Source organism: Streptomyces sp. DH12 (assembly GCF_020873895.1).
Lineage (GTDB): Bacteria > Actinomycetota > Actinomycetes > Streptomycetales > Streptomycetaceae > Streptomyces.
The window spans coordinates 1-55616 of sequence record NZ_JAHWGT010000043.1 but is presented as its reverse complement, the minus strand read 5'-3'; the positions used below and the strand labels follow the sequence as shown (position 1 = coordinate 55616).

Sequence of the window (55616 nt, the reverse complement as noted above, 5' to 3'; positions counted from 1 at the left end):
TCTGCCCCGTTCCTTCGACGTGGTGACCCTCAAGGCGTTCATCGAACGCGAGACGGCGGCCCTGCGGGCCGACGTGCGGCAGGCGACCGAGGAGGCCGGGGGCGTGGTCGGGGCGGCCGAGGCGCGGGCGGACGCCCGGGCCGCCGAGGCCGCCGGCGTGGCGGGCGCGGGCGGCGCGGCCACGCAGTGCCCGTGCGGGCAGGGCAACGGCGCGCCGCACACCTGCTTCGGCGAGGACCCCGCGCACGACCCGGCGCACTGCCTGTGCGCGACGCTCCCCGCGATCCCCGCGTCCGCCGCGCTGCTGGAGCCGGTGCGCGACGAGGCGGGTGCGATCACCGACTTCCACATCCGGGCCGGCAACCACGTGCGTTCCGCCGACTGGCTGGTGCCGCCCGACCAGCAGGTGGGGCGCCCGTACTTCGAGGCCCGGCCGGGCGCCGCCGCCAGCGGGCTGCTGCCGGCGCTGGTGTCGGTGCTGGAGACCGGCCGGGCCCTGAACGGCCTGGTCGTGGACTACACCGAGGAGCGCTTCGGCCGTCTGAAGCGGGTGCAGCTCGTCCATCACGCGGCGGCCTGCGGCGACCGGCTGCTGATGACGTGGCGGCCGGTACGCAGCCAGGCGGAGCTGCTGACGATCGACGCCCAGCACCTGGCGTCGATGGGGTGGGGCCGCTGGGACCTGCTGTCGGGGGCGGTCTCCTGGTCCGAGGGCATGCAGCGCGTCTTCCGCGCGGACCCGCAGCTGCCGTGGTCGCTGCTGGAGATGTGCGACGCGGTCCTGGACGAGGACATGGGGGCGTTCGGGGAGTTCCTCGCGTCGGTGCTGTCCGGTGAGGAGCCCGCCTGGACCCGCATCCGCTTCAACGTGGTCGGCGAGGTCCGCACGGTGGACCTGCTGGGCCGGCCGGTGGCCGGGACGGACGGGAGGCCGTGGGCGGTGCACATGGTGGCCCGCGACCTGACCCCGCAGATGCGCAGCCGGCGCCGGCTGGTCGCCAAGGAGAGCGAGGCGCGGGAGCTGCGGCAGCAGGCGGAGGCCGAACGGCACGTGGCGTCCGTCCTGCGGGACGCGGTGCTGCCGACGTACTCGGAGGGGCTGGCCGAGGTGGGCGTGAGCGCGGCGGCCGCCTATCTGCCGGCGGAGCCCGACGCGGCCGTCGGCGGCGACTGGTACAAGTGCCGGCGGCAGCCGGACGGGCGCGCGCTGATCGCGGTGGGCGACGCGCAGGGGCACGGTCTGGACGCGGTGGCGCGGATGGCGCAGCAGCGGTACGCGGTGGCGGGCCTCGCCCAGGTGGGTGCGAGCGCCGGCGACATCACCACCTGGCTGAACGAGCTGGTGTGCGTCGACCCCGCCGCCGCGACGGCGACGGTGGTGGTCGGGCACATCGGCCCCGACCGCGTCCTGCGGTGGGCGAGCGCGGGCCACCCGGCGCCCCTGCTGCTGCGGGGCGGGAAGACGTTCGCGCTGCCGACGGACCACCGCGGCCCGCTGCTCGGGGTGGTGCCGGACCACGCCTACGAGACGGCCGAGTTGCCGCTGGAGGACGGGGACCTGCTGCTGCTCTACACCGACGGGGTGGTGGAGCGGCGGGGGCGGGACCTCATGGAGGGGGTGGACGCGCTCGCCGAGCACCTCGCCTCCATCGGCGGTGTGTCGCCGCAGCGCGTGGTCGACCGGCTGTCGGAGGAGTACGGCCGCGCCGCGCACGAGGACGACGCCTGCCTGCTGGCGCTGCGGATCGGCTGAGCGCCGGGCCGGAGGGCGGGGGCGGGGGCGAGGACCGCCGGGCGCGGCGGGGCGGGCGCCGTCAGGCGTCGGCGGGCTGGATGAGGTCCCACCGGTTGCCGTAGAGGTCGCTGAAGACGGCGACCGTCCCGTACGGCTCGTGACGCGGCGGCTCCAGGAAGGTGACCCCGGCGGCGGTCATCCGCGCGTGGTCCCGGTCGAAGTCGTCCGTGGTCAGGAACCAGCCGACCCGGCCGCCCGTCTGGTCGCCGACGCGGGCCCGCTGGTCCTCGGTGGCGGCCCGGGCGAGCAGCAGCGCCGTCTCGCGCGAGCCGGGCGGGGCGACGACGACCCAGCGGCCGCCGTCGCCGCGCGGGGTGTCCTCGCGCAGCTCGAAGCCGAGGGCGTCCCTGTAGTGGGCGATCGCTTCGTCGTAGTCGCGGACGACCACGGTCACCAGTCCGAGATGAGGCATGGGGCGATCATGCCCCCTCGGGCCGCCGCCCGCCGCGCCGGGGCCCGGCACGGGATAGACGGCGTGCGGGACCCGGCACGCGACCCGGCACGGCGCCGCGCGCCCCCGACCGGGCGCGCGGCGCGGTCCGCCCCGGGATCAGCGCTCCGGGCGGCCGTCGACCCGGCGCGGCAGGCCGAGGGGGTTGTCGTCGCGCAGCTCCGGAGGGAGGAGCGCGGGCGGGGTGGACTGGTAGGCGACCGGGCGGAGCCAGCGTTCGACGGCGGTGCCGCCGACGGACGTGGAGGTGGAGGTGGTGGCCGGGTAGGGCCCGCCGTGCTGCTGGGCGTGGGCGACGGCGACGCCCGTGGGCCAGCCGTTGACGACCACGCGGCCGGCGAGCGGGGTGAGTTCGGTGAGCAGCGCGGTGCCGTCCCCGCCGTCCTCCGCCTCGCCGGTCGACACGTGGAGCGTGGCGGTGAGGTTGCCGGGGAGGCGGGAGAGGACGGCGGTGGCCTCGTCGCGCGTCGTGTACCGGGCGACCACCGTGACGGGGCCGAAGCACTCCTCCAGGAGCAGGTCGTGGGGGCCTTCGGAGGCGAGGCGCGCGGCGGGCACGGTGAGGAAGCCGGCCGCCACCGTGCGGTCGCCGCCGGCGCCGGGGGCCACCGGGGCCTGCACGTCGGGCAGCTCGGCGCGCTCGGTGACGCCGGCGACGAAGTTGTCGCGCATGCGCCCGTCGAGCAGGACGCCCTCCCCGACCGACGCCACGGCCTCGGCGAGGGCCTTCACGAGCCGGTCGCCCGCCTCGCCCTCCGGGGTGAGGACCAGGCCGGGCTTGACGCAGAACTGGCCGACGCCGAGCGTCATGGAACCCGCCAGGCCCGCGCCGATCTCCTCGGCCCGCTCCGCCGCGGCGGCCTCGGTGACCACGACCGGGTTGAGGGAGCCCAGCTCGCCGTGGAAGGGGATCGGGACCGGCCGGGCGGCCGCCGCGTCGAACAGGGCGCGCCCGCCGCGTACTGACCCGGTGAAGCCCGCCGCCGCGACCAGCGGGTGGCGGACCAGCTCGACGCCGGCGTCGAAGCCGTGCACGAGGCCGACGACCCCCTCGGGCAGGTCGTGCTCGGCCGCGGCCTCCCGCAGTACGGCCGCGACCAGTTCGGAGGTGGCCGGGTGGTCCGGGTGGGCCTTGACGACGACCGGGCAGCCCGCGGCGAGGGCGCTGGCGGTGTCGCCGCCGGGCACGGAGAAGGCGAAGGGGAAGTTGGAGGCGGCGTAGACGGCGACGACGCCCAACGGCACCTTGTAGCGGCGCAGGTCGGGCACGGGCGGCGTCGCCGTGTCGTCCGGGTGGTCGATGATGACGTCGAGGAACGCCCCCTCGTCCACGATGTCGGCGAAGGCGCGCAACTGGTAGCAGCTGCGGGCCAGTTCGCCGGTGAGGCGGGGCGCGCCGAGGGCGGTCTCGGCGTCCGCCGCGGCGACGAGCCGGTCCTTCGCGGCGTGGAGCCGGTCGGCGGCGGTCCGCAGGAACGCGGCGCGCACGGCCCGGTCGGCGAGGGCCGCCCGGGCGTCGTGGGCGGCCCGTACGGCGCGGTCCACGTCCGCGGCCGTGGCCTCCGACGCGACCGCCTCCCGCCGCTTCCCGGTTCGGGGGTCGACACTCCAGACTTGGGTTCCAGACACCGCGGACGTCCTCTCCGGCTGTGCGCTCATCGCTTGTTCGGTATTCTGAACGACGTTCCTGATGATGAATATGCTGGGACTCTATTAACGGGCGTCTGAAGGGGTCAAGGGCGATGACTGCTACCGAAGCCGGCGGAGCGCAGGTCAAATCCGCCGTCCGCACCGTGGAGTTGCTCGAGTACTTCGCGGGCAGCCCCGGGATGCACTCGCTGGCCGCGGTCCAGGAGGCGGTCGGCTACCCGAAGTCCAGCCTGTACATGCTGCTGCGCACCCTGGTTGAGCTGGGCTGGGTGGAGACGGACGCGACGGGCACGCGGTACGGCATCGGCGTGCGCGCCCTGCTCGTCGGCACGTCCTACATCGACGGCGACGAGGTCGTCGCGGCCGCCCGCCCGACCCTGGACCGGCTCTCCGACGACACCACCGAGACCATCCACCTCGCCCGCCTCGACGGCACCAACGTCGTCTACCTGGCGACCCGCCAGTCCCAGCACTACCTGCGCCCCTTCACCCGCGTCGGCCGGCGCCTGCCCGCCCACTCCACCTCCCTCGGCAAGGCGCTGCTCGCCACGTACACCGACGAGCAGGTGCGCAAGCTGCTGCCGGAGACGCTGCCCGCCCTCACCGAGCACACGGTCACCGACCGGGAGCGACTCATCGAGGAGCTGCACGCGGTCCGCGAGCAGGGGTACGCCGTCGACCGCGAGGAGAACACCCTCGGGCTGCGCTGCTTCGGCATCGCCATCCCGTACCGGACGCCCGCGCGCGACGCGGTCAGCTGCTCGGTGCCGGTCGCCCGGCTCACCCCCGCGCACGAGCAGATGATCAAGGACGCGCTCTTCGACGCCCGGGACCGGCTCACGCTCGCCACCCGGAGGCTCTGATGCCCGGCGACCCGATGCGCACGGAGCCGGTCGCCGGGGAGCCGGTGGCGGGGGAACCGGTGGCCGGGGAGCCGTCGGCCCGGCAGCCGGGAGCGGGGAAGCCGGTGGCCGCGCCCGTCGCCGTGTCGCTGCGGCCGGTCCTCCCCGCCGACCTCGACCTGTTCTTCTACCTGATGCGGGACCCGCAGGCCCGCCGCGTGGCGGCCTTCACCGCCCCCGACCCCGACGACCGGGCCGCGTTCGACGCGCACTGGGCCCGTGTCCTCCCCTCCGAGGGCGTCCACCGCACCGTGCTGGCGGACGGCGTGCCCGTGGGCCACGCCGCCGTGTACGGACCGCCGGACGACCGGCAGGTCACGTACTGGATCGACCGCGCGCACTGGGGCCGCGGCCTGGCCACCGCGGCCCTGCGCGCACTGCTCGACCTCGTCCCGGAGCGGCCGCTCCACGCGCGCGCCGCCGCCGACAACGCGGCGTCCCTGCGGGCGCTGCGCACCTGCGGGTTCACCGTGGTCGGTCACGACCGGGACTGGGCGCACGGGCGGGGTGAGGAGACCGACGAAGTGGTGCTCGTCCTCCCCGCCTGACCCCCCGGTGCCGGGCGTACGACCGGCACGGGTGCGACCTGCGGTCGGCGCGGCTCCGCCGTGCGGCGGAGGGGGATCGTCGGCGGGCAGGAGGCGCCGGGAGCCGCCGGGGCGGGAGCGTGGAGGCATGACGACGCCCCCGCACACCGCCGGCCCGGCACCCGCCGACCCGGGTCCCCCGCACACCGCCGACCCGGCACCCGCGGGCCCGGCACCCGCCCGCCCCCGCCCCCCGTCGCGGCCCCGTCCCGGCGCCCGTCCGGGCCCCGCCGCCCGCGCCGCCCGAGCCGTCGCGATCGGCGCGTGCCTGCCCTACCTCGCCCTCAAGGCCGCCTGGCTCTCCGGCAGCCGCGTCGGCATCCCCGACGGCAGCCTGCTCCTGGAGCGGCCCGGGCTCGCGGCCGCGGCCAACACCGCCACCCTGCTGATGGACACCGCCGTCATCGTCCTGGCCCTGCTGCTCACGCAGCGCTGGGGCGCGCGCGTCCCCGCCTGGCTCCTGGTGCCGCCGCTGTGGGCGGCCACGGGGCTGCTCCTGCCCATCGTGGTCGGCTACCCCGTGCAGAGCCTCGCGGCGGCGGCGGGCGGGCCGGCGCTCGGGGAGGGCGCCTCCGGGGAGTTCCTGGACGGGTGGGTGTTCACCGTCGTCTACGGCGGCTTCATCGTGCAGGCCCTCGCCCTCGGGGCGTTGGCCTTCCGGTACGCGCGGGGCCGCTGGGGCCACGTGTGGCGCGGCACGGTGTGGGACCTCTCCGCCGCCGTGTCCGGCCCCGGGCCGCGCGCGGCCGCCGTCGTCGCCTCGCTGCTCCTGCTGCCCGCCGCCGCGCTCCACCTGGCCTGGGCGTGCGGCGTCACCGTCGGCCTGTCCCCGGACCTGCGCGCCGCTCCCCCGCCGGGCTTCCACGCCCTGGAGGCGCTGCGCGGGCTCTACGCGCTCGCCGCCGCGGCGGGCGTCGTGGCGCTGGTCCTCCGCAGCGCGCCCCGCCTGCCCGTGCGGCTGCCGCTGGCGGTCGGCTGGGCCGGCTCGGCGGCGGTCGGCTGCTGGGGCGGCTGGCTGTTCCTCGCGTCCCTGATCCCCGGGGCCGATCCGACCGACGAGCCCCCGCTGCTCCAGGTCCTCACCTACGCTGACGAGATGATCACGGGGACGGTACTGGCCGGCTGCCTGGCGGTGTTCCTGCGCAGGCGCGCCGGGTGAGCGGCGGCACGGACGGCGGGGGCCCGCCGCCGGACGGTCGCGGTGGCACGGGCGGCGCCGGCGGCGTGCGCCGGACGGGCGCCGCGGGCCGGACGCGGCGGGCTGGGGCCGTGCTGCTGGGGCGGCGGGCGCGGCGGCGCTGGGTGCACCTGGTGCTGGGCGGGGCGCTGCTGATGCCGTACTGGCTGCTCGCCTCCGTCGTGCTGGCGCCGTTCACGGCGGCCGGCGGCCCCTTCGGCGGCTCGGTCGCGGCGCAGTTCGGGGCGTACGCGCTCGCCCTGCCGCCGGCCGCCGTCACCGCGCTCTTCCCGCTCGCCCGGCCGCTGTCCGTGGCGGCGGCCCGCGCGCTGTGCGGGGTGCCGGCGCGGCGGTACGCCGACGGGCCGGCCGGCTCCCGCGCGGCGCGGGCGCGGACCGCCTGCTGGTTCACGCTCCACCTCGCCCTGGGCGGGCTGGTCGCCGGGGCGTCGCTGGCGCTGCCGCCGTTCGCGCTCGTCACGATGGCACTGCCGTTCTCGGCGGAGCTGCGCGCCTCGGCGGTGGACGCGTATCCGGGGCTCGCCGCCCCGTGGTGGCCGGTCCTCGGGGTGCCGGCGGGGCTGCTGATGCTGGTGGCCCTGGCCGCCGCTTCCGCCGGCGCCGGGGCGCTGCTGGCGCGGCAGGCCCCGGCCCTGCTCGGACCGACCCCCGCCGACCGGCTGGCGGCGGCCGAGCGGCGCGCCGCCGAACTGGCCGTCCGCAACCGGCTCGCCCGCGAGCTGCACGACTCGGTGGGCCACGCGCTGAGCGCCGTCACCCTCCAGGCGGGGGCGGCCCGGCGGGTCGTCGACGCGCCGGAACCCGACCTCGGGTTCGTCCGGGAGGCGCTGACGGCCATCGAGGAGACCACCCGGCGCACCGTCGCCGAACTCGACGCGGTGCTCGGGCTGCTGCGCCGGGACGACCCCGACGCGGACGAGGCCGCCGACGGGGCCGCCGCCGGGCCCGGACTGGAGGCGCTGGACGCGCTGCTCGCCCACAGCGGGCTGGCCGTGGTCCGCGACCCGGCCGCCGGCCCGGCCGGGCCGCTCCCGGAGCGGGTGTCCCGGGAGGCGTACCGGATCGTGCAGGAAGGGCTCAGCAACGCGCTGCGCCACGGAGGGGCCGCACCGGTCGCGCTGCGGCTGCGCGCGGCCGACGGGGAGTTGGAGGTCACCATGGAGAACCCGCTGACCGGCCGCGCGCCGGTCGTCCGCCCGGGCGGCGGCCGCGGACTGCGCGGCGTCGCCGAGCGGGCCGCGCTGCTCGGGGGCAGCGCGGTCTGCGGCCCCGCGGAGGGCGGGGCGGTGTGGCGGCTGAGCGTGCGGCTGCCGCTGACGGGGGGCCGGCGGTGACCCGGATCGTGCTCGCCGACGACGAGCGGATGGTCCGTACGGCGCTGCGCGTCATCCTCTCCGCCGAGGAGGGGCTGGAGGTCGTCGGCGAGGCCGCCACCGGCGCCGAGGCGGTGTCCGTGGTCCGCGAAGTGGAGCCGGACGTGGTGCTGATGGACGTGCGCATGCCGGAGGTCGACGGGATCCGCGCCACCGAGCTCCTGCTCACGACGATGCCGCGGCCGCCGCGCGTCCTGGTGGTGACGACGTTCGAGAACGACGCGTACGTGTACGACGCGCTGCGCGCCGGCGCCGCCGGGTTCCTGCTCAAGCGGGCGGCCGCCGAGGAACTGGTCGCGGCGGTGCGGCTGGTGGCGCGCGGCGACTCGCTGCTGTACCCGGCGGCGGTGCGCGGGCTGGCCGAGCGGTACGGGCGGCCCGGCGGCCCCGCGCCGGCGGCCCCCTGGGTGGCACGGCTGACCGAGCGGGAGGCCGACGTCCTGCGGCTGGTGGCGCGGGGCCTGACCAACGCGGAGGTCGCCGAGCGCCTCGGCGTCGGGCCGGCGACGGTGAAGACGCACGTGGCGGCGGTGCTGGCGAAGACCGGCGCGCGGGACCGGACGCAGGCGGTCATCGCGGCGTACGAGGCGGGGTTCGTCACGCCCGGGTGACGGCGCCTCGGCGCCCCGGGCGTCCCGGCCCGGATGAGGATTCCCTGAGAAACCGGACGGACGGGAACATCCCGCCCCGGGCCGCTCGTCGGACAAGGGGATGAACAAGACGATCAGAAGAGCGGCCGTCTTCTCCCTGCTGCTGGTGTTCGCCCTGCTGCTGCGGGCGACCTGGGTGCAGGCGTACGAAGCGAAGGCCCTGGCGGACGACGACGACAACCGGCGGAACGTCATCGCGCGGTACGCGCAGCCGCTCGGCGACATCGTGGTGGGCGGCACGGCGGTCACCGGCTCGGCCCGCACGGAGCGCGGCGACCTGGCGTACCGGCGGACGTACAACGACGGCGAGCTGTACGCGGCGGTGACCGGGTTCCGCTCGCAGGTGTACGGCGCGACGCAGCTGGAGGGCGTCTTCGCCGGGGTGCTCGACGGCACCGACCCCCGGCTGGGCGACCCCCTCGACGCGCTGACCGGCGAGCGGACCGAACCGGGCGACGTCCTGACGACGATCGACCCGGCCGTGCAGAAGGCCGGCTTCGCGGCGCTCCGCGGGAAGAAGGGCGCCGCCGTGGCGATCGACCCGAGGACGGGCCGGATCCTCGGCATGGTCAGCACTCCCTCCTACGACCCGTCGGCGATCGCCGGGTCCGACGGCGCCGACGCGTGGAAACGGCTCGAAGCCGACCCGGACAAGCCGCTGGTGAACCGGGCGATCCGGTACCCCGTCGCCCCCGGCTCGACCTTCAAGCTGGTCGTCGCGGCGGCGGCCCTGGAGAAGGGGCTGTACGCGTCGGTCGACGAGCCGACGGACAGCCCGAACCCGTACCGGCTGCCGCAGTCGACGCGCGACCTGGTCAACGAGAACCCCTCCGCGCCCTGCGAGAACGCCTCCATCCGCACCGCCCTGCGCTACTCGTGCAACAACGTCTTCGGCAAGCTCGCCGTCGACCTGGGGCAGGACGAGGTCAGGGCCACGGCGGAGAGGTTCGGCTTCGACGACACCGAGCAGGACGTGCCCGTGCGGGCCCACCCGAGCGTGTACCCGTCGGGGATGGACGCGGCGCAGACGGCGCTGTCGGGCATCGGGCAGTTCGACGTGACGGCCACGCCGCTCCAGATCGCCATGGTGTCGGCCGCCATCGCCAACGACGGCGTGCTGGCCGCGCCGCACCTGGTGTCGGAGGTCGTCGACGCGGACGGCGACCGGCTGGAGGGCCGCCCGGACGGCGAGGGGCGGCGGATCGTGTCGCCGTCCACCGCCGGGCAGTTGCGGTCCGCCATGGTGACCGTGGTCGAGGAGGGCACGGGCGGCAACGCCCGCCTGGACGGCGCCGAGGTCGGCGGCAAGACCGGCACGGCGCAGCGCGGCGTGGACAACAGCGAGAAGCCGTACGCCTGGTTCACCTCGTACGCGAAGGACGGGGACAGCGGCGAGGAGGTGGCGGTCGCCGTGTTCGTGGAGGACTCCGCCGCCGCCCGCGCGGAGGTGAGCGGCAACGGCCTGGCGGCGCCCGTGGCCCGCGCCATGATGAAGGCCGCGCTGAAGTGACGTGAGGGGCGGGTGGTATGCAGGGGGCGTGCAGCTTCGCCCGCCCGCCCCGCTCCCCCGCCCGGAGGACCCCGTGCGCCGCCGTCTGTCGTCCCGCCCCCGCTCCCTGTCCGGCTGGACCATGGCCGTCTTCGGACTGCTGGCCACCGCGCTCGGCCTGGTGGGGCTCGTCGCGCCGGACGTGCTGCTGACCGTCATGGGCTTCGAGCCCCTGCCGGCTGGGGCGCGCGGGGCGGGCGACCACACCCTGGTGTTCCTGACGGCGTCGTCGATGGCGGCGGTGAACATGGGCGTGTACTACGTACTGGCGGCGCTCGCGGACTGGCGGGCCTTCTTCGGCTGGACGGTGCCGTTCCGGCTGCTGACGTGCGCGGTGTTCACGGTCGCCGTCGTCGCGGGCCGCGCCCCGGCCGGGTTCCTGGGCGTCGGCCTCTGGGAGGGCGCCGGCGCGGTGGCGACCTGGGCGGCGCTGCGCCGCGAGCGCCGGGCGGAGCCGGTACCGGCCGCGTGAACCGCGCCCCGGCCGCGTGAGCCACGCCGCCGGCCGGCTCGGTCACCCCGCCGGGCGCGGCACCGGCGCGCGGCGGGGGAAGGACAGGGCCGCGGTGACCAGGGTGCAGAGGAGGGCGCCCTCCACGCCGATCCCCACGAGCACCCCCCACAGGCGCAGCGGGCCCGGTCCGCCGGCGAGCAGCACCACGGGCACGGTCAGCAGTACGCCGCACGCCAGCGCGCTGCCCGCGGCCCACACCAGACGGCGGGAGGCGGCCAGTCCGCCGGTCACCGTGCCCACCGCCACGAGCAGGGTGAGCGGGGCGAGGAGCAACGGGTGGGCGAGGAACTCCACCTGCCGCTGGTACGCCCACCAGGTGTGGAGGGGCGGGAAGCCGAAGACCGCCAGGGCGGCGGCGCCGAGGACGGCCGCCCGGCTGCGCCGGGGCGGCCGGGCGAGCGGCATGGCGGGGGCCGTGTACCGGGCGAGGCGGCGGTCGCGCAGGATCCCCGCGACGGGCAGGCCGAGCAGGACCGCGGCCGCGCCGAGGAGCCAGCCCGGGTGCATGAGCCGCGTCGCCACGACGTACTGCGTCCACACCGCCGCGTGCAGCGGATCGGGGAGGGCGGCCAGCCGCTCGTCGAGGAAGCGGCCCAGCGCGATCTGCCAGGGCAGCGCGAAGACGGTGGAGGCGTTGGCGGCGACGGCCGCGGCCACCACCAGCCCCAGCGCCGCAGCCGCGGCGCGGGGCCGGCGCGCGTGCTCCAGCGGCCGGGCCCAGCAGTCCGCCAGGAACTGGCACCAGACGGTGAGGAGCAGGCACAGGAGGGCGACCGCGCACCACCCCGACACCTGCGCGGCGACGCTGAGTCCGGGCAGCATCAGGTGGTCGACGACGGTGCTGGGCGCGACGGCGTACCCGGCGACGACGCCCGCGGTGACACCGGCCCGGAAGGGGGCGCGCGAGGGCGCGGAGGCGGGGTCGCCGAGCCGGTGGAGGGCGGCGCGCAGCACCGTCACGAAGAGCACCAGGGCGACCAGGAGGGTGATCAGCTCCGTGGGCCACCATCCCCGGATCCCGCCGCCCGCGCGGATCTGCGCGGTGGCGGAGGCGACCGGGTCCCACGCCGCGGGGAGGCAGAAGCCGACGACGAAGGCGAAGCCGAACCCCTGGTGCATGAGCTGCGCCCGGTCGGCCAGGCAGGAGGCGCGCTCGGCGAAGGAGGGGTGGGTACGGGTGAGCCGGGCCCACCGGCCGCGCCACGCCCCGCGGCGGGCGCCCGCCGGCCCGGCCCCGGCGCCGCTTCCGGGCCCGGTGCCGGTCCCGGTTCCGGTCCCGGCGGCGAGGGTGAACGCGCGCAGCAGCGGCGCCGGGCCGCCCAGCCACTCCACCACCCGGGCGTCCGCCTGGAACTCCCTGGTCCGCAGGACGACGGAGCGGGCGGCGAGCACCACGGCGGCCAGGACCAGGGCGTCGAGGAGGGTTGCGGCGTAGAAGCGGGTCCCGTCGGCGACGAAGATCAGCGCGAGGAGGTCGCCGAGCATCCTGGGAGCGAGGATGAGCACCGTGAAGCAGCGCAGCAGGGCGAGCGTGACCATGGTGATGTCGACGTCGCGGTTGCGCAGGTGGGCCAGTTCGTGCAGGACGACCGCGCGGAACGCCGCCCGGTCCTCGTCGGTCCCCTCGAACAGCCGGATCAGTCCGCGGCTGAGCACGACGTGGCGGCGGCCGACGCGGCCGAAGGTGACGCCGTTGACGCCGGAGTCGAGGAAGTCGACGAGTACGGTGACGCCGCGGGCCCGCTCGACGCCCGAGACGAGCCGCTCGACCTCGGCGTGCAGGGCGGGGAAGCGCTCGGCGTTCAGGGGCCGCACGCCGCGCCTGCGGGCGCGCCGCCCGGAGCGGAACCAGTAGTACAGGGCGGTGGCGGTGGCGAGGATCGCGTAGGAGACGAGGATCCCCGCCGAGGTGCGGTCGTCGCCGGAGTCGCACCCGCCCCGCGGCCGGCCCTTGAGGAAGGCGCCGGTGCCGCCGGCCTCCCGCACCACCCCGCGCAGGCAGTCGTTGAGGTTTCCGGTCCGGTCGCGGTCGCCGGCCAGGAAGTCGGCGTAGCCGGGGTGCAGGATCGTCATCGACGCGAGCACCGCGCAGATCAGCAGGACGAAGGCGAGCAGCGTGCCCGACGGCGGCGGCCGGCGCGGCGGCGGTACCGCCTCGACCGCGGGCCCGCCGGCCGCCGTCGAGGTCACGCCCCGCGCCCGCCGGTCCGCAGGTGGTCGCGGACGGCGGCGGCGAGCAGGTCCGACCGGTCGGGCGGCAGGCCCAGGAGGATGGCCGTCCGGCGGGCGGCCGCGCCCAGTTCCGCGATCCGCTCCTCGGACAGCGGCGCCTCCCCGAGGAGGACGGGTCCGCCGGCCGGCCCCGGCGGGCCCGCGATCGGGCCCCGTGTCCCCGCGGCAGGCTGCGGCGGGCTCCCGGCGACGGCCGTGCCCGCGCCCGTGTCCGCCGCCCCGCCCTCGGCCGCCCCGCCCTCGGCCGTCCCGTCCTCCGCCGTCCCGTCGGCGGTGGCGTCGCGGCGGGCGCGGCGGCGGGCGACGAGCTGCCGGAACCGGCCCGTCAGACCGCTCCCGACGCTCTCCCCCATCATCTTGACGACCTCGAACGCCACCCCGCAGGCGATGCTGGTGACGACCAGTTCGGCCGCTCCCCCGAAGGCGAGCGGGTCGTCCTGGGGGCCCCGCCGCGCCCGCCGGCCGCCACGGCCGACGAGGACCTCGGCGGTCTCCTCGAAGTACGGCAGTTCCTCCGGCGCGACGCGCGCCACGACGGCGCGGGCCAGCGCGGTCTCGGCGGCCGCGGACGATGCCACGTCGGACACGCCACCTCCCCGTGTGCTCCCCGCCGGCGGGTGATCCACCGGCGGGTGGTCAGAAGGTCAGCACGCTAACGCAGAGCCGTGCCGCCCGCAGCCGGACCGTCGGGTTCCGCGGGGCGGAGGGGCGGTTTCACGCCGCGTCCCGGTGGGAGGTTCCGCCCCCGCCCGGACGCGGGGTCAGCGCGCCCGGCCCGCGCCGGCCCGGTGGGCGAGGAGCCCCGGCAGGGCGCGCGGGTCGTCGACGCGGGTGCGGAGGGTGGGCGTCCAGCCGGCTCCGGAGGCCAGCGCCTCGTCGGGGAACTGCGCGTTGTGGACGGCGAGGAGGTCCACGGGGCGGCCGTTGACGACGTTGCCCGCGACCGTGACGGGCGCCTCCTTCCACTTCTTGAGGACGGCGCCGGCCGGCACGCCGCGCGGCAGGGTCACCGCGTTGCGCTCCGCGACCAGCTGCGACTCGGCGCCGACGCCCCAGCTGTAGCCGTATCCCCGCTCCGGCACCACGTGGTGGTTGTTGTACGCGTCGACCTTGCCGAACCGCACCCGCGGGGCGCGTTCGACGACCTCGTCGAAGAGGTTGTGGTGGAGGGTGACCCGCAGCCGTCCGCGGTCGGTGGCGCCCGCGCCGTCGCTGTTGCCGATCATCAGCGTCTTGTCGTGGTCGGCGAAGACGTTCCAGGACGCCGTGACCAGGTCGGCGCCGCGCACGATGTCGAGCAGCCCGTCGTGCCGCTGGTAGAGCTGCCCGTGGTACCGGGGCAGCGAACTGTCCGGGTGGCGGCCGTCGGTGAACGTGTTGTGGTCGATCCACACGTGCGTCGAGCCGTACACGACCATCGCGTCGTACTCGGAGTTCCAGGCGCCCGCCGCCCCGTCGGTGGGGTCCCACTGGGGGAAGCAGTCGAGGGGGCTCTCCAGGGTGAGGTTTCGGACGATGACGTTGTCGGCGCCCTTGATCTGGAGGCTGCCGCCGACGATCCCGGCGTCCCGGCCGACACCGACGATGGTGGTGCGGGAGGGGACGAACGCCTTGACCGCCCGGTCCTGGTTGCGGGCGGAGGCGGCGCGCAGCTCCTCCTGGGGGCCGCTGACCTCCTTGTCGCGGCCCCAGACGGCGGGGTCGTAGTCGGCGAGGTACCGGTCGAAGTCGTAGCCGGGCGCCTCGAACGCCTGGCAGCCGCCCGCGGTGGCGTCGAGCGTGCCGACGACACGGACGATCCTCGGGGCGTCGCCGCCGGCGGCGAGCGCGGCCCGGAACTCCTCCCAGGTGGTGGCGGTGTACACGCGGGCGGGGTCGGCGGCGGCGCCGCCGGTGGTGCCGCCGTCGGCGGAGGCCCAGCCGTCGCCGGCGGGCAGGACGCGGCGGGCGGGGTCGTGGCCGTGGCCGCCGCCCGTGCCGAGGGCGGTCGCGGGCGCGGGGGCCGTGAGGGCGAGTACCAGCGCGGTGCAGCCGGCCGTCGCCGCGGCCCTGCCGAGGGCCCGGACGTGGGGTGCGGACATGCGCATTGCGGCTCCTGGGGAAACGGGCGGGGTGGTACGGGCGGGGTGGTACGGGCGGGGCGGTTCAGGCGGGGGGCCAGGTGATGCGGTCGGACGGGACGTCCGCGTCGAGGCGGCGGGTGTCACCGGGGCGCAGCACGCGGGTGCGGCACAGGCCGGCGGCCACCATGCGGGCGACCTCGATCGCCCCGCGCGGCCGGAAGTGGGTGTTGTCCTGCTTGCCGTCGGGGTACTGGGGCCACTCGCCGGGAGCCGGCCACAGGAAGTACTCCTTGGACGCCTCGGGGCCCAGCCGCCCCCACAGGGCGAGCGACGCCGCCTGGACGTCGACGAGGTCGACGCCGTGCTCGGCGGCGAGCGCGCGCATGGCGGCCGGGTAGGCGCCGTGGGTCGGGACGGCCTTCCCCTCGGCGTCGAACCTGCGCCGCTCCACGGAGGTCAGCAGGACGGGCCGCGCGCCTCGGGCGCGGGCGGCCGAGACGTAGCGGAGCAGGTGCTCCCGGTAGGTGGTCCAGGGTTCGGTGTGGCGGGCGGGGTCCTCGGTCTTCTGGTCGTTGTGGCCGAACTGGATCAGGAGCAGGTCGCCGGGGCGGAGGGCGGCCTCGATCGGGGCGAGTCGGCCCTCGTCGAGGAAGCTGCGCGAACTGCGGCCGTTGACCGCGTGGTTGGCGACGCGCAGGTGCGGGCCGAGGAAGAGGGGCAGGGCCATGCCCCAGCCGGTCTCCGGGGCGGCGTCGGCGTACTTCGGGGCGGCCGTGGAGTCCCCGGCGACGTACAGGGTCCGGGGGGTGGCGCGCGGGCGGGCGGCGGCGGCCGGGTGGGCGGTGAGCGCCGTCGCGGCGGGGAGGGCGGCGGCGAGGGCCGTCACGGTCTGTCTGCGGCTGAGGGACACGTCGTCGTGGCTCGCTCTCGTACGGCGGGACGGGGGCGGGGGGCCGGCGCCCGGGTCGGCGGGCGGTCGGTGGTCGGCGGCGGGTGACGGGCGGCCGGTGGTCGGCGGCCGGTGGCGGGGCGGCCGGTGGTCGGCGGCGGGGCGCGACCCGTACCGCCGCCGACCGGTTTGGGGGACCTCAGCCCTTCTTGAGCTGCTCGTTCCACTCGGCCTGGGCCGCGTCGAGCTGCTCGGCGAGGGTGTCGAGGAACTTCTCGGCGGTCATCGCGCCGAGCAGGACCCGCTGGAAGTTCGGCTCGTTCTCCGACTTGCTGATCTTGTTCCAGTCGGGGAGGTAGTACGGCAGCTGCACGATCTTCGTGGAGCCGTCGGTGAGGGAGCGCGCGCCGAGCTTGGTGGCCTGGGCCTCCTCCAACCAGGGGTCGCCGGCCGCGTCGGTGTTGGCGGGGATGGCGCCGGCCGACCGGTTCCACTTGCTGTTGGAGGCGTGGGAGGCGGCGAACTCGATGAACTTCCAGGCGGCGGCCTTGTTCTTGCTGCCGCGGAAGAGCCCGAGGCCGTCCACCGGGTTGGAGACCTGGACGCGGACGCCGTCCGGCCCGACCGGGTTCGGTATGCCCGCGAACTTGCCCGTGCCGAGCGCCTTCACGTGGTCGGTGTAGCTACCGAGGTTGTGGTTCATCATCGCGATGGAGCCCGAGTCGAACTGGGCGTTCATCTTCTTGAAGTCGTTGTTGACGTCGGCCTCGGGCGTCGTCTTCTTGTAGAGGGCGACGTACTTCTTCAGGGCGGCGACGTTCCTCGGGTCGTTGACGGTGGTCCGGTCGCCCTTCCAGAACTCGGTGATGCCGGACTGGCCGTACATGGCGTCCAGGGCCTGGGCGATGGAGCCGGAGCCGCCTCGGATGGTGTAGCCGAACCTGTTCTTCCGGGCGTCGGTGAGCCGGACGGCGGCGGTGTGGAAGGCGTCCCAGGTGGTGGGCGCGGGCAGCCCGGCCGCCTCGAACAGGTCGGTGCGGTAGTACAGGACGCCGTTGCTGGCGGAGGTCGGCACCGAGTACATCTCGTCGCCGCGGCCGCCGGCGGACTTCACCGACTCGACCATGGAGGGGACGAGCTTGCCCTTGAGGGAGGACGCCTCGACGCGGTCGCCGACCGGTTCGAGGGCGTTCTGGGCGACCATGTTGGCCAGGTAGGCGGCGCCGACGCCGCCGACGTCCGGCAGGCCGCCGCCGGCGATGGCCGTGTCGTACTTCGACTGGACGTCCTCGCTGGGGATGGGCACGTACCGGACGTCGATGTCGGGGTGCTTCGCCTCGAAGTCCTTGATGATCTCCTGCCAGACGGCGGTCCGCACGCCGCCGTTGTTGTCCCAGAAGGTGATCGTGCCCTTGCCCGAGCCCTCGCCGCCGCTGCCGCCGCTGCCGTCGTCGCCGCAGCCGGTGGCGGTGAGCGCGAGCACGGCGGTCAGGGCGACGGCCGTGGCCGCGCGACCTCTGGAGCTCCGGGGGTTGGTCATGGTCGGCTCTTCTCTCTGAGTACGGGTGTCGGGTGTGCGGGTGTACGGGTGTACGGCTGTCGGTCGCCGCGGGTGCCGCCGCTGGTTGCCGCGGGCGCGGCCGGCGGCCGGCGGCTGCTAGGGGAGGTGCCGGCGGTGGGGCGCCCAGCCGTCGTGGCCGGCGAGGTAGTCGGCGACCTCGTGGTCCGCGGCGCGCGCGGCGGACATCTGCGGGCGGTCCTCGGTGACGGCCGCGCCAGGACCGTGGTTGCGGTACTCGCTGAAGCGGGCGTCCCGCCACGAGAAGCCGCCCATGTCGGTCCACGGGGAGGACTTGACGGCCGCGGGCAGTTCCGTCTCCCGGATCAGCACCTGGCCGACGGCGTCCGGGTTGCCGCCCGGGTGCCAGGGCCGGCCGAGGTGGTAGGTGCCGGCCGGCGCGTCGCTGACGATCCGGGAGCGGGTGATCAGGAAGCCGTACGGGTTGTCCTTGAAGGTGCTGGCGGCGGTGACGTACCCGTTGTTCGTGGCGGAGCCGCGGTCGAGCGCCCGGATCAGCGACCGGTCGACGACGGTGGTGGCCCGCCCGTACAGGAAGTCGACGTCCCCCTCGATGTACACGTCGCGGAGGTACACCCGGCTGACGGCGTCGAGCCGGGGGCTGTCGGTCATCAGCGTGTCCTGGTTGCCCTTGAAGGCGGTGTCCTCGAAGACGATCCGGTCGCCGGTGGTCTTCATGGCGAGGGCCTGTTCGCCCTTCAGCTCGACCGCCGCCTCGTCGAAGTCGTTGACGAAGGTGAGGTTGCGGGCGGTGACGTCGGAGGCGGCGATCAGGACGGTGGCGCTGGCGGACGAACCCCCGTACTCGTTCGGCGTGTCGTACACGATCACCGTGTCGGCGCGGCTGCGGCCCGTCCCCCGGAAGGCGATCCTCGGCTTGCCGGCGGGGACGCGGACCTGCTCCCGGTACGTTCCGGGCGCGATCCGGACCGTGACGGTCCCGTCGTTGCCGGCCGGGACGGCGTCCACGGCGGCCTGGACGGTGCGGTACGCGGCGGGCACGTCGAGCGCGGTGTCGGTGCCGAGGCTCTGCTGCGGCCCGGAGAAGCGCGTCACCAGCGCTGGCACGGCGGCGGCCGGGTCGAGGCGGTAGGCGTAGTGGGCGCGCGGGTCGAAGGCGGCGCCCCACTCGTCGCGCCGGCCGGTGGTGCCCTTCAGGATCGAGCCGCGCTCGACCAGTTCGGCGGTGGCGTCGGCCTGGTGGGGGTGCTGGACGCCGTCGTAGAAGCTGTTCTCGATGACCATCCGGGTCCGGCCGCGCGCCCAGGTGCCGTAGGTCCACACGGGGTCGCCGTCCGCGACCTGGGAGGAGAGGTAGTTGTTGTAGAGGTGGGCGTAGGCGCAGTTGTCGGCCGAGGGGTTGCGCTGCTTGGTGCCGCTGAACCAGTTGTGGTCGATGGTGATCTGGGTGGTGGCGTTGTCGGTCCAGCCGATGCCGAACGCCTTGTTGTGGTCGTCGAAGTGGTTGTGGGAGACGGTGACGTACTGGCTGTCCCTGCGGATGTCGAGCAGTCCGTCGCCGAGGCGCGCGAAGCGGTTGTGGTCGATCCACACGTGGTGGGCGGAGTCCATCTGGATGCCGTCGAAGTCGTTGGTCTTGCCGTCCCAGTCGCCCGGGACGCGGGAGTCGCGCAGGGTGAGGTTGCGGATGATCACGTTGTGCGTGCCGGGCTTCAGCTGCAGCTCGCCGTGGACGATCTCGCCGCCGGTGCCGACGCCGATGACGGTCTTGTCCGAGGCGACGGTGATCGAGGACCCGAAGGGCTCGACGGGGATGGTCCCCGCGACCCGGATGACGTAGGGCTCGGCGGCGCCCGCGTACCTGGCCAGCTCGGCCTGGGTGCGGACGGTGACGACCTTGCCGCCCCGACCGCCGGTGGTCCCGCCGGCGAGTGAGGCGAAGCCGTGCGGGTGTTCCGCCCAGCGCGGTGCGGACGGGTGCGCGGCGCGGGGCGCCCCGGGGCCGCCGGCCCCGGGCGTCTCTGCGGCCTCGGGCGCCTCTGCGGCTCCGGGCGCCTCTGCGGCTGCGGTGGCCCCGGCGGCCCCCGCCGGGCTCACCGTGGCGAGGCCCAGGGCGGCCACCAGGGCGGTGACCGCGGCCAGGGCCCGCCCCGGCAAGCGCTTGCTCCACGGGTACGGCATGACGGCTCCTCCAGACGTGGGACGTACGGGGACGGTGGACGTGCGGGGACGATGGACGTACGGGTGCGGGTGCGGGGGCCGGGCGGCGCGGTCAGCGGACGCGGAACTCCGTGAAGGTGGCCGTCCCGGCGCTCCCCCCGCCCGGGGGCGCCGCCGCGAAGAGGCCGAGCAGCGCGCCGACCCAGCGCCACGGCGTGGCGGCGAAGACCGGCCCTGAGGAGTGCCAGCCGTCGCCGGTGTCGGCCAGGAACCGGCACCGTGCCCCGGCCGACACCTCGATCCGCAGCCCGGCCCGGCCGCCGGGGGCGGGACGGGGGTGGGCGGCGTCGCGTTCGGCCTCGGCCACCGGCTCGGCGAACCGGTGCACCAGCCGCGCTGCCCCGTCGGCGCCCCGCTCCAGGCCGATCCAGGAGAAGGCGTCGCCCAGTACGGCGAACCCGGCCCGCGCGCCCGGTTCGGTGCCGTCGAGGACCAGCCCCACCTCGGCGGTGAACGTCTCGGCGGGCAGCCGCTGGGTCAGGACGTGCGGCAGGAGGCGCAGGTCGTGGGCGTCGCCGGTGCGGACGCACGCCAGGCGCAGCCCGTCGCCGCCGTGCTCGACGGTCCACCCGGGGCGGGGGTTGGCGGTCCACTGCCACTGCCGTCCGAAGCGGCCGCCGGGGAAGGGGTCGTCGGTGGCCGGCGCCCGTGCGGGCTGCGGGGGCGCGGCCGGCTTGCGGTGGGTGCCGACCGGTTCGCCCGCGTCGCCGATGACGGGCCAGCCGTCCGCGTCCCACGTCATCGGCTGCAGGTGCAGGACCCTGCCGTACGCGCCGCGCGCCTGGAAGTGCAGGAACCAGTCCTCGCCCGCCGGGGTGCGCACCCAGCCGCCCTGGTGGGGGCCGTTGACGCCGGTGCGGCCCTGGGCGAGGACGATCCGCTCCTCGTAGGGGCCGGTGAAGTCGCGGGAGCGGAAGACGCCCTGCCAGCCCGTCTCGACGCCGCCGGCCGGCGCGAAGATCCAGAACCAGCCGTCGTGCCGGTACAGCTTGGGCCCTTCGAGGGTGAACCAGCCGGGTATCCGGTCGGCGTCCACGACGACCTCCCCGGCGTCGAGGAGGGCGCGGCCGTCGCGGCTCATCCGGTGGCCGGTGAGGCGGTTCTTCACCCCGGACCGGGACTTCGCCCAGGCGTGCACGAGGTACGCCTCGCCGGTCTCGTCGTCCCACAGCGGGCAGGGGTCGATCAGGCCCTTGCCCGCCTTCAGCAGGTACGGCTCGGTCCACGGGCCGCGGACGTCCTCGGCGCTGATCTGGTGGATGCCGTGGTCCGGGTCGCCCCAGAAGATCCAGTACCGGCCGTCGGCGTGGCGGAGGCTGGGCGCCCACACGCCCTTGTCGTGGCGGGGCGCGGCGAACTCGGCGGCGGGCTCCAGGCGTTCCAGGGCGTGCCCGACGAGCGTCCAGTTGACGAGGTCGCGGGAGTGGAGCAGGGGCAGGCCGGGGGCGCGGCCGAAGCTGGACGCCGTGAGGTGGAAGTCGTCGCCGACGGCGATGACGTCGGGGTCGGACCAGTCGGCGTGCAGGACGGGGTTGCGGTAGGTGCCGTCGCCGAGGTCGGCGGAGGGGACGGGGCTCATGACAGCGCCTTCCGTACGAGGGCGGCGGCCGCGGGGCGGTCCAGGCGCCCGTCCGCGACGACGGTGACCACCCGGCGGACGACGGTGCCGCCGGCCGGGACGGGCAGGCGGGCGGCCGCGGCGAGGGACGAGCCGACGCCCGGGTACTCGGCGGTGCGGACGAACCACGGGTCGCGGCGAGTGGGGCCGGTGGCGCCGGCGAAGACGAGGGTGTAGGCGGCGCCGCGCAGCGCCAGCCAGTCGGCCGGCCGGCCGTGGACGGCGTCCTCGCCCTCCGCGTCGGCGGTGAACACCTCGGGCGCCGGGGTGCCCGCGGCCTGCTTGGGGGCGCGCCAGAAGAAGCCGCCGTACCCGGCGCCGGGGCGGCCGTTGGTGGCCGGGGAGCCGATGGTCAGGGCCGTGCCGCCGGGGTTGGTGAGGGCGCAGGTGAGGTCCAGCGCCCAGGCGTCGGAGGTGAGGGGCGTGGCGGCGACGGTGCGGCGTTCGCGCAGGAGGTCCCTGCCGCCGGAGGTCCACACGAGGTCCTCCACGAAGCCGTCCGGGTCGCGCAGCCGCCAGGCGCGGTGGCGCTGCTCGCCGTGGTTGTCGAGTTCGGTGGGGCCCCGGCCGGCGACGTAGGTGCGGCCGCCCCAGAAGTTGCGGCCCTCGACGTCGGGCACGGCGACGGACACGCCGAGGTGGTGGAGGTGGTCGGCGGGGCGCGCCTCGGTGACGGGGGTGCCGGCGAGGGTGGTGACGGGGTGCAGGTAGGGGCGGGGCGAGAGGCGGGCCGGCAGGTCGTCCGGGTGGACGTAGCGGGCCACGGTCCGTCCCGCGCAGCGCAGGGGCAGCGGGTGCGTCACGGGGAGTTCGCCTCCAGCTCGGAGAAGAGGGAGAGGGTCTCGGCGCTCGCGTGGACGAGGCCGTCGACGCCCTTCACGACCCGTCGCCGCGTCCCGTCGGCCGCCTCCTCGGCGTACCAGCGCCCGGCGGGCAGGGGGCGGGGGTCGGGGGCGGTGCGGACGGCTTCGACGACGCGCATGAAGGCGCCGGCCCGGTCGGGCGGGACGAGGAGCTCGTCGCCGTCCGCGAGGTGGTGGACCAGGTTCTCCAGGAGGTCGGTGCGGCCGTGCACCGTCTCCACGGGGCCGTGCCCGGCCCGCTGCACCAAGACGCGGTCGTGCTTGTACCAGAAGGTGATGCGGCCGCGCCGGCCGTGGACGAGGACGTACGGCTCGCCGGGCTGCTCGGCGCAGAGGGTGACGGCGGCGGTGACGCGGGTGCCGCGCGCGGTGGTGACGCGCAGGCAGGAGGTGTCGTCGGCCTCGATGTCGTTGGCGCGGGCCAGTTCCAGCTCGATGTCCGCGACGTCCTCGGCGAAGGGGCTGCCGTCGAGGGCCAGGGCGGTGGCGACGGCGTGGGCGAGGGGGTTGGTGAGCACCCCGTCGACCACGTCGGCGCCGTTCAGGCGGCGCTTCCCCGCCCACGGCGAGCGGCGGAAGTACGCCTCGTCGCGGGCCCAGGCGCCGGCGGCGCCGATGCCGGTGACCTCGCCGACGGCGCCCTCGGCGACGAGTTCGGCGATGGCGCCCAGGGCGTGCGAGCCGAGTGACTGGAAGCCGATCTGGCAGGCGGTGCCGGCCAGGCGCACCGCGTCGCGGATGCGGTGGAAGTCCGCGAAGGACGGGGCGGGCGGCTTCTCCAGGAGGAGGTGGACGCCGCGCCGCGCCGCGGTGAGCGCGAGGTCGGTGTGGGTGTCGATGGGCGTGCAGACGACGACGGCGCGGGCGCCGGTGGCGTCGAGGAGCGCGCCGAGGTCGTCGGACTGGGCGACGTCGGGGAACCCGTCGAGTTCGGCCGGGTCGAGGGGGCGCAGTTCGCAGACCCCGGCGAGCCGTACGAGGCCGGCGTCGGCGAGGCGGCGGACGTTCTCCAGGTGCCGGCGGCCGTGGCCGCGGGCGCCGGCGAGGACGACGGGGAGGGGCAGGGGTCCGGGTCCGTGGCGCATCCGGGTCAGCCCTTCACCGCGCCGGCGCTGAAGCCGGTGATGAGCCACTTCTGGATGAAGGCGAAGACGATCACGACGGGGACGGCGGCGATGACGCCGCCCGCGGCGAGGGCCCCCAGGTCGACGCTGTCGGCGCCGATGAGGGTGTTGAGGCCGACGGGGATCGTCTGCTTGTCCTGCTCGCTGAGGAACATCAGGGCGAACAGGAAGTGGTTCCAGCTGTGGACGAAGGCGAAGGAGCCGACGGCGACGAGGCCGGGGCGCAGCAGCGGCAGGACGACCGCGCGGAAGGCGCGCAGCCGCGAGCAGCCGTCGACCCAGGCGGCCTCCTCCAGGGAGACGGGCACGTTCTTGATGAAGCCGCTGATGAGGATGATGGAGAGGGGCAGTTGGAAGACGGTCTCGGCGATGACGACGCTGCCGAGCGAGTTGATCATCTGGAGGTTGCGGAAGATCTCGAAGAGCGGGACGAGCATCAGCGCGCCGGGGATGAACTGCGAGCACAGCAGCGCCAGCATGAAGGCCTTCTTGACGCGGAAGTCGAACCGGGCGAGCGCGTACCCGCCGGCGAGCGCGACGGCGGTCGTGGCGACGAGGGTGGCGACGCCGACGATCATGCTGTTCTGGAAGAAGACCCCGAAGCTGCGCTCGTTCCAGACCTTCTCGAAGTGCGCGGTGGTCATGGGCCAGGGGACGAGGGACGTCGAGCCGGCGGGGCGGACCGCGAACAGCAGCATCCAGTAGAACGGGACGAGCGTGAACAGCAGGTACAGCGCGAGCGGCAGGTAGATCTGCCAGCGCGGCACGTCGTCGAAGGCGCGCTCGCGCCGCTGCCGGCGGCGGGGGGCGGCCGGGGGCTTCGCCGGGTGCTGGGCGGGCACGCGTGCGGCGGTGCCCTGCTCCGCGAGTGCGGCGGTCATCAACGGTCGCCTCCGAACTTGCTCAGGCGCAGATAGAGGATGGAGCAGAAGAGGAGGATCACGAACGCGACCGTGGTCAGCGCCGAGGCGTACCCGAAGTCGTGGCCCTCGATGCCGGTGTTCGCGATCATGAGAGGGAGGGTGGTGGTGACGCCGGCGGGGCCGCCGCCGGTGAGGGTGTACAGCAGGTCGACGTTGTTGAACTCCCAGACCGCGCGCAGCAGCGTGGAGAGGATGATGGCGTCCTTGAGGTGCGGCAGCGTGATGTGCAGGAACTGCCGCATCCGGTTCGCGCCGTCGACCGACGCCGCCTCGTAGAGGTCCTTGGGGATGGACTGGAGGTCGGCGAGGATGAGGATCGCGAAGAACGGGACGCCGCGCCAGAGTTCGGCGACGACGGCGGCCCAGAAGACGGTCCCGGTGTCGGAGAGCACGGACGTGCCGTAGGCGCCGACGCCGACGTCGGCCAGGTAGCGGCTCATGCCCGTGGAGGGGTTGTAGAGCAGCATCCAGATGGTCGTGGTGAGGACGCCGGAGACCGCCCACGGCGAGAAGACCAGGGAGCGGGCGACGGCCCGGCCGACGAAGCTCTGGTTGACGAGCAGGGCCAGCACGAGGCCGAGGGCGAGCTGGAGGCCGACCTGCACGACCACCCACTTGGCGCTGAAGGCCAGGGTGGACCAGAAGAGGGGGTCCTCGGTGAAGGCGCGGGTGTAGTTCTCGAACCCGGCGTAGCCGTTCTTCCAGGGCTTGGTGACGTTGTAGTGCTGGAGGCTGTAGTAGAAGACGCTGAGCACCGGGTAGGCGATGAAGCCGAGCATGAGCAGGCCGGCGGGTGCGATCAGCAGGTACGGCAGGCGGCGTGGTGCGGCTCCGGTCCCCGTGCGGCGTCGGCCGGCCCGGGGTTGCTGCGCCACGGCTGCGGCGTGGGCCATGACATTCTCCGTTCGTCATTGCGTGGGGTGAAGCGCTTTCCGGATCGCGTTCGACATCTCGGACAGACGGGGGCGGACCCGGTCCTGGCGGAGGGGCGGCTCAGCCCGCGTACGGCTCCGGCACGTTCCCGGGCCGCGCCAGGAAGGCGAAGTCGCAGCCGGTGTCGGCCTGGGTGACCTGCTCCTGGTACAGCGCGCCGTAGCCCCGCTCGTACGGGTTCGGCGGCGGCGTCCACGCGGCGCGGCGCGTGGCCAGCTCCTCGTCGTCGACGTGGAGGTGCAGGGAGCGGGCGACCACGTCGAGGGTGATCAGGTCGCCGGTGCGGACGAGGGCGAGCGGCCCGCCCACATGCGACTCGGGGGCCACATGCAGCACGCACGCCCCGTAACTGGTGCCGCTCATCCGGGCGTCGGAGATCCGCACCATGTCCCGCACGCCCTGCTTCAGCAGGTACCGGGGGATGGGGAGCATGCCGTACTCGGGCATGCCGGGGCCGCCCTTGGGGCCGGCGCCGCGCAGGACGAGCACGTGGTCGGCGGTGATGCCGAGGGACGGGTCGTCGATGGTGCGCTGCATGGTGCGGTAGTCGTCGAAGACGACGGCGGGGCCCGTGTGCTCCAGCAGGTGCGGCTCGGCGGCGATGTGCTTGATGACGGCGCCGTCGGGGCAGAGGTTGCCGCGCAGGACCGCCACCCCGCCCTCGTCGGCGAGCGGCTTGTCACGCGGCCGGATCACGTCGTCGTCGTGCACCAGCGCGCCGGCGAGCTGCTCGCGCAGGGTCGCGTGGGAGACGGTGGGGCGGTCGAGGTGGAGGAGGTCGGTGATCCGGGAGAGGAAGCCGGGCAGCCCGCCGGCGAAGTGGAAGTCCTCCATCAGGTAGCGCCCGCCGGGCCGCAGGTCCGCCAGGACCGGGACGGTACGGGCGGTCCGGTCGAAGTCGTCGAGGGTGAGCCGCACCCCGGACCGGCCCGCCATCGCGATCAGGTGGATCACCGCGTTGGTGGAACCGCCCAGGCCGAGGACGGTCGTCACGGCGTCCTCGTACGCCTCCCGGGTGAGGATCTGCGACAGCCGCAGGTCCCGCCGGACCAGCTCGACGATCCGCAGCCCCGCGGCGGCGGCCATCCGGTCGTGCCCCGAGTCGACGGCCGGGATGGACGACGCCCCCGGCACGGTGACGCCCAGCACCTCGGCGGCGGCCGTGAGCGTGGACGCGGTGCCCATCGTCATGCAGTGGCCGGGCGAACGGGCGAGCCCGCTCTCCAGTTCGGCCAGCTCGCAGTCGCCGATGAGGCCGGCGCGCCGGTCGTCCCAGTACTTCCACATGTCCGTGCCGGAGCCGAGGACCTCGCCCCGCCAGTGGCCCGGCAGCATCGGGCCCGCCGGGACGAACACGGTCGGCAGGTCGACGGAGGCGGCGCCCATGAGGAGCGCCGGGGTGGTCTTGTCGCAGCCGCCCATCAGCACCGCGCCGTCGACCGGGTAGGAGCGCAGCAGCTCCTCCGTCTCCATGGCGAGCATGTTGCGGTACAGCATGGGGGTGGGCTTCTGGAACGTCTCGGACAGCGTCGAGACGGGGAACTCCAGCGGGAAGCCCCCGGCCTGCCACACGCCCCGCTTCACGGCCTGCGCCCGGTCGCGGAGGTGGACGTGGCAGGGGTTGACGTCGGACCAGGTGTTGAGGACCGCGATGACCGGCTTGCCGAGGTGCTCCTCGGGGAGGTAGCCGAGTTGCCGGGTGCGGGCGCGGTGGCTGAAGGTGCGCAGTCCGGCCGGGGCGCCGCTGCCGTACCACTGGTGGCTGCGCAGCGTGCGGGCCGGCTCCTCGCCGGCGGGCGGGGCGGTGTCGGTGCTCACGCGTCCCACTCCTTGACCATGTCGGCGATCTCGGCGCGGCGCGGCTCGGGCAGCAGCCGGCTCGGCGGGCGCACGTCGCGGCGGCACAGGCCGAGCGCGGCGAGGGCCTCCTTGACGACGGTGACGTTGTTCGCGGCCTGGTCGGCGGCGCGCAGGTCCTCGAAGCGGCGGACGCGCTCCCACACGCGCAGGGCGGCCGGGTAGTCGCCCGCGCGCAGCGCCCGCAGCATCGCCAGGGAGACCTCCGGCGAGACGTTGACCAGCCCGGAGGTGAAGCCGGTGGCCCCCATCGCCCAGTACGAGGGGGCGTACAGCTCGGCGAGCCCGGCGATCCACACGAACCGGTCGAGGCCGGCGTCGCGGGCGACGGCGGCGAACCGGGCCGCGTCGGGGACGGCGTACTTGACGCCGATGACGTTGGGGCACAGCTCGCCGAGGCGGGCGATGGCCGCGCCGTCCAGCAGCGGGTTGCGCACGTAGGGGACGACGCCCAGCTCGGGGACGGCGTCGGCGATCTCGCGGTGGTAGTCGACCCAGCCGTCACGGGAGACGTAGGGGTGGACCGGCTGGTGGACCATGACCATGCCCGCCCCGGCCGCGCGGGCGTGCCGGGCGGCGGCCGTGGCGGTCGGCACGTCGTGGCCGACGCCGACGAGGACGGCGGCGCGGTCGCCGGTCCCCTCGACGGTGAGTTCGGTGACGAGGCGGCGCTCGTCCGGCGTGAGCGTGTAGAACTCGCCGGTGTTGCCGTTCGGGGTGACGGCCCGCACGCCGCTGTCGAGCAGCCGGCCCAGCAGGGCGCGATACGTGTCCCGGTCGACGCCGCCGTCGGCGCCGAAGGGGGTCACGGGTATCGCGACGACGTCTGCGAGCGCCGCCCTCAGCGATGAGTGGTCCATGCGTACCGGCCTTTCCGGGCTGTGGGTCGAGGTGTCACGAGTGGGGTGCCACGGTGGGTGTGTCACGCGTGGGTGTGTCACGGGTGGGGGCGCGGTCGGCCGCCGCGGGGGTGCGGTGGGCGGTCCGGGGGCGCCGCGCGTCACGGCATGGGCGGGGCGGCGGGGCACGGCAGCGGCGGGGCGTCGTCGCCGGGCCCGCCGGGGAAGGCCCGCCGCACGAACCGGGCGATGTGCTCGCGCAGGGCCAGGGCGGCCCCGTCGGCGTCACCGGCCAGGGCGAGGCGCAGGATGCCGCGGTGCTCCTCGGCCTCCCGCTGCCACGACGGGTCGGCGCTCCAGGCGACGGTGGAGACGAGCGCCGCCTGGTCGCGGACCTCGTCGAGCATCCGGGCCAGCAGCGGGTTGCCGCACGGCAGGTACAGGGACCGGTGGAACTCCCGGTTGGCCAGCGAGCGTTCGGCCTGGTCGGCGGCGGCGTCGGCCTGGGCGAGCGCCTCCCCGGCGGCGTCCAGGGAAGCGCGGCGGGTGATGGTGCGGCGCAGCGCCTCGGGTTCGAGGAGCAGGCGCACGTCGTAGACCTCGCGGGCCATCGCGGCGTCGACGGTGCGCACGGTGGCGCCCTTGTACTGGCTCATGACGACCAGCCCGGTGCCGGCGAGGGTCTTGAGCGCCTCCCGCACGGGCGTCTTCGACACGCCGAACTGCGCGGCCAGTTCCGCCTCGACCAGGGGGCGGCCGGGCGGCAGGCCGCCGGTGAGGATGGCGTGCTTGATCGCCTCCAGCACGTACTGCGTACGGGAGGGGATGGGGCTGGGGGCGAAGGCCATGCGGGGTCTCATATCTCGCGTATCGCGTCTCATATATGACGTACGAAGTACGACGGCGACGAACGTAGGGCGGCCGGGCGCGTTCGTCAACGCTTCTGACAGAACTCGTCGTTGGGGCGGCCGGGCGGGGACCGCGGCGCGCACGCGCGGCCCGCCCCCGGCGGCGTACGGGGGCGGGCGGGTGCTCGGGCGCGCGGGGCCCGGGTGGGCGCGGGGCCCGGGTGCGCGCGGCACGGCGGCGGGCGGGCGCGGGAGGGGACCCGGGCGCGGGGGCGGCGACGGGGCGGGAGGCGGCTGCCGGGCGGGTCGCGACCGCACCGCCGCCCGGGTCGTTCAGGCCGGGGCGGCGGCGAGCGCGCGCAGGGCGGCCCGGACGGCGGCCAGGTCCGCGTCGGAGGCCAGCCCGGCGTGGTACAGGCGCAGTTGGCCGGCGCCCAGCTCCCGCGCGCGGGCTGCGTCGGCGGCGAGCGTGGCCGGGGAACCCCCCATGCCGGCGACCACCGTGAGGTTGGCGGCGAGGACCGCCTCCCCGCGCGCGTGGGCGGCGAACGGGGGCAGCACGGCCTCCGCGCCGCCGCCCGCGCAGGGCAGGACGACGCCGTCCGCGACGGACAGGACGTGCGCGGGGTCGACCCCGGGGTTGGCGCCGGTGCGGTACGGGGCGGGGTCGGCGTGCAGGAGGACTTGGAAGCCGGGGGGCGCGGCCGCCCGTACGGCGGCGACCGCCGCCTCCTGGAGGTCGCGGGCGGCGCGGGTGCGCCAGGCGAGGGTGGCGTCGGCGAGGTCGGCGCCCAGCAGTTCGCGGACGGCCGGCCAGCCCGCGCCGGTCGAGCCGCCCGCGGCCCACACCGGTGCGAGGGCCCGGCGCACGGCCGCGGCCGTCGCGTCCGGGTCCAGGCCCTCGCCGGCGTATCCGTCGCGGCAGGCGGCGCAGAAGCACAGCGACATCAGGTACTGGGCGGCGTCCCCGAGGGCGACGCCCGCGATCTTGTCGTGGGCGTGCAGGTGGGCCATCCCGTACCAGCCGCACGACTCCAGTTCGGTGCCGCCCGCCCCGGGCCGGACCGCGGCCTCGGCGGCCAGCGCGACGAGGTACTCCCGCACGGCGGGCCGCGCGATGCACGGCGCCCACGGGTATCGGTCGCCGTAGGCGTTGACGACGGAGGTGCCCGGGTGCTCGGCGCCCAGGCGGGAGTTGTGGGCGAGGACGACCCAGCTGTGGACGTCCAGCCCGGCGGCTTCCAGGGCGGCGGCGGCCTCCCCGTAGGCGTCGCCGGGCGCCCACTCCCCCGCCGCGTACGGCGCGATGTCCCGGCCGGCCCAGCGGGCGGGGTCCGGCGGGTAGAGGACGGCGGCGTGGCCGGCGGTGACCAGGCGGTGGCGCGGGTGGCGCGGGGTGAGGGCGCGCGTGGAGTGGTACGCGGAGGCGAGGGTGACCTGACGGACGCCGAGGTCGGCGATCCGCCCGGCGGCCTCGGGGTCGCCGACGACGTCCCAGGGGTAGAGGAAGGCGGAGGCCCTCACCGCTCGCCCTCCAGCAGGGCGCGGCCGCGCTCGATGACGCGGGCCAGTTCCTCGACGTGGGCGGGCGCGGGTTCGCCGAGCGGCGGGCGGACCCCGCCGACGTCCAGGCCGCCCAGGCGGACGCCCGCCTTGACGAGGGAGACGGCGTACCCCCGCCCCCGGGTGCGCAGGTCGACCAGCGGCCGGTAGAAGCCGTCGACGAGCCGCCGCACGGTGGTGTCGTCGCCGGCGTCCAGGGCCCGGTGGAAGGCGAGGGCGATGTCGGGGGCGAAGCAGAAGACGGCGGAGGAGTACAGGTTGACGCCGATGCCCCGGTAGGCGGGGGCGGTGAGTTCGGCGGTGGGCAGGCCGTTGAAGTACAGCAGGTCGAGCCCTTCGGCGCGTACGGCGCTGATGAGGCGCTGCATCAGCTCCAGGTCGCCGCGGCCGTCCTTCAGGCCGACGATCCCCTCGGTGCGGGCGAGGGCGACGGCCGTCTGCGGGGTGAGGACGGCGTTGTCGCGCTGGTAGACGACGACGTCGAGGGCGGTGGCCGCGGCCAGGGCGGTGTAGTGGCGCAGCAGCCCCGCCTGGTCGGCGGCGACGAGGTAGGGCGGCAGGGCGAGGAGGCCGTCGGCGCCCGCCTCCTCGGCGAGCCGGGCGTACCGCACGGCGAGGGCGGTGCCGTACCCGGTACCGGCCACCACCGGCACCCGTCCGGCGGTCTCCTCGACGGCGGCCGCCACGCAGGCCCGGAACTCCTCGGGCGTGAGGGCGTGGAACTCGCCGGTGCCGCAGCAGGCGAAGACCGCGCCGGCGCCCGCCTCCACGCCGGCGCGCACGTGCGCCCGGAAGACGTCCAGGTCGAGCGCGCCGTCCGGCCCGAAGGCGGTGACGGGGAAGAACAGCAGGCCGTCGAGCCGGCCGGCGAGCGGGGGTGGGGTCACGGGCGCTCCCTGGGCGAAGCCGTCGCAGCGGCCCGGCGACGCACGGCGAGACACCGGACAGTGCACGGGACGATGTCCATATGTGTGAACTTCCTGCACGCTAGGCCAGCGTCGAGCTGCGGGTCAAGGCTCGAACCCCCCTGCCTGGCTCACCCCTTGACCCCGTGCGGCCAGCTCACTAGCGTTTCCACACTTGTGAATGATGTCTACGTATCCGCAGGGAGCCCCACCGATGCCCGCTGATCGCACCGTCCTGCTCACCGGCGCCGCCGGCGGCCTCGGCACCCTGATGCGCGAGCTGCTGCCCGCGTACGGGTACACCCTGCGCCTGCTCGACGTCGCCCCCGTGGAGGGCGCTCCCGACGCCGTCACCGCCGACCTCGCCGACCGGGCGGCACTGCGCGAGGCGGTCCGGGGCGTCGACGCGATCATCCACCTCGCGGGCATCTCCCTGGAAGCCCCCTTCGACCGGATCCTGCGCGCCAACGTCGAGGGCACGTACCACCTCTACGAGGCCGCCCGCGAGGAGGGCGTCCGCCGGATCGTCTTCGCCTCCAGCAACCACGCCGTCGGCTACACCCCGCGCCCGCGCGCGGGGGACCCGCTGATCCCGGTCGACGCCCCGCACCGCCCGGACACCTTCTACGGCCTGTCGAAGTGCTTCGGCGAGGACCTGGCTCAGCTGTACTGGGACCGGCACGGCCTGGAGACGGTCTCCGTCCGCATCGGCTCCTGCTTCCCCGAGCCCACCTCCGTGCGGATGCTCTCCGTCTGGCTCAGCCCGGCCGACGCCGCCCGCCTCTTCCACGCGGCGCTCACCGCCGAGGACGTCGGCCACACGGTCGTCTACGGCTCCTCCGCCAACACCCGGTTGTGGTGGGACCTCGCGCCCGCCCGCGCCCTCGGGTACGCGCCCCGGGACGACTCCGAGCCCCACGCGGCGCGGCTGCTGGCCGAGCAGGGCGACCTCGACGACGAGAACCCCGACCACGCCCACCTCGGCGGCCACTTCTGCACCGATCCGCCCCGCTGGCAGCGCTGAAGGAGCCGCAGCGCACGGTGCGCACCGACCGGCCGGCGCGGGCCACGGCGGCGGGCCACGGCGCCGAGCCGCCGGACGGGGCCGCCGGACGGGGCTGCCGCCTGGGATTGCCGGACGGGCTGCCGGAGGCTCAGGCGCGGGTCCGGGCGGGGAAGGGCCCTCGGAGGGGAGGCGTGCAGGTCCGGCCCGGTCTCACGGGGGGCGATGCGGGCCGGACCTGCGACGCGGACGCGGCGGCGTACCCACGGGGGACGGGCACGCCGTCGACGCGTCGTGATCGACAGTAGGGGCCGCCCGAACGATCAATGATCCACTGAGCGCGGCCCGCTGTCCGCGTTGCGCGGCGCACCCGAGGACGGCGCGGCCCCCGCCGGCCCCTCACCGCGGACCGCCGGGCGGCGGGGCGTGCAGGGTCTGCGAGGGAGCCTCCCCGAAGCGCTCCCGGTACCGGGCCGCGAACCGCCCCAGGTGCGTGAAGCCCCAGCGCCAGGCGACCTCGCTGACCGTCAGCCCGCTGTCCGGCTCGGCGCAGCGCAGCTCGTCGCGGACCCGCGCCAGCCGCACGTCCCGGACGTACCCCATCGGGGTCGTCCCCACGTGCGTGCGGAAGGACTCCTGGAGCCTGCGGGTGCTCACGCGCGCGAGGCCGGCCAGTTCCGTGGCGGTGAAGGGGTGTTCGGGCCGCTCCCGCACCGCGTCCATGACCCGTTTGACCGGTGTCGGGCGCAGGGTGCGGCCCGGCTCGTCGAGCTCGTCGCGGTAGGGGTGGTCCGCCGCCAGCAGCAGCCCCGAGAGCAGCGCGTCCTGCAGGGGCGCGGCGACCAGCGGGTGCTGGGCCAGCCCGGTGGGGTCGGCGGCCTCGCGGGCCAACCGGCGTACGAGCTCCGCCCAGTCGCGCCCCGCCCCGCTCGTCAGGTCGAGTGCCGGCCGCAGCACGAGTCCGCGCGGCGGGGTGCGACCCAGCAGCTCCTCCAGCCGCCACCGCAGCGCGGCCGTGTCCGCCTTGACGGCGATCACCCGGCAGTCCCCCGCCCAGCGCTCGACGACCACGCTCCCGCACGGGTCGAGCACCGTGCCGGACGCGGGCGTCGCCGTCACCACCCGCCCGCCGCCCTGCCGGACCTCCAGCCGCCCGCTGAGCGGCACGTTCACGTGGTACGCGCCGAGTTCGCCGAAGCGCAGCCGGACGTCGGCGCCGCACCGCATGTCCCCGACGACCAGCGCCCCCAGGCGGACCGTGTCGAAGCACGCCGAGAAGCGCCGCCCCTGCTCCTCGATGACGTCGATGAAGGTGGCGTAGAAGCGCGCCCCGATCTCCCGGCGCGCCTCCTCCACGTCCCCCGTGCGAAAAACGGTGCCTGCGCTCACGCCGTCGAAGGATAGGCGCCCGGGAAAACCGGGTGCCGCCCGGCCACCCCCTGCACGATCATGGGGGCATGCCACGACCTCAGGGCTTCGGCTACGCACGGCACGCGGACGGCACCGTGGAGATCGCGCACCGGGGCCGCGCCGCGGGAACCCTCAGGGGCGGCCGCGCCGAGAAGTTCCTCGCCGAGACCGCCGCCGGCGACCCGCAGCTCGTGATGGCCCGCTGGACCGGGGCCTACCGCCACGGCAACGAGCGGACTGCCCGGGACCACCCCCGTAACCGGGGTGGCCGAAGGTAAGGGAACGGTAAAGCGGAGTCGCTCGTTACGTCAGTCATGACAGCTATGACCCCCGGCTCGAACATCCCCCTGTCCGCACCGCGCGTGGCGGTGGACGTCACCGCCCCCGTGCGGCTGGACGTATCGGGCCTGCTGCTCACCGCCCACGGCAAGGTGCGCTCCGACGACGACTTCATCTTCTACAACCAGCCGTCGGGCCCCGGCGTCACCTACCGGTCCGGCGGTGGCTCCGCGCCCGACGCGATCACCGTCGACACGGCGGCGGTGCCCGCGGACGTCGACCGGATCGTGGTCACGGCCAGCCCGGACGCCGCGGGCCGGACGTTCGAGGGCACCGAGCCCACCGCGACCATCCGGGACGCCGCCACCGGCGCGGTCCTCGCGACGTTCACCCCGCCCCGGCTCGGCTCCGAGACGGCGCTCGTCGTCATCGAGGTGTACCGGCGGGGCGACGCCTGGAAGGCCCGCGCGGTGGGCCAAGGGTACGCGAACGGGCTCGCCGGCATCGCCACGGACTTCGGCGTGACGGTCGAGGAGACGCCCCCGACCCCGACGCCGGCCCCCGCCCCGGCTCCTCAGGCGTCGCCCCCCGCCGCCCCCGCGCCGGCGGCCGCCGCTCCCCCGGCGCCCCCCGCCCCTCCCGCGGCGCCCGGCAAGGTCAACCTCGACAAGGGACGGGTCAGCCTCCGGAAGAACGAGACGGTCTCCCTGGTCAAGGGCGGCCGTCCGCTGCTGTCGCAGGTGAAGATGGGCCTGGGCTGGGAGCCCGCCTTCCGCGGCAAGGACATCGACCTGGACGCCTCCGTCATCGCCTACGGCCCGCAGCGCAACCACCTGGACAGCTGCTACTTCGGCAAGCTGACCATCCTGGGCGGCTCGATCCGCCACTCCGGCGACAACCTCACGGGCGAGGGCGCGGGCGACGACGAGGTCATCACCGTCGACCTGGGCCGGCTGCCCGCCGACGCGACCGGCCTGGTCTTCACGGTGAACTCCTTCTCCGGCCAGAAGTTCACCGAGGTCGCCAAGGCGTACTGCCGGCTCCTGGACGGCACGACCGGCGAGGAGCTGGTCCGCTTCGACCTGACGGGCGCCGAGCCGCAGACGGGCGTGCTCATGTGCAAGCTGATCCGGCAGTTCTCCGGCGAGTGGGAGATGACCGCGATGGGCGAGTTCGTGAAGTCCCGCACGGTCCGCGGCATGGTGAAGCCGGCGGCGGCGGCGCTGTAGCCGCCCGGCGCGGGCGGCCGCGGGGATCCGCCGGGGCCGCCCGCGCCCGGACCGGGCCGGGCACCCGACCGGGCCGGGGGGCCCGGCCGGAGCCGGCCGGCCCGTCCGCCGGCTCCCCCGCCGCCGGGCTCAGCGGCGCGGCGCCCGGTGCCAGGGTCCGGTGACGGCGAGGAGGATCCCGGGCCGTTGGATGCAGGCGTACAGCGTCCCGCCGTCCGGCGAGAAGACGACACCGGCGAACTCCGAGTCGTTGAGGTCGTTGCGGGCGATCGGGTAGGTGCGCCCGGAGTCCGTCGCGCCGAAGAGGTGCTGGACCCCCGCGCCGTCCTCGGCGACGACCAGGCCGCCGTACGGGGAGACGGTGATGTTGTCGGGGCCGTCGAGGGCGCCGTCCGCGCCCGGGTCGGCGTTGACTCCGAGGAGCACCTTGAGGGTGAGGGTGCGGCGCCGGGGGTCGTAGAACCACACCTGCCCGTCGTGCGGGGTGCCGGGGCTCTCGGCGCGGGCGTACGAGGAGACGAGGTAGGCGCCGCCGTCCGCCCACCACATGCCCTCCAGCTTCCGGCCCCGCGTGACGGCGTCCTCGCCGAACTGCTCGCGCACCGGGACGGACGAGGCGTCCCGGTCGGGCACGTCCACCCAGTCGACGCCGAGGACGGTGCCGGTCCGCGTGGCGCGCGACAGGTCGTCGACGAACCGGCCGCCGGAGTCGAAGCAGCGCGGCGCCTGGAGCACCCCGGCGTCGTCGGCGAGGGTGCGCAGCCGGCCGCGGCCGTGCCGGAAGCCGTGCGGGGGCACCCACCGGTAGAAGAGCCCGTTGGGGCCGGAGGCGTCCTCGGTCAGGTAGGCGTGGCCGCGCCGCGGGTCGACGACCACCGCCTCGTGGTCGAAGCGCCCGAACGCCTTCACCGGGCGCGGGTCCCGGTTGGCGCGCCGGTCGACGGGGTCGACCTCGAAGACGTAGCCGTGGTCGCGGGTCATGCCGTTCTCGCCGGCCCGGTCGGAGTTCTCCTCGCAGGTGAGCCAGGTGCCCCACGGCGTGGCGCCGCCGGCGCAGTTGGTGGACGTGCCGGCGATGCCCACCCACTCGGCGGTGCGGCCGTCACGGCGCACCTCCACCACGGTGCAGCCGCCGGCCGCGGCCGGGTCGTAGACCAGCCCGTCGGTGAGCGGGACCGGGTGCTCCCACCGGGCGCGGGGGCCCTTCAGCTCGTGGTTGTTGACCAGGAGGGTGACGCCCCGGGGGCCGGGGAAGGCGGCCGTGCCGTCGTGGCGGTCGGGGGTGGGCTCGCCGGTCTCCAGGCGGGTGATGCCGGCGTGGGTGAGGACCCGGTAGGAGAAGCCGGCGGGGAGGGCGAGCAGCCCGGCCGGGTCGTCGAGCAGCGGACCGTACCCGCGGCCGCCCGCCTGGTGGGGGGCGGCGACGGCACCCGGCGCGGTGGCGAGGGCGCCGACGCTGCCGGTGAGGGCGAGGGCCGTGCCGGTGGCGGCGAACTCCCTGCGGGTGAGCGACATGGGTTCTCCCTGGTGGGCGGCTGGTGACGCCCCACGCTCACGCCCGCGTCCGAACGGGCGCTGAACGCCGCGTGTCCCGCCCCGGTCGGCCGCGTGGCCGGACACCCCCGACCGGCCCGCGCCCGCACGCCCCCGGCCCGGCGCGCCGGGGGCGTGCGGGGCAAGACCGCGCACCGCCCGCCGGCAGCGCGCGGAAGGACCCGCCGCGCGTCAGGAACCGGCGCGCGAGCGGGCCTTGAAGGCCGCCTTGCGGGCGTCCTTGGCGAGCTGCCGGTCGCGGTGCAGGCGCCCCATCGCCTCCAGCACCTCGGGCGTCGAGGGGTGCTCGACGCGCCACGCCTCGTCGAAGAAGCCGCTGTGCCGGCCGGTCAGCCCCTCGACGAGGTCCTGGAGCTCGTCCAGGTCGCCGTCCGCGTCCAGTTGGGCGGCGATCGTGTCGATGGCCAACCAGTAGATCATCGACTCCGGCGGAGCCGGCACGTCGGCCGCGCCCCGCTCGGCCAGCCACACCCGGGCGAGCCCGCCGAGCTGCGGGTCGTCGAGGACCTCCCGTACGGCCGGTTCGGCCCCGGCGCCGACCAGGGCGAGCGCCTGCTGGCAGTGCAGGCGCCGCAGCGGGGAGCCCGCGTCGGCGCCCCGGGCCGCGGCGAGCAGGTCGCGGGCGGCCTCGACGGGCTCGCGGCCGGCCAGCCACTGCTCCGTCTCCGCGCGCGCCGCCGCCTGCGGGAACCCGCCCACGGCGCCGAGCAGTTCGTCGGCGCCCCGCTCGGCGAGGTCACCGACGGCGGGCGCGGCGACCCCCGCCTCCAGCAGGCGGCTGCGGACGCCGTACAGGCCGAGCGGGGTGAGCCGCACCATCCCGTAGCGGGCGACGTCCTCCTCGTCGAGATCGGCGGGCGCTGGCTCGTCGGCGCCCTCCTCCGTCATCAGGTCCTCGTCGACGGGGCGGTACTCGACCAGGCCCATCGGCTCCAGCACCCGGAACTGGTCGTCGAGCCGCATCATCGCCTCGGACACCTGCTCCAGCACGTCGTCCGTCGGCTCGCCCATGTCCTCGGGGACGATGACGGAGGCGGCGAGCGCCGGCAGCGGCACGGGCCCGTCGGCGGCCCCGTGCTCGGCGACGGTCAGCGCGTAGAGGTTGGCGAGGACCCCGTCGAGGAACGCGGCCTCCGCCTCCGGGTCCCAGTCCAGCGCCTCGAAGTCGAGGGTGCCGTCCGCGCCGACGAGCGCGTCGACGTCGTCCAGGACGGGCGCGGCGGCGTCGGCGAAGACGGTCTCCAGGCCGTCCAGCCAGAGGGCGAGGACGTCCTGCGGGCCGCCGCGGGTCACCAGCGGCAGGGCCTCGCCCGGCCCGGCCGTACCCGTGGCGTCCCCGCCGTCCCCGCCGTCCGCTCGGTCCCCGCCGTCCGCGGGGTCGTGGACCTCCACCAGCCCGGTGTCGACGGCGACCCGCCACGCCTCGCTCGCGTACGCCTCGCCCTCCTCGTCCCGGGGCAGCCCCAGCGCCTCGGCGGCGTCGCCCAGCTGGGCGTCCACGAGTTCGCCGCCCGCGCCGACCCGGGTCTGCGGACCGGCCCAGCGGGCGAGCCGCACGGCGCGCGCCAGCAGCGGCGCGGCCAGCGCGGCCCGCGCCAGTTCGGCGTCCGGTCGGAGGCGCACCGGCGGCAGGGTCGGGCGGTCTACGGGCATCAGCGGTTACTCCTCGGGACGTGCGTCGGCGGCGGTCCGGGCTCAAGCCGCCCCCAGCGTAGACGCATTCGGGGGCATGTCCGGCGTTCATGAACCTGTCAGACGGCCTCCACCCGGAACCCCTTGACAACGACCCCGCCCTCCGCACAGATTGACGCGCGTAGAGCGGCCACCCCTTGGTTTCCGGCCACTCCACGCACCCTCACCTCCCACCACCCCTTGGAGTCCCTCCATGGCTTCCTCCCTGCCGAGAACCGCGGCCGTCTCCGCCGTCGTCACCGCCGCCCTGGCCGGCGGCCTGCTCGCCGGCGCCTCCACGTCGGCGGCGGACACGACCGACACCGTCCGCATCCACGACGTCCAGGGCTCCACCCGCGTCTCCCCGCTCGTCGGGCAGCGCGTCACGGACGTCCCCGGCGTCGTCACGGGCGTCCGGGACCACGGCTCGCGCGGCTTCTGGTTCCAGGACCCGGGAGGCGACGGGGACGCGGCGACCAGCGAGGGTGTCTTCGTCTTCACCAGCTCGAAGCCGACCGTCGCCGTCGGCGACGCCGTCACGGTGTCGGGCACGGTCACCGAGTACGTCCCGGGCGGCCTCAACTCCGGCAACCAGTCGCTCACCCAGATATCGAAGCCGACCGTCACCGTCGTCTCCTCCGGCAACCCGGTGCCCGCCCCCGTGACCGTCACGGCCCGCTCCGTGCCGGACGCGTACACGCCCGCGGGCGACCCGGCGGCCGGCGGCTCGGTCAACGGCCTGCCGCTGCGCCCCGACCGCTACGCCCTGGACTACTACGAGTCGCTGGAGGGCACCAACGTCCGCATCGGCTCATCGCGCGTGGTGGGCGCCAGCAACGCCCACGCCGAGCTGTGGGTGACCGTCAAGCCCCGCGAGAACGCCAACCGCCGCGGCGGCACGGTCTACGGCTCGTACGAGTCGCCGAACACCGGCCGTCTGAAGGTCCAGTCGCTGGTGCCGCTCGCCCAGCAGCCCTTCCCGACCGCGAACGTCGGCGACGTCCTCGCGGGCGTGACCGAGGGCCCGCTCGACTTCAACCAGTACGGCGGCTACACCCTCACCGCCCGGACGCTCGGCACCCTCCAGGACCGCGGCCTCGTGCGCGAGAGGACCCGCCCGCAGCACCGGAGCGAGCTGGCCGTCGCCACGTACAACGTGGAGAACCTCGACCCGACCGACCCGCAGGAGAAGTTCGACGCCCTCGCGAAGGCCGTCGTCGACAACCTCGCCTCCCCCGACATCCTCGCCCTGGAGGAGATCCAGGACGACAACGGCGCGAAGAACGACGGCACCGTCACCGCCGGCGAGACGCTGAAGCGGTTCACGGACGCGATCGCCGCCGCCGGCGGACCGGCGTACGCGTGGCGCACCGTCGACCCCCAGGACGGCAAGGACGGCGGTGAGCCCGGCGGCAACATCCGCCAGGTCTTCCTCTTCAACCCCGCCCGTGTCTCCTTCACCGACCGCGCGGGCGGCGACGCGACGACGGCCACCGGGGTGGTGAAGGAGCGCGGCAAGGCGGCGCTCACCCTCTCGCCCGGCCGCATCGCCCCGGCCGACGCCGCCTGGGAGAACAGCCGCAAGCCGCTCGCGGGCGAGTTCACCTTCCGCGGCCGCACCGTCATCGTGGTGGCCAACCACTTCGGCTCGAAGGGCGGCGACGAGTCGATCGTCGGGCACCGCCAGCCGCCGAACCGTTCCTCCGAGGTGAAGCGCCTCCAGCAGGCGCGGGTCGTCAACGCCTTCGTCAAGGACGTCCTCGCCGTCCAGCGCGACGCCGACGTCGTGGTCCTCGGCGACATCAACGACTTCGAGTTCTCGGACACGACCAAGGCGCTCACCGACGGCGGCGCCCTGCGCGCGGCCGTCACCAGCCTGCCGCGCTCCGAGCGCTACTCGTACGTCTTCCAGGGCAACAGCCAGGTGCTGGACCAGATCCTGACCAGCCCCGGCATCCGCCACTTCAGTTACGACAGCGTGCACATCAACGCGGAGTTCGCCGACCAGAACAGCGACCACGACCCGCAGGTGCTGCGCTTCCGCCCCTGACCCGCCCCGCCGCCACCCGCCCCTACCCGCCCGCGACGAGACTGAGCGCGGGCGTGTAGCGGCGCACCCGGCTGCGGACCAGTCCGGGGTAGGTCCGTACCCGCCTCCACCGCGGCGTGAGCCCTCCGACGCCCTCGCCGGGTGCGGCCAGGGCCTCCTCGTGGGCGGCGGCGCTCTCCCACTCGGCGTAGTTCAGGACCCGGGTGGCGTCCAGACCGGTGTGGAAGTGGGCGGAGATGCCCCCCGGGTGCGGCTCGGGGTCCTCGTCGAGCGCCTCGAACACGGCGTTCACCCAGTCGCTCTGGCGGGCCGGGTCGGGGCCGTCGAACTCGACGTCCACGATCACCACGCACCCGGGCACCCGGTCGTCGCCCGGCGCGGGCACGGCGCTGCGGTGGAGCCGGTACGAGTGGAGCGCGACGCGCTCGATGCCGGGCACCGCGGCGTCGATCTCGGCGTTCCTGCCGGTGCGCTCGGTGCGGACGAGCTCCTGGTAGTCCTCCTCGGACCGCCACTGCGAGTAGTGGAGCAGGGTGTCGCCGTCCGCGCCGGTGTGGACGGTGTACGAGAGCAGTCCCTCGACGGGCCACTCGCGCGCGAGCCAGGTGCGGGCGATGGCGTCGACGGCGGCGCGCTGCCGCTCCGGTGTGCCGACGCGCCAGGTACTGGCCTTCACGAGGCCCACCCCGGGGCGGGTCAGGTCGGGACGGGCGTGCGGAAGGACGTGCGCGGTCATGCTGCCTCCTCGGCGGACTGCCCGGCCGGACCCCTGCGGTCCGGCCGGGCAGTCCCATCCTGGGAGCTCAAGCGCGCTTGAGGTCAATGGTCGGAGGGCCACGTCCCGGTGAGCCGTCGCACCCCGGTCGCACCGCCGCGGTCCACGGCCGCCCGGACCGCCGCGAAGATGGCCCCCTGGAGGGCGGCGGCGATCAGGACCTCCCGCCAGGAGCGGTCCTCGTCCAGCGCGTCGGGAGCGTCGCTGCCCCGCCCGACGGCCGCCCACGCCTTGCCGAACAGCGAGCTCGCGATGGCACCGCCCGCGAGCCCCAGCAGCAGCCCGACGGGCCGGTACATCAACTTCTGCTTCCGCTTCGCCTTCTTCGTCGTCACCCGCATGCCCTTCCGTCCCCTCATCGACGTCCCTTCCCCTGCCTCGACCGGCCGAGGAGCACTCCGGCGAGCACCACCGCCACCCCGACCGCCGCCGCCAGCACCAGCGGCCGGTGGTCCGCGCGGGCGAACCGCGCCCGCAAGTCCGTCTTCGCCACGAGCTGGTCGAGCGTCTCCACCAGTTCCTCGCGCCGTTGCGCCGCTTCGAGGCGCAGTTCGTCGGGCCGTGTCATCGGTGGACCGTCTCCTTGATCTCGTCGATGTCCGAGCGGATGCCGTCCATGGCCCGCTCGGGCAGGGCCGGCGTGGCCCTGCGCAGCTGGGCGCGGCCCGCGAGGGCCAGGGCGCCGGCGGCGGCGAAGAGGACGACGGTCACGATCAGGGCGGCCGCCCAGACCTCCAGCACCAGCGCGAGGAGCGCCACGCAGGTCCCGGCCAGCGCCATGAGCCCGATGTAGGCGAGGGCGGTCGCGCCCCCGAGCAGCCCGCCACCGACTCCGGCCCGCTTGCCCTTGACGGCCAGTTCGGCCTGGGCGGTGCGCAGCTCGGCCCTGACCAGCTCGGACAGCTGCTCCGAAGCCCGCTTGACCAGCTCGCCGACCGAGGGTTCTGCGGCCACGGCGGATCGCCTCCCTTCCTGTACGCGTACGGGCAGCCCGTGTACCCGTGTCGTCCGCCGCCATGCCACGCTTAAGCACCGCTTCACTCCGAGGCGAAGCAGAACTAAGTGGACCTACGAGGACGAGGCCCGCAGACTGCCCCAATGACCCGCGACGGCAGCACTCCCCCTCCCTTCGGCCGCGTCCTGTGCGCGATGGTGACGCCCTTCACCCCCTCCGGTGACGCGCCCGACCTCGACCGGGCCGCGCGGCTCGCGGCGGACCTGGTGGCCCGCGGGTGCGACGGGCTGGTCCTCAACGGCACGACCGGCGAGTCGACCACCACCTCCGACGCCGAGAAGGCCGCGCTCCTGCGCGCGGTCCGGGCGGCGGTCGGGGACGGTGTGGCGCTCGTGGCGGGGGTCGGCACGGCGGACACCGCGCACACCGCCGAGCTGGCCCGGCAGGCGCAGTCGGCCGGCGCCGACGGCCTGCTCGTCGTCCCGCCGTACTTCAGCCGCCCTCCCCAGGCGGCCGTGGAGGCGCACTTCCGCCGGGTCGCCGACGCGACGGGGCTCCCGCTGGCGCTGTACGACATCCCGGGCCGCACCGGGGTGCGGATCGAGCCGGAGACGGTGCTGCGGCTCGCCGACCACCCGCGGATCGTCGCCGTGAAGGACTGCTCCTACGACCTGGCGGGCGCGGCGAGGATGCTCTCCCGCACGCCCCTCGCCCTCTACTCGGGGTGCGACGAACTGAACCTGCCGCTGTACGCGATCGGCGGCGCCGGCTGCGTCAGCACCGTGGCGAACGTGGCACCCGGGCCGGTGCGGGCGGTGCTGGACGCGTTCGACGCCGGCGACACGGCCGGGGCGGCCCGCCTGCACCGGCGGCTGCTGCCGCTGACGGAGCTGATGATGGCGTCGGGGCTGCCGGGTGCCGTGACGGCCAAGGCCCTGCTGGACGCGGGCCCGCTCCGGGAACCGCTGCAGCCCGCCGACCGCGAGGCGGTCGACGGGCTGCGGCGGGCGTACGAGGAGCTGGTCAGCTGCCGTTGACGACGTTCCGGCCGAGGACCGCCACGTGCTCCAGCACGTCCTCCATCGGGTCGTCGATCTGCCCGGCGTTGATCAGCGCGACCCGGGGGCCGTTGTGCGCGCGGTCGTTGACCTCGTCCGCGTGCGCGACCCCGACGGAGAACGCCCCGGCCAGCGCGAGCACTCCGGTGAGCACGAGCGTCCTGGTGATCTTCATGTACGTTCCTCGCCTTGCCGTTTCGTGTGACCCTGCGTCCACCTGTTAATCGGCCCGGACGGTCCGAGGTCACGCGGAGTCACACGAACGGTGACGGGCGGGGTCAGTTGTGGCTGTGCAGGACGTCGTTGAGGCCGCCCCAGACGGCGTTGTTGGGGCGGGCCTCGACGGTGCCGGTGACCGAGTTGCGGCGGAAGAGGATGTTCGACGCGCCCGACAGCTCGCGGGCCTTGACGACCTGCCCGTCCGGCAGGGTGACGCGCGTGCCGGCCGTGATGTACAGCCCGGCCTCGACGACGCACTCGTCGCCCAGCGCGATGCCCACGCCCGCCTCGGCGCCGATGAGGCAGCGCTCGCCGACGGAGATGACGACGTTGCCGCCGCCGGAGAGGGTGCCCATCGTGGAGGCGCCGCCACCGATGTCGGAGCCGTCGCCGATGACGACGCCCGCGGAGATGCGGCCCTCGACCATGGAGGTGCCGAGCGTGCCGGCGTTGAAGTTGACGAAGCCCTCGTGCATGACGGTGGTGCCGGCCGCGAGGTGCGCGCCGAGCCGCACGCGGTCCGCGTCGGCGATGCGCACGCCCTTCGGCGCGACGTAGTCGGTCATGCGGGGGAACTTGTCGACGCTGGTCACCTGGAGGTGCAGCCCCTCGGCGCGGGCGTTGAGGCGGACCCTCTCCAGGTCGTCGACGGCGACGGGGCCGAGGCTCGTCCATGCGACGTTGGCGAGGAGCCCGAAGACGCCGTCGAGGTTCTGCCCGTGCGGCCGGACGAGCCGGTGGCTGAGCAGGTGCAGGCGCAGGTAGGCGTCGTGCGCGTCGAGGGGCTTCTCGTCCAGCGAGGCGATGGTGGTGCGCACGGCGACGACCTCGACGCCGCGGCGGGCGTCGACGCCGACGGCGCGGGCGGCGCCCTCCCCGAGGAGGTCGACGGCCTGGTCGGGGGTGAGTCGCTCGGTCCCGGCGGGCCCGGCGGCCTCGGACAGCTCGGGCGCGGGGAACCAGGTGTCGAGGACGGTGCCGTCGCCGGCGATGGTGGCGAGACCGGCCGCGACGGCTCCGGTGGTACGAGGTGCAGAAGTCATGCCCCGAACCTAACCGGCCGCCCCGCCGACGTGCTAACCGGTCTCACCGGGCGAGCCACCGCCCCACAGCACCGGACGGAAGCCTGGCCGCGCGGTGGGGGACGGTGGAGGCACCGCGGTACGGGGTCGCGCGGGGACACTGCCGTACGGGGCGGGCGGGGGCACTGCCCTACGGGGCGGGCGGGGGCACTGCCGTACGCGGCGGGCGGGGGCACTGCCGTACGGGGCGGGCGGTGGTGGGGGCGGTACGCGGCGGAGGGCGGCGCGTATGGGACGCGGGGCGGGGCGGCGGCCCGGGGGTGGTGCCGTGCGGACGGGCCGCCGCCGCCGGCTCACGGGGCGAGGCAGCCCGTGGCGGGGATCTCCGTCGGGACGCCGGGGGCCGACGGGTCGACGAGCCCGGCGATGTCCGCGGGGGTGCCCGCCAGGCACTGGACGGCAGCCAACGGGTCGACGACGGCGCCGGCCGAGGGCGCGAGGACCCCGAAGGCTCCGAGGACGGTGACGGTGGCGGCGAGGACGGTGGCGAGACGGCGCACGGGGACTCCCTTTCACGAAGTGGTCGAGGCCCCGTCCCGTGGCGGGACGGGCCGCTCCGTGGCTGCCCCACCCGCCGCGGGGATACGCGCGCTGTCACCCGTAGGGGGTGCGAGTAAACGATCCGCCGCCGCGCGGGGCGCCGGGCGCGGGATCCACGGCGGGAGGCCGGTACGCGAAACGGCCGTGCCCGCCGGCGTCACCGGCGGGCACGGCCGTCGCCCCGGACGGGGTCCGGGTCGCGCCGTGTCAGACGTTGAAGCCGAGCGCCCGCAGCTGCTCGCGCCCGTCGTCCGTGATCTTGTCCGGGCCCCACGGGGGCATCCAGACCCAGTTGATCTTCAGCTCGTTGACGATCCCGTCGGTCGCCGCCTTCGCCTGGTCCTCGATGACGTCCGTCAGCGGGCACGCCGCCGAGGTGAGCGTCATGTCCAGCGTGGCGACGTTGGAGTCGTCGACGTGGATGCCGTAGATGAGGCCGAGGTTGACCACGTCGATCCCCAGCTCGGGGTCGACCACGTCGTACAGCGCCTCGCGGACCTCGTCCTCGGAGGCGGGCTTCATCGTCGCCGTCTCGTTCTCGCTCATGCCGTCTTTTCCTCCGCCTTCGCGGGCTCGCCGTCCAGTGCCTGGGCGGTCGCGTCCTTCCACGCCATCCAGCTCAGCAGCGCGCACTTCACCCGGGCCGGGTACTTGGAGACGCCGGCGAACGCGACGGCGTCCTCCAGCAGCTCCTCCATCGCCTCGTCCGGCTCCAACCGGCCCTTCGACTGCATCAGCTCCAGGAACGTGCCCTGGATCCGCTGCGCCTCCTCCAGCTCCTTGCCGACGAGCAGCTCGTTCAGCACGGAGGCGGACGCCTGGCTGATGGAGCAGCCCTGGCCCTCGTACGAGACGTCCGCGACGCGGGAGCCGTCGTACTTCACACGCAGCGTGATCTCGTCACCACACGTCGGGTTGACGTGGTGCACCTCGGCGTCGCCGTCCCGCAAGCCCCGCCCGTGCGGGTGCTTGTAGTGGTCCAGGATGACGTCCTGGTACATCGAATCCAGCTTCACGCGTCAGCCCCTCATCCGAAGAAATTGCGGACGTGCTCCAGACCGTCCACCAGGGCGTCGACCTCGGCCGGCGTGGAGTACAGATAGAACGACGCTCGCGTGGTCGCGGGAATTCCGTACCGCAGGCAGACGGGCCGCGCGCAGTGGTGGCCGACGCGGACCGCGATGCCCTGCTCGTCGAGGACCTGGCCCACGTCGTGCGGGTGGATGTCACCGAGGGTGAAGGAGATCGCCGCGCCGCGGTCCTCGGCCGTGGTGGGGCCGATGATCCGCAGGTCGGGGACGTCCCGCAGGCGCCGGATCGCGTACTCGGTGAGCGCGTGCTCGTGAGCGGCGATCCGGTCCATGCCGATCGCGGAGAGGTAGTCCACCGCCGCGCCGAGGCCCACGGCCTGGGCGATCGGCGGCGTACCGGCCTCGAACTTGTGCGGCGCGGGGGCGTACGTCGACGAGCTCATCGAGACGGTCTCGATCATCTCGCCGCCGCCGAGGAACGGCGGGAGGTCCTCCAGCAGCTCCTGGCGGCCCCACAGGACGCCGATGCCCGTCGGACCGCACATCTTGTGGCCGGTGAAGGCCACGAAGTCGGCCTGGAGGGCCTGCACGTCCAGCACCATGTGCGGGGCGGCCTGCGACGCGTCGATGAGGACGAGCGCGCCGACCTCCTGGGCGCGGCGCACGATCGCCTCGACCGGGTTGAACGTGCCGAGGATGTTGGAGACCAGCACGAAGGAGACGATCTTCGTCTTCGGGGTGATGACCTCGTCGATGCGGGAGAGGTCGAGCCGGCCGTCGTCGGTCAGCCCGAACCACTTCAGCTTCGCGCCCGTGCGCTGCGCGAGCAGCTGCCACGGGACGATGTTGGAGTGGTGCTCCATCTCCGTGATGACGACCTCGGTGTCGGAGTCCACCCGGTAGGGCTCGTCCGCCCAGCCCAGCATGTTCGCGACGAGGTTCAGCGACTCCGAGGCGTTCTTCGTGAAGATGACCTCGTCGCGGCTGGGCGCGTTGATGAAGGCGGCGACCTTGTCGCGGGCGCCCTCGTACAGCTCCGTGGCCTCCTCGGCGAGGACGTGCACGCCGCGGTGGACGTTGGCGTTGTGCTGCTCGTAGTACTCGCTGAGCACGTCGATGACCTGGCGCGGCGTCTGCGAGGTCGCCGCGTTGTCCAGGTACACGAGCTTCTTGCCGTCGTGGAGCACCCGGTCGAGGATCGGGAAGTCCTTGCGGATCGCCTCGGTGTCGAGGAGGCCCGGAAGCTGTGTCACGCTGCGCCCCTTTCGTTCGCTTCTCCGCCCGCGAGGCGCACCTGCGGGTTGCGGCTCGGCTGCGGGCCGGTGGCCTCGCGCGCGTCGCTCACAGCGATGCGCCGCCCTTCGCGGTGTAGGACTCGTACCCCTCGGCCTCCAGCTTGTCGGCGAGCTCGGGGCCGCCCGACTCGACGATCCTGCCGCCGGCGAAGACGTGGACGTGGTCGGGCTTGATGTACCGCAGGATGCGCGTGTAGTGGGTGATCAGCAGGGTGCCGACCTCACCGGACTCGCGGACGCGGTTGACGCCCTCGGAGACGACGCGCAGCGCGTCGACGTCCAGACCGGAGTCCGTCTCGTCGAGGATCGCGACCTTCGGCCGCAGGAGCTCCAGCTGGAGGATCTCGTGGCGCTTCTTCTCGCCGCCGGAGAAGCCCTCGTTGACGTTGCGCTCGGCGAAGGCGGGGTCCATGTTGAGGCGCTGCATGGCCTCCTTGACCTCCTTCACCCAGGTGCGCAGCTTCGGGGCCTCGCCGCGGACGGCGGTGGCGGAGGTGCGCAGGAAGTTGGAGACGGAGACGCCGGGGACCTCGACCGGGTACTGCATGGCGAGGAAGAGGCCGGCGCGGGCGCGCTCGTCGACGGACATCTCCAGGACGTCCTCGCCGTCGAGGGTCACCGTGCCGCCGGTGATCGTGTACTTGGGGTGGCCGGCGAGCGAGTAGGCGAGGGTGGACTTGCCGGAGCCGTTGGGGCCCATGATGGCGTGGGTCTCGCCCTGCTTCACGGTCAGGTCGACGCCCTTGAGGATCTCCTTCGTGGCGTTGTCGGCCTCGACGGAGACGTGCAGGTCGCGGATTTCAAGCGTTGCCATGGGTGACTCAGGACTCCTGGGTGACGGAGACGAGCACATCGTCCCCTTCGATCTTTACGGGGTACACGGGGACGGGGCGCGTCGCGGGGAGGCCGGACGGCTTGCCGGTGCGGAGGTCGAAGCTGGAGCCGTGCAGCCAGCACTCGATGGCGCAGTCCTCGACCTCTCCCTCCGAGAGGGAGACGTTCGCGTGCGAGCAGATGTCGTTGATCGCGAACACCTCGCCCTCGGTGAGGACGACCGACACGGGCGTGCCGTCGAGTTCCACCCGCTTGGGGGTGTCCTCCGTCAGCTCGCTCAGGCCGCAGACGCGGACGAAGGCCATCAGACGGACGCCTCCAGTTCGGCCTCGATCTTCTCGATGAGCCGCTCCTCGACGTCCGGCAGGCCGATCTGCTGGAGCAGCTCGGCGAAGAAGCCCCGGACTACGAGGCGGCGGGCCTCGGTCTCCGGGATGCCGCGGGCCATCAGGTAGAAGAGCTGCTCGTCGTCGAAACGGCCGGTCGCCGAGGCGTGGCCGGCGCCGGCGATCTCGCCGGTCTCGATCTCCAGGTTCGGCACCGAGTCGACGCGGGCGCCGTCCGTGAGGACGAGGTTGCGGTTCATCTCGTAGGTGTCGGTGCCCTCGGCGGCGGCCTGGATGAGGACGTCGCCGATCCACACGGCGTGCGCGGCGTCGCCCTGGAGGGCGCCCTTGTACACGACGTTGGACGTGCAGTGCGGGGCGTTGTGCGTGACGAGGAGGCGGTGCTCCTGGTGCTGCCCGGCGTCGGTGAGGTACAGGCCGAAGAGCTGCGCCTCGCCGCCGGTGCCGGCGTACTCGACGCGCGGGTGGATGCGGACGAGGTCCCCGCCGAAGGTGACGACGACGGACTTGAAGGAGGCGTCGCGGCCGACGAGCGTGTTGTGCTGCGCGACGTGGACGGTCTTGTCGTCCCAGTCCTGGACGGAGACGACGGTGAGCTTCGCGCCGTCGCCGAGGACGTAGTCGACGTTGGCGGCGAGGACCGCGTCCCCGGTGTGGTCGATGACCACGACGGCCTCGGCGAAGGCGCCGAGTTCGACGACCAGGTGGCCGAAGGAGGTGCCGCCCTGGCCGTGCACGGCGATGCGGACGGGCTCGGAGAGCGCCGTGTCGCGGGGCACGGAGACGACCGTGGCCTTCTCGAAGGCGGAGTACGCCTGGGCGGCGACCCGGTCCACGGGGGTGCCGGCCCGGCCGAGGCGGGCGTCGTCGCGGCCGACGGTCTCGACGGTGACGGCGTCGGGCGCCGTCACGTCGACGCGCACCCCCTCACCGGTGGCGACGGCGGTGCCGTCGTGCAGCCCGCGCAGGCGCTCCAGCGGCGTGAACCGCCACTCCTCCTCGCGGCCGTGCGGGACGGGGAAGTCCGCGACGTCGAAGGACGGGGGGGCGCTCATGCGGGTGGCGACGGTCGACTCCGCCGCCACCGCGATGGAGCCGGCGGTGGTGGAGCCCACCGGGATGTTCTCAGCCATGGCTGTCGTGGTTTCTCTTCCTACGTGCGTACGTCGTCGGGTCCTGGGACGGGCGGCGGGTCAGCCGACCGAGCCCTCCATCTGCAGCTCGATCAGCCGGTTGAGCTCCAGGGCGTACTCCATCGGCAGCTCCTTGGCGATCGGCTCGACGAAGCCGCGCACGATCATCGCCATGGCCTCGAACTCGGAGAGGCCGCGGCTCATCAGGTAGAAGAGCTGGTCCTCGGAGACCTTGGAGACGGTCGCCTCGTGGCCCATGGACACGTCGTCCTCCCGCACGTCGACGTACGGGTACGTGTCGGAGCGGGAGATCGTGTCGACGAGCAGGGCGTCGCAGAGCACGTTCGACTTGGAGCCCGGGGCGCCCTCGCCGATCTCGATGAGGCCGCGGTAGGAGGTGCGGCCACCGCCGCGCGCCACCGACTTGGAGACGATGTTGGAGGAGGTGTTCGGCGCCATGTGGACCATCTTGGCGCCGGCGTCCTGGTGCTGGCCCTCGCCCGCGAAGGCGATGGAGAGCGTCTCGCCCTTGGCGTGCTCGCCCATGAGGTAGACGGCCGGGTACTTCATCGTGACCTTGGAGCCGATGTTGCCGTCGACCCACTCCATGGTCGCGCCCTCGTAGGCCACGGCGCGCTTGGTGACCAGGTTGTAGACGTTGTTCGACCAGTTCTGGATCGTCGTGTAGCGGCAGCGGGCGCCCTTCTTCACGATGATCTCGACCACGGCGCTGTGCAGCGAGTCCGAGGAGTAGATCGGCGCGGTGCAGCCCTCGACGTAGTGGACGTAGGCGTCCTCGTCGACGATGATCAGCGTCCGCTCGAACTGGCCCATGTTCTCCGTGTTGATCCGGAAGTAGGCCTGCAGCGGGATCTCGACGTGCACGCCCTTGGGGACGTAGATGAACGAGCCGCCGGACCACACCGCGGTGTTCAGCGACGCGAACTTGTTGTCGCCGACGGGGATGACCGTGCCGAAGTACTCCTGGAAGAGCTCGGGGTGCTCCTTCAGCGCGGTGTCGGTGTCGAGGAAGATGACGCCCTGCTCCTCCAGGTCCTCGCGGATCTGGTGGTAGACGACCTCGGACTCGTACTGGGCCGCGACACCGGCGACGAGGCGCTGCTTCTCCGCCTCGGGGATGCCGAGCTTGTCGTACGTGTTCTTGATGTCCTCGGGCAGGTCCTCCCAGGACGCCGCCTGCTTCTCCGTGGACCGGACGAAGTACTTGATGTTGTCGAAGTCGATGCCGGAGAGGTCGGATCCCCAGGTCGGCATGGGCTTCTTGCCGAAGAGGCGCAGACCCTTCAGCCGCAGCTTCAGCATCCACTCGGGCTCGTTCTTCTTGGCGGAGATGTCGCGGACGACGTCCTCGTTGAGCCCGCGCTTGGCGATGGCGCCCGCCGCGTCGGAGTCGGCCCAGCCATATTCGTACCGACCCAGGCCCTCGAGCTCGGGGTGGCTGATCTCGGTGGTCATGCGGGGTTCCTCCCGGCCGTGCTTGCGGATGGTGATGAAGGGGTCTTGGGGGATGTCGGGTCGCTGTGCGGGATGAACGTCGTGCAGACCCCGTCGCCGTGCGCGATGGTGGCCAGGCGCTGGACGTGGGTCCCCAGCAGACGGGAGAAGATCTCCGTCTCCGCCTCGCAGAGCTGCGGGTAGCGCTCCGCGACGTGGGCGACCGGGCAGTGGTGCTGGCACAGCTGCTGCCCCACCTGGCCGACCGGCGCCTCGCGTGCCGTCGCAGCGTACCCGTCGGCGCTCAGTGCCCTGGCCAGCGCCCGGGCCCGTTCGTGGGGCGGCGCCGCCTCGACGGCCTCGCGGTACGTCGCCGCCTGCGCCTCGACCCGGTCGCGCGCGAAGGCGGCGACGGCGGCCTCGCCGCCGGCGTTCTGCTCGATCCAGCGCAGGGCGTCGACCGCGAGGCTGTCGTAGGACTGGTCGAAGGCGTCCCGCCCGCAGTCGGTCAGCGCGAAGACCTTGGCGGGACGGCCCCGGGTGCGGGCGCCGTACACGCGCTGCTCGCGCGGGGCGACGACGTCGTCCGCGACGAGCGCGTCCAGGTGGCGGCGGACGGCGGCCTGGGTGAGGCCGAGCCGCTGCGCGAGCTCCGCGACGGTGGACGGTCCGTGGTCCAGGATGGACCGCGCGACCCGGTTGCGTGTGGAACGCTCCCCGGTCGCGAGCTCCTCCCCGGAGGTCGTGGAAGCCTCACCGACGTTTTTCACAACGCCATTGTTGCGTAATTCCCGAGAGAGTGACAAGCCGCTCCGCCGGGGGCCGGCGGTGCCGTGCGTCACTAAGGGAAACCTAACCTGACCTGCGGAAACGATCACCGGGCGGCGTTCGCGCAGGTGGGGCGGACGGGCCGGGGCCCCGCGGGCCGGAAGGCCCCCGCGGCTCTCTAGACTCGCTCCCATGCGAAACGAGTCCGCCGTCCGGGTACGCGGCCTGGTCAAGCGGTACGGGACGAAGACCGCCGTGGACGGGCTCGACCTCGACGTCCGCGCGGGCGGCGTCACCGCCGTCCTCGGCCCCAACGGGGCCGGCAAGACCACCACGGTCGAGACCTGCGAGGGCTACCGCCGCCCCGACGCGGGCACCGTCCGCGTCCTCGGCCTCGACCCGGTCGCCGACGCGGCCGCGCTGCGGCCCCGCGTCGGCGTCATGCTCCAGTCCGGCGGCGTCTACCCGGGCGCCCGCGCCGAGGAGATGCTGCGGCACACGGCCCGGCTCCACGCCCACCCGCTGGACGTGGACGCCCTCGTCGAGCGCCTCGGCCTCGGCTCCTGCGGGCGCACGGCGTACCGGCGGCTGTCCGGCGGGCAGCAGCAGCGGCTCGCGCTCGCCATGGCCGTCGTCGGCCGGCCCGAGCTGGTCTTCCTCGACGAGCCGACGGCCGGCCTCGACCCGCAGGCCCGGCGCGCCACCTGGGAGCTGGTGCGCGAACTGCGCGCCGACGGGGTCACCACCGTCCTCACCACGCACTTCATGGACGAGGCCGAGCAGCTCGCCGACGACGTGGCGATCGTCGACGCGGGCCGGGTCGTCGCCCAGGGCAGCCCCGAGGAGCTGTGCCGGGGCGGCGCGGAGAACTCGCTGCGCTTCACCGGCCGCCCCGGCCTGGACCTCGGCTCCCTGCTGAAGGCCCTGCCGGACGGCACGTCCGCCGACGAGGTCGCCCCGGGGACCTATGTGATCCGGGGCGCGGTCGACCCGCAGCTGCTCGCCACCGTCACCAGCTGGTGCGCCCAGCACGGTGTGCTGCCCGACGGCATGGCGGTCGAGCGCCGCACCCTGGAGGACGTCTTCCTGGAGCTGACCGGCAAGGAGCTGCGCGGATGAGGCAGGACACGCACGGTACGGGCCGCCCCGGCGCGGTCGGGACGCGCACGGACCGGGCCCGTACGGGCAGGACCGGCACGGAGCCGGCCCGCACGGGCCGCCCCGGCGCGGACGGGTGCGCGCGGCGGGAGGCCCGCCGATGAGCGCCGGCGCCGGTACGTACGCCCCCCGGCCGGGTGCCGCGCCCGTGTGGCGGATGATCGCCGCGCAGGCCGCCCTGGAGACCCGGATGCTGCTGCGCAACGGCGAGCAGCTGCTGCTGACCGTCGTCATCCCGTCGCTGCTGCTCGTCCTCTTCTCCACCGTCGACGTCGTCGACACCGGGGACGGGCCCGCGGTCGACTTCCTCGCGCCGGGCGTCCTCGCGCTCGCCGTGATGTCGACCGCCTTCACGGGGCAGGCCATCGCGACCGGGTTCGAGCGGCGCTACGGCGTGCTGAAGCGGCTCGGCGCCTCCCCGCTGCCGCGCTGGGCGCTCATGGCGGCCAAGACCCTGTCGGTGCTGGTCACCGAGGTCCTCCAGGTCCTGCTGCTGACGGCCATCGCCTTCGGGCTCGGCTGGTCGCCGCAGGGCGGCGTGGCCCCGGTGCTGCTCCTGCTCGTCGCGGGGACGGCGGCGTTCTCCGGGCTGGGCCTGCTGATGGCCGGCACCCTGCGGGCCGAGGCCACCCTGGCCGCCGCCAACCTGGTCTTCCTGCTGCTGCTGGTCGGGGGCGGGGTCGTCGTCCCGCTCGACCGCTTCCCGGAGGGGCTCCGCACGGTACTGGAGCTGCTGCCGATCTCGGCGCTCTCCGGCGGGCTGCGGGACGTGCTGCAGCACGGCGCCGGCATGCCCTGGGCGGACCTGGGCGTCCTCGCCGCCTGGGCGGTCGCGGGGCTGGGCGCGGCGGCCCGGTTCTTCCGCTGGGAGTAGGCGACGGGCGGCCGGCGGGCGCCGTCCGTCGCCCCGGCGGGCCCCCGCCGGGTGCCGCCCCGTCGCCCCGCCGGCCCCTCCGCGCCGGACCCACCCCTCGTGAATCCGTGCACAAGCGGCCGCCTACGATGGTGGGCGTGCAGACCCCCCTCGCCTACATCGCCCAGCGCTGGACCCCGTCCCCCCGGACGCTCCGGCGGGCCGCCCTGTCGGCGGTCGTCATGACCGTCGTCATCATCGTCACCGGCGGCGCCGTCCGACTGACCGGCTCGGGCCTCGGGTGCGACACCTGGCCCAAGTGCACCGACGACAGCCTCTTCGCGACGCCGGAACAGGGGCTCCACGGGGCCATCGAGTTCGGCAACCGCATGCTGACCTACGTCCTGTCGGCGGCCGTCGGCTGGGCCATCATCGCCGCGCGGTCCACCAAGCCGCGGCGGCGGTCGCTGTCCCGGCTGGGCTGGCTGCAGTTCTTCATCGTCGCGAGCAACGCCGTGCTCGGCGGCATCACCGTGTGGATGGGGCTGAACCCCTGGACGGTGGCCGGCCACTTCCTCGCCGCGAACGCGCTGCTGACCGTCGCCACGCTCACCTGGGTGCGGGCCGGCGAGGGCGACGGCGCCCCGCGCCCGCGCGTGCCGGGGCCGGTGCGCAAGCTCGGCTGGACGCTGGTCGGCGTCTCCGGCGTGCTCATCGCGGCCGGTACGGGCGTGACGGGCAGCGGCAAGCACGCGGGCGACAGCAGCGACGTACCGCGCATGCCGTTCGACTACGAGACGGCGGCCCAGGTCCACGCGGCGTTCGCCTGGCTGGTGTGCGTCGGCGCGGTGGCGATGTTCTTCGTGCTGCGCGTGGTCGACGCCCCCGACGACGTCCGGGCCCGCGGCCGGGACCTGCTGGTGATCGTGGTGGCCCAGGGCGGGCTGGGGTACCTCCAGTACTTCACCGGCGTGCCGGAGGTGCTGGTCGGGGCGCACATGCTCGGTTCGGCGCTGCTGTGGGTCGCCGTGCTCCGACTGGCGCTGAGCCTGCGCGAACGCCCGGGGGACCCGGCTCCGCAGCCCACCACCCGGGAGGGTGAGGCGACGCTGACGGCCGCGTAGGCCGACCGAGGACCGGGCGCACGACGAGAGGCCCCCGCCGGGATGCCCGGCGGGGGCCTTCGCGTACCCGGCGGCCGCCGGCCCGAGCGCGGCGGCGGTGCGGATCCGGTGCGGGACGCGGCGCGTACGGATCCGGTGCCGGACACGGCGGCGCGTGCGGATCCGGGGCCGGGCGCGGCGGCCACGGTCGCGCGCTCATCGCGCCGGGCGGTCCCGGGGCGCCTCGCCGGGCCGGGCGCCTCGCGGCCGCGCGTCCGGCCCGCGCCGGCCACGCGTCCCGCCGGCCGGGGGCTCCGTCGCGGCGGCGTCAGTCGTCGTGGCGGGCCTCGGCGCCCTTGCCGCCGATCTGGATGCCGGCCATCCGGCTCCACTCGTACGGCCCGGTGCGCACCTTCGCGGCGAGTTCGCCGTCGAAGTCCTCCTGGAGGGTGAGGCCGGCCTTCTCGGCGGCGTCCCGCGCGATCTGGTGGTCGGGCGCGACCAGGTCGCCCCAGCCGCCGTCCTCGCCGACCAGCACGATGCGCGTGCCCGCCTGCCCGACGTACGCGAGCTGGCCCCGGGCGCCGCCGTGCTCCTTGGCGAACGCCTGGATCTGCTTGGCGAGCCTCGCCGCCGTGCGCTCTGCCTGCTTGGTGGTGTCTGCCATGGACAGGATGCTACTGCCGGGTAGATCAACGTGCGACGGGCGGGGGGGGGGGGGGGGGGGG

General features: G+C 74.9%; 54 protein-coding genes (1 of these 54 running past the window's edge). 17 read left to right on the top strand and 37 right to left on the bottom strand.

Translation table 11 applies throughout. From position 1 onward, the window contains the following. Positions 1–1753, top strand: partial view of a PP2C family protein-serine/threonine phosphatase gene (locus LPA54_RS28960; RefSeq protein WP_228983213.1) — the 3' portion only. The gene continues 5 nt to the left of window position 1, outside the view; only the last 1753 of its 1758 coding nucleotides appear in the window; its start codon lies beyond the left edge, outside the window; the stop codon is at positions 1751–1753. A 61-nt stretch (positions 1754–1814) separates the two neighbouring features. Here the strand turns inward: LPA54_RS28960 and LPA54_RS28955 are convergent, their stop codons facing one another. Further along, positions 1815–2207, bottom strand: a complete 393-nt coding sequence (locus LPA54_RS28955) for a VOC family protein (RefSeq protein ID WP_228983211.1) — start codon at positions 2205–2207, stop codon at positions 1815–1817. Positions 2208–2345: 138 nt separating this feature from the next. Then, the gene (locus LPA54_RS28950; protein WP_228983208.1) at positions 2346–3875 is read right to left on the bottom strand and encodes an aldehyde dehydrogenase (NADP(+)); all 1530 of its coding nucleotides are present in this window, start codon (positions 3873–3875) and stop codon (positions 2346–2348) included. Positions 3876–3988: 113 nt separating this feature from the next. Between LPA54_RS28950 and LPA54_RS28945 the strand changes: the two genes are divergently transcribed. The 7 genes from LPA54_RS28945 to LPA54_RS28915 all read left to right on the top strand — a co-directional run bounded on the left by LPA54_RS28945 (position 3989) and on the right by LPA54_RS28915 (position 10627). Continuing rightward, positions 3989–4759, top strand: coding sequence for an IclR family transcriptional regulator (locus LPA54_RS28945; RefSeq protein ID WP_228983206.1), 771 nt, complete (start codon positions 3989–3991; stop codon positions 4757–4759). Beyond that, the gene (locus LPA54_RS28940) at positions 4759–5346 is read left to right on the top strand and encodes a GNAT family N-acetyltransferase (protein WP_267487753.1); all 588 of its coding nucleotides are present in this window, start codon (positions 4759–4761) and stop codon (positions 5344–5346) included. The genes LPA54_RS28945 and LPA54_RS28940 overlap by 1 nt, the downstream gene beginning before the upstream one ends. 127 nt (positions 5347–5473) lie before the next feature. After that, positions 5474–6544: a hypothetical protein gene (locus tag LPA54_RS28935; protein ID WP_228983203.1), complete on the top strand. Its 1071-nt coding sequence runs from the start codon at positions 5474–5476 to the stop codon at positions 6542–6544. A 65-nt stretch (positions 6545–6609) separates the two neighbouring features. Beyond that, complete coding sequence (locus LPA54_RS28930; RefSeq protein WP_228983241.1) at positions 6610–7917, top strand: histidine kinase; 1308 nt, start codon at positions 6610–6612, stop codon at positions 7915–7917. Continuing rightward, positions 7914–8567, top strand: coding sequence for a response regulator transcription factor (locus LPA54_RS28925; RefSeq protein ID WP_308112902.1), 654 nt, complete (start codon positions 7914–7916; stop codon positions 8565–8567). Before LPA54_RS28930 ends, LPA54_RS28925 begins: the two co-directional genes overlap by 4 nt. A gap of 100 nt (positions 8568–8667) precedes the next feature. Continuing rightward, positions 8668–10116 (top strand): penicillin-binding protein 2, encoded by a 1449-nt coding sequence (locus tag LPA54_RS28920; protein WP_228983200.1) that lies wholly within the window; start codon positions 8668–8670, stop codon positions 10114–10116. A gap of 121 nt (positions 10117–10237) precedes the next feature. Continuing rightward, positions 10238–10627, top strand: coding sequence for a hypothetical protein (locus LPA54_RS28915; RefSeq protein WP_228983232.1), 390 nt, complete (start codon positions 10238–10240; stop codon positions 10625–10627). 42 nt (positions 10628–10669) lie between these two features. Here the strand turns inward: LPA54_RS28915 and LPA54_RS28910 are convergent, their stop codons facing one another. The 16 genes from LPA54_RS28910 to LPA54_RS28835 form a co-directional block, all read right to left on the bottom strand. Continuing rightward, positions 10670–12859 carry a M48 family metalloprotease gene (locus LPA54_RS28910; RefSeq protein WP_228983199.1) on the bottom strand — a complete coding sequence of 730 codons (2190 nt, stop codon included), beginning with the start codon at positions 12857–12859 and terminating at the stop codon, positions 10670–10672. Next, a complete protein-coding gene (locus LPA54_RS28905; protein WP_228983197.1) occupies positions 12856–13488 on the bottom strand; it encodes a hypothetical protein in 633 nt (210 codons plus the stop codon). The genes LPA54_RS28910 and LPA54_RS28905 overlap by 4 nt, the downstream gene beginning before the upstream one ends. A 174-nt stretch (positions 13489–13662) precedes the next feature. Then, complete coding sequence (locus tag LPA54_RS28900) at positions 13663–14982, bottom strand: polysaccharide lyase family 1 protein (RefSeq protein WP_228983195.1); 1320 nt, start codon at positions 14980–14982, stop codon at positions 13663–13665. Positions 14983–15046: 64 nt separating this feature from the next. Next, positions 15047–15874: a rhamnogalacturonan acetylesterase gene (locus LPA54_RS28895; RefSeq protein WP_228983193.1), complete on the bottom strand. Its 828-nt coding sequence runs from the start codon at positions 15872–15874 to the stop codon at positions 15047–15049. Between the two features lie 178 nt (positions 15875–16052). Further along, complete coding sequence (locus LPA54_RS28890; RefSeq protein ID WP_228983192.1) at positions 16053–17393, bottom strand: sugar ABC transporter substrate-binding protein; 1341 nt, start codon at positions 17391–17393, stop codon at positions 16053–16055. A 117-nt stretch (positions 17394–17510) separates the two neighbouring features. Continuing rightward, positions 17511–19574, bottom strand: a complete 2064-nt coding sequence (locus tag LPA54_RS28885; protein ID WP_228983189.1) for a pectinesterase family protein — start codon at positions 19572–19574, stop codon at positions 17511–17513. A 91-nt stretch (positions 19575–19665) separates the two neighbouring features. After that, entirely contained in the window at positions 19666–21192 is a 1527-nt protein-coding gene (locus LPA54_RS28880; RefSeq protein WP_228983186.1) for a glycoside hydrolase 43 family protein, read from the bottom strand. Then, complete coding sequence (locus LPA54_RS28875; protein ID WP_228983184.1) at positions 21189–22034, bottom strand: PmoA family protein; 846 nt, start codon at positions 22032–22034, stop codon at positions 21189–21191. The genes LPA54_RS28880 and LPA54_RS28875 overlap by 4 nt, the downstream gene beginning before the upstream one ends. Next, positions 22031–23179 (bottom strand): Gfo/Idh/MocA family protein, encoded by a 1149-nt coding sequence (locus LPA54_RS28870; protein WP_228983181.1) that lies wholly within the window; start codon positions 23177–23179, stop codon positions 22031–22033. Before LPA54_RS28870 ends, LPA54_RS28875 begins: the two co-directional genes overlap by 4 nt. 5 nt (positions 23180–23184) lie before the next feature. Continuing rightward, positions 23185–24099 (bottom strand): carbohydrate ABC transporter permease, encoded by a 915-nt coding sequence (locus tag LPA54_RS28865; RefSeq protein WP_228983179.1) that lies wholly within the window; start codon positions 24097–24099, stop codon positions 23185–23187. Next, positions 24099–25034 (bottom strand): carbohydrate ABC transporter permease, encoded by a 936-nt coding sequence (locus LPA54_RS28860; RefSeq protein ID WP_228983176.1) that lies wholly within the window; start codon positions 25032–25034, stop codon positions 24099–24101. The genes LPA54_RS28865 and LPA54_RS28860 overlap by 1 nt, the downstream gene beginning before the upstream one ends. A gap of 100 nt (positions 25035–25134) precedes the next feature. Continuing rightward, a complete protein-coding gene (gene araD, locus LPA54_RS28855; protein WP_228983173.1) occupies positions 25135–26892 on the bottom strand; it encodes an L-arabinonate dehydratase in 1758 nt (585 codons plus the stop codon). Next, positions 26889–27791 carry a dihydrodipicolinate synthase family protein gene (locus LPA54_RS28850; RefSeq protein WP_228983170.1) on the bottom strand — a complete coding sequence of 301 codons (903 nt, stop codon included), beginning with the start codon at positions 27789–27791 and terminating at the stop codon, positions 26889–26891. Before LPA54_RS28850 ends, araD begins: the two co-directional genes overlap by 4 nt. 140 nt (positions 27792–27931) lie before the next feature. Next, positions 27932–28618 (bottom strand): GntR family transcriptional regulator, encoded by a 687-nt coding sequence (locus LPA54_RS28845; RefSeq protein ID WP_228983169.1) that lies wholly within the window; start codon positions 28616–28618, stop codon positions 27932–27934. 333 nt (positions 28619–28951) lie between these two features. Then, positions 28952–30142 (bottom strand): hypothetical protein, encoded by a 1191-nt coding sequence (locus LPA54_RS28840; RefSeq protein WP_228983167.1) that lies wholly within the window; start codon positions 30140–30142, stop codon positions 28952–28954. Next, the gene (locus LPA54_RS28835; RefSeq protein ID WP_228983164.1) at positions 30139–31068 is read right to left on the bottom strand and encodes a 5-dehydro-4-deoxyglucarate dehydratase; all 930 of its coding nucleotides are present in this window, start codon (positions 31066–31068) and stop codon (positions 30139–30141) included. The genes LPA54_RS28840 and LPA54_RS28835 overlap by 4 nt, the downstream gene beginning before the upstream one ends. A 232-nt stretch (positions 31069–31300) precedes the next feature. On the opposite strand from LPA54_RS28835, the gene LPA54_RS28830 reads away from it, so the two are divergent. Then, entirely contained in the window at positions 31301–32110 is an 810-nt protein-coding gene (locus LPA54_RS28830; RefSeq protein WP_228983161.1) for an NAD(P)-dependent oxidoreductase, read from the top strand. 378 nt (positions 32111–32488) lie between these two features. On the opposite strand, the gene LPA54_RS42945 is transcribed toward LPA54_RS28830, so the two are convergent. Beyond that, positions 32489–33478, bottom strand: a complete 990-nt coding sequence (locus tag LPA54_RS42945; protein ID WP_228983158.1) for an AraC family transcriptional regulator — start codon at positions 33476–33478, stop codon at positions 32489–32491. Positions 33479–33546: 68 nt separating this feature from the next. On the opposite strand from LPA54_RS42945, the gene LPA54_RS28820 reads away from it, so the two are divergent. Both LPA54_RS28820 and LPA54_RS28815 read left to right on the top strand, forming a co-directional pair. Then, positions 33547–33777, top strand: a complete 231-nt coding sequence (locus LPA54_RS28820) for a hypothetical protein (RefSeq protein ID WP_228983155.1) — start codon at positions 33547–33549, stop codon at positions 33775–33777. A 45-nt stretch (positions 33778–33822) separates the two neighbouring features. Further along, complete coding sequence (locus LPA54_RS28815) at positions 33823–35007, top strand: TerD family protein (protein WP_228983229.1); 1185 nt, start codon at positions 33823–33825, stop codon at positions 35005–35007. 129 nt (positions 35008–35136) lie between these two features. On the opposite strand, the gene LPA54_RS28810 is transcribed toward LPA54_RS28815, so the two are convergent. Together LPA54_RS28810 and LPA54_RS28805 are read right to left on the bottom strand one after the other, a co-directional pair. Next, positions 35137–36522, bottom strand: coding sequence for an alkaline phosphatase PhoX (locus LPA54_RS28810; RefSeq protein ID WP_228983151.1), 1386 nt, complete (start codon positions 36520–36522; stop codon positions 35137–35139). Positions 36523–36732: 210 nt separating this feature from the next. Then, positions 36733–38214 carry a hypothetical protein gene (locus tag LPA54_RS28805; protein ID WP_228983140.1) on the bottom strand — a complete coding sequence of 494 codons (1482 nt, stop codon included), beginning with the start codon at positions 38212–38214 and terminating at the stop codon, positions 36733–36735. Between the two features lie 232 nt (positions 38215–38446). Here LPA54_RS28805 and LPA54_RS28800 point away from each other — a divergent pair, with 232 nt between their 5' ends. Beyond that, positions 38447–40282 (top strand): endonuclease/exonuclease/phosphatase family protein, encoded by a 1836-nt coding sequence (locus LPA54_RS28800; protein ID WP_228983139.1) that lies wholly within the window; start codon positions 38447–38449, stop codon positions 40280–40282. A gap of 22 nt (positions 40283–40304) precedes the next feature. Here the strand turns inward: LPA54_RS28800 and LPA54_RS28795 are convergent, their stop codons facing one another. The 4 genes from LPA54_RS28795 to LPA54_RS28780 all read right to left on the bottom strand — a co-directional run bounded on the left by LPA54_RS28795 (position 40305) and on the right by LPA54_RS28780 (position 42011). Further along, positions 40305–41018 (bottom strand): antibiotic biosynthesis monooxygenase, encoded by a 714-nt coding sequence (locus LPA54_RS28795; protein ID WP_228983136.1) that lies wholly within the window; start codon positions 41016–41018, stop codon positions 40305–40307. Positions 41019–41101: 83 nt separating this feature from the next. Then, a complete protein-coding gene (locus LPA54_RS28790; protein ID WP_228983133.1) occupies positions 41102–41416 on the bottom strand; it encodes a DUF4235 domain-containing protein in 315 nt (104 codons plus the stop codon). Beyond that, complete coding sequence (locus LPA54_RS28785; protein ID WP_228983130.1) at positions 41413–41625, bottom strand: hypothetical protein; 213 nt, start codon at positions 41623–41625, stop codon at positions 41413–41415. Before LPA54_RS28785 ends, LPA54_RS28790 begins: the two co-directional genes overlap by 4 nt. Then, complete coding sequence (locus LPA54_RS28780; RefSeq protein ID WP_228983128.1) at positions 41622–42011, bottom strand: phage holin family protein; 390 nt, start codon at positions 42009–42011, stop codon at positions 41622–41624. The genes LPA54_RS28785 and LPA54_RS28780 overlap by 4 nt, the downstream gene beginning before the upstream one ends. A gap of 144 nt (positions 42012–42155) precedes the next feature. Between LPA54_RS28780 and dapA the strand changes: the two genes are divergently transcribed. Then, positions 42156–43049, top strand: a complete 894-nt coding sequence (dapA, locus tag LPA54_RS28775) for a 4-hydroxy-tetrahydrodipicolinate synthase (protein ID WP_228983125.1) — start codon at positions 42156–42158, stop codon at positions 43047–43049. Here the strand turns inward: dapA and LPA54_RS28770 are convergent. From LPA54_RS28770 to LPA54_RS28720, 11 genes are all read right to left on the bottom strand, one after another. Further along, entirely contained in the window at positions 43036–43245 is a 210-nt protein-coding gene (locus tag LPA54_RS28770; protein ID WP_228983123.1) for a hypothetical protein, read from the bottom strand. The two genes, dapA and LPA54_RS28770, sit on opposite strands and share 14 nt — an antisense overlap. A 103-nt stretch (positions 43246–43348) precedes the next feature. Then, a complete protein-coding gene (gene dapD, locus LPA54_RS28765; protein ID WP_228983120.1) occupies positions 43349–44332 on the bottom strand; it encodes a 2,3,4,5-tetrahydropyridine-2,6-dicarboxylate N-succinyltransferase in 984 nt (327 codons plus the stop codon). Positions 44333–44664: 332 nt separating this feature from the next. After that, entirely contained in the window at positions 44665–44871 is a 207-nt protein-coding gene (locus LPA54_RS28760; RefSeq protein WP_228983119.1) for a hypothetical protein, read from the bottom strand. A 247-nt stretch (positions 44872–45118) separates the two neighbouring features. Continuing rightward, positions 45119–45457 (bottom strand): metal-sulfur cluster assembly factor, encoded by a 339-nt coding sequence (locus LPA54_RS28755; RefSeq protein WP_228983117.1) that lies wholly within the window; start codon positions 45455–45457, stop codon positions 45119–45121. After that, entirely contained in the window at positions 45454–45927 is a 474-nt protein-coding gene (gene sufU / locus LPA54_RS28750; protein ID WP_228983114.1) for a Fe-S cluster assembly sulfur transfer protein SufU, read from the bottom strand. Before sufU ends, LPA54_RS28755 begins: the two co-directional genes overlap by 4 nt. A gap of 11 nt (positions 45928–45938) precedes the next feature. Continuing rightward, complete coding sequence (locus tag LPA54_RS28745) at positions 45939–47195, bottom strand: cysteine desulfurase (protein ID WP_228983112.1); 1257 nt, start codon at positions 47193–47195, stop codon at positions 45939–45941. Between the two features lie 88 nt (positions 47196–47283). Continuing rightward, the gene (gene sufC / locus LPA54_RS28740) at positions 47284–48051 is read right to left on the bottom strand and encodes a Fe-S cluster assembly ATPase SufC (RefSeq protein ID WP_228983110.1); all 768 of its coding nucleotides are present in this window, start codon (positions 48049–48051) and stop codon (positions 47284–47286) included. 7 nt (positions 48052–48058) lie between these two features. Then, on the bottom strand, positions 48059–48376 hold the full coding sequence (locus LPA54_RS28735) for a bifunctional 3-phenylpropionate/cinnamic acid dioxygenase ferredoxin subunit (protein WP_228983108.1): 318 nt from the start codon (positions 48374–48376) through the stop codon (positions 48059–48061). Further along, on the bottom strand, positions 48376–49551 hold the full coding sequence (gene sufD / locus LPA54_RS28730) for a Fe-S cluster assembly protein SufD (protein WP_228983107.1): 1176 nt from the start codon (positions 49549–49551) through the stop codon (positions 48376–48378). Before sufD ends, LPA54_RS28735 begins: the two co-directional genes overlap by 1 nt. A gap of 60 nt (positions 49552–49611) precedes the next feature. Next, on the bottom strand, positions 49612–51027 hold the full coding sequence (sufB, locus tag LPA54_RS28725) for a Fe-S cluster assembly protein SufB (RefSeq protein WP_228983104.1): 1416 nt from the start codon (positions 51025–51027) through the stop codon (positions 49612–49614). Then, positions 51024–51776 (bottom strand): metalloregulator ArsR/SmtB family transcription factor, encoded by a 753-nt coding sequence (locus tag LPA54_RS28720; protein ID WP_228983092.1) that lies wholly within the window; start codon positions 51774–51776, stop codon positions 51024–51026. The genes sufB and LPA54_RS28720 overlap by 4 nt, the downstream gene beginning before the upstream one ends. 190 nt (positions 51777–51966) lie before the next feature. On the opposite strand from LPA54_RS28720, the gene LPA54_RS28715 reads away from it, so the two are divergent. The 4 genes from LPA54_RS28715 (at position 51967) to LPA54_RS28700 (ending at position 54909) form a co-directional block, all read left to right on the top strand. Next, positions 51967–52893: an ABC transporter ATP-binding protein gene (locus tag LPA54_RS28715; protein ID WP_228983091.1), complete on the top strand. Its 927-nt coding sequence runs from the start codon at positions 51967–51969 to the stop codon at positions 52891–52893. Continuing rightward, positions 52890–53036 (top strand): hypothetical protein, encoded by a 147-nt coding sequence (locus LPA54_RS28710; RefSeq protein ID WP_228983090.1) that lies wholly within the window; start codon positions 52890–52892, stop codon positions 53034–53036. The genes LPA54_RS28715 and LPA54_RS28710 overlap by 4 nt, the downstream gene beginning before the upstream one ends. Then, a complete protein-coding gene (locus LPA54_RS28705; protein ID WP_228983088.1) occupies positions 53033–53806 on the top strand; it encodes an ABC transporter permease in 774 nt (257 codons plus the stop codon). Before LPA54_RS28710 ends, LPA54_RS28705 begins: the two co-directional genes overlap by 4 nt. A gap of 128 nt (positions 53807–53934) precedes the next feature. Then, a complete protein-coding gene (locus LPA54_RS28700; RefSeq protein ID WP_228983087.1) occupies positions 53935–54909 on the top strand; it encodes a heme A synthase in 975 nt (324 codons plus the stop codon). Positions 54910–55216: 307 nt separating this feature from the next. Here LPA54_RS28700 and LPA54_RS28695 read toward each other — a convergent pair whose 3' ends face one another. After that, positions 55217–55555 carry a hypothetical protein gene (locus LPA54_RS28695; RefSeq protein WP_228983085.1) on the bottom strand — a complete coding sequence of 113 codons (339 nt, stop codon included), beginning with the start codon at positions 55553–55555 and terminating at the stop codon, positions 55217–55219. Positions 55556–55616: the final 61 nt, after the last annotated feature.

Bases quoted from the DNA above. Each gene is read 5' to 3' on its own strand.
- LPA54_RS28955 (WP_228983211.1), bottom strand. From the start codon at position 2,207: ATGCCTCATCTCGGACTGGTGACCGTGGTCGTCCGCGACTACGACGAA.
- LPA54_RS28945 (WP_228983206.1), top strand. From the start codon at position 3,989: ATGACTGCTACCGAAGCCGGCGGAGCGCAGGTCAAATCCGCCGTCCGC.
- LPA54_RS28940 (WP_267487753.1), top strand. From the start codon at position 4,759: ATGCCCGGCGACCCGATGCGCACGGAGCCGGTCGCCGGGGAGCCGGTG.
- LPA54_RS28935 (WP_228983203.1), top strand. From the start codon at position 5,474: ATGACGACGCCCCCGCACACCGCCGGCCCGGCACCCGCCGACCCGGGT.
- LPA54_RS28920 (WP_228983200.1), top strand. From the start codon at position 8,668: ATGAACAAGACGATCAGAAGAGCGGCCGTCTTCTCCCTGCTGCTGGTG.
- LPA54_RS28915 (WP_228983232.1), top strand. From the start codon at position 10,238: ATGGCCGTCTTCGGACTGCTGGCCACCGCGCTCGGCCTGGTGGGGCTC.
- LPA54_RS28900 (WP_228983195.1), bottom strand. From the start codon at position 14,982: ATGTCCGCACCCCACGTCCGGGCCCTCGGCAGGGCCGCGGCGACGGCC.
- LPA54_RS28890 (WP_228983192.1), bottom strand. From the start codon at position 17,393: ATGACCAACCCCCGGAGCTCCAGAGGTCGCGCGGCCACGGCCGTCGCC.
- LPA54_RS28885 (WP_228983189.1), bottom strand. From the start codon at position 19,574: ATGCCGTACCCGTGGAGCAAGCGCTTGCCGGGGCGGGCCCTGGCCGCG.
- LPA54_RS28880 (WP_228983186.1), bottom strand. From the start codon at position 21,192: ATGAGCCCCGTCCCCTCCGCCGACCTCGGCGACGGCACCTACCGCAAC.
- LPA54_RS28870 (WP_228983181.1), bottom strand. From the start codon at position 23,179: ATGCGCCACGGACCCGGACCCCTGCCCCTCCCCGTCGTCCTCGCCGGC.
- LPA54_RS28865 (WP_228983179.1), bottom strand. From the start codon at position 24,099: ATGACCGCCGCACTCGCGGAGCAGGGCACCGCCGCACGCGTGCCCGCC.
- LPA54_RS28860 (WP_228983176.1), bottom strand. From the start codon at position 25,034: ATGGCCCACGCCGCAGCCGTGGCGCAGCAACCCCGGGCCGGCCGACGC.
- LPA54_RS28850 (WP_228983170.1), bottom strand. From the start codon at position 27,791: ATGGACCACTCATCGCTGAGGGCGGCGCTCGCAGACGTCGTCGCGATA.
- LPA54_RS28845 (WP_228983169.1), bottom strand. From the start codon at position 28,618: ATGGCCTTCGCCCCCAGCCCCATCCCCTCCCGTACGCAGTACGTGCTG.
- LPA54_RS28830 (WP_228983161.1), top strand. From the start codon at position 31,301: ATGCCCGCTGATCGCACCGTCCTGCTCACCGGCGCCGCCGGCGGCCTC.
- LPA54_RS28820 (WP_228983155.1), top strand. From the start codon at position 33,547: ATGCCACGACCTCAGGGCTTCGGCTACGCACGGCACGCGGACGGCACC.
- LPA54_RS28815 (WP_228983229.1), top strand. From the start codon at position 33,823: ATGACCCCCGGCTCGAACATCCCCCTGTCCGCACCGCGCGTGGCGGTG.
- LPA54_RS28810 (WP_228983151.1), bottom strand. From the start codon at position 36,522: ATGTCGCTCACCCGCAGGGAGTTCGCCGCCACCGGCACGGCCCTCGCC.
- LPA54_RS28805 (WP_228983140.1), bottom strand. From the start codon at position 38,214: ATGCCCGTAGACCGCCCGACCCTGCCGCCGGTGCGCCTCCGACCGGAC.
- LPA54_RS28800 (WP_228983139.1), top strand. From the start codon at position 38,447: ATGGCTTCCTCCCTGCCGAGAACCGCGGCCGTCTCCGCCGTCGTCACC.
- LPA54_RS28795 (WP_228983136.1), bottom strand. From the start codon at position 41,018: ATGACCGCGCACGTCCTTCCGCACGCCCGTCCCGACCTGACCCGCCCC.
- LPA54_RS28790 (WP_228983133.1), bottom strand. From the start codon at position 41,416: ATGAGGGGACGGAAGGGCATGCGGGTGACGACGAAGAAGGCGAAGCGG.
- LPA54_RS28785 (WP_228983130.1), bottom strand. From the start codon at position 41,625: ATGACACGGCCCGACGAACTGCGCCTCGAAGCGGCGCAACGGCGCGAG.
- dapA (WP_228983125.1), top strand. From the start codon at position 42,156: ATGACCCGCGACGGCAGCACTCCCCCTCCCTTCGGCCGCGTCCTGTGC.
- LPA54_RS28770 (WP_228983123.1), bottom strand. From the start codon at position 43,245: ATGAAGATCACCAGGACGCTCGTGCTCACCGGAGTGCTCGCGCTGGCC.
- dapD (WP_228983120.1), bottom strand. From the start codon at position 44,332: ATGACTTCTGCACCTCGTACCACCGGAGCCGTCGCGGCCGGTCTCGCC.
- LPA54_RS28755 (WP_228983117.1), bottom strand. From the start codon at position 45,457: ATGAGCGAGAACGAGACGGCGACGATGAAGCCCGCCTCCGAGGACGAG.
- sufC (WP_228983110.1), bottom strand. From the start codon at position 48,051: ATGGCAACGCTTGAAATCCGCGACCTGCACGTCTCCGTCGAGGCCGAC.
- LPA54_RS28735 (WP_228983108.1), bottom strand. From the start codon at position 48,376: ATGGCCTTCGTCCGCGTCTGCGGCCTGAGCGAGCTGACGGAGGACACC.
- sufD (WP_228983107.1), bottom strand. From the start codon at position 49,551: ATGGCTGAGAACATCCCGGTGGGCTCCACCACCGCCGGCTCCATCGCG.
- sufB (WP_228983104.1), bottom strand. From the start codon at position 51,027: ATGACCACCGAGATCAGCCACCCCGAGCTCGAGGGCCTGGGTCGGTAC.
- LPA54_RS28715 (WP_228983091.1), top strand. From the start codon at position 51,967: ATGCGAAACGAGTCCGCCGTCCGGGTACGCGGCCTGGTCAAGCGGTAC.
- LPA54_RS28710 (WP_228983090.1), top strand. From the start codon at position 52,890: ATGAGGCAGGACACGCACGGTACGGGCCGCCCCGGCGCGGTCGGGACG.
- LPA54_RS28705 (WP_228983088.1), top strand. From the start codon at position 53,033: ATGAGCGCCGGCGCCGGTACGTACGCCCCCCGGCCGGGTGCCGCGCCC.
- LPA54_RS28700 (WP_228983087.1), top strand. From the start codon at position 53,935: ATGGTGGGCGTGCAGACCCCCCTCGCCTACATCGCCCAGCGCTGGACC.
- LPA54_RS28695 (WP_228983085.1), bottom strand. From the start codon at position 55,555: ATGGCAGACACCACCAAGCAGGCAGAGCGCACGGCGGCGAGGCTCGCC.